This is a genomic window from Nonomuraea sp. NPDC005650, assembly GCF_040605375.1.
Taxonomy (GTDB): domain Bacteria; phylum Actinomycetota; class Actinomycetes; order Streptosporangiales; family Streptosporangiaceae; genus Nonomuraea.
In genome coordinates, this window is the sequence record NZ_JBEXCR010000008.1 from 56,011 (window position 1) to 112,964 (window position 56,954).

Consider the following 56,954-nt stretch of genomic DNA (forward strand, 5'->3'; position numbering starts at 1 on the left):
GGGCGTCCTCTGGGGCCGGGAGCGCGCGGGCCTGCGCACCGCGCGTTGCCCGCCCCGTGAAGCCCCGCGCCCAAGGGATAACGCCCGAGGGGTCCGAAAGGAGGGTGTGGGGGCCTCAACGGAGGGGGTGCGTGGCGCCGAGTGCGGACAGAAGTGGTAGATCTTTGGGAGACCTGACATATCGGAAAGACCTTGCGCCATGATGGGGCGTGCGGCCGTCATCTTGACAGGCTGATGGCGGCACGGACTCCACCTTGCCCCCTGGAGATCGCATGTCCCGACCGCTGATCGGTATCACCGCCTACTTCGAGGCCGCCCGCTGGAGCGACTACGTACGCGAGGCCGTACTGTCGCCTCCCTCCTACGCCAGGGCGGTCGGGCGGGCCGGGGGCGCTCCCGTGGTGCTCCCGCCGATCGGCACCCCCGCCATCGAGGACTACGTCAGCGGCCTGCAGGGCATCGTCCTGGCCGGAGGCGTGGAGCTGGGCGCGGGCGCCTACGGCGGCGAGCCCGACGAGCGGGTGGCCGAGCCGCAGCAGCACCGCGACCGGTTCGAGCTGGCCCTGGCCAGGGCCGCCGTACGGGCCGACGTGCCGATCCTGGCCATCGCCAGGGGCATGCACGTGCTCAACGTCGCCCAGGGCGGCACGCTGATCCCCTGGCTGCCCGAGGTGCTCGACAACGACCGGCACGGCGAGCCGGGCACCCACACCATCCAGGTCAGCGTCTCCAGCAAGCTCGGCAAGGCCGTGGGGGACCGGATCGAGGTCACCGCCCCCCACCACCAGTCCGTACGCCGCCTCGGCAGCGGCCTGCTGGCCGTGGCCTGGGCCGAGGACCAGATCGTCGAGGGGATCGAGTTGCAGGGGCACAGGTTCGGTGTGGGTGTCCAATGGCATCCGGAGCGTGACGGAGATGCGCGGATCTTCGATGCGTTCATCGAGGCGGCCCGCTAGGCTGCGATCATGCCGCTGCACCCTCAGGCGCGGGATTATCTCGCCCGATACGTGCCGGACGCGGTCACCGACTTCGACGCGTTCGGCCCGGCAGAGATCCAGGAGACCCGCGCGCAGCCCGACCGGTTGGCGATCCACCGCGGCCCGCTCACCAAGCTCCCGTTCGTCCGCGACGAGCAGGCCGAGGGCGTGCCCATCAGGATCTACCGCGCCGACCCCGGCGACGGCGCGCTGCCCGTCGCGGTCTTCTTCCACGGTGGCGGCTGGGTCTACGGCGGCGTCAAGCGCAGCGACCGGCTCTGCCGCGACCTGGCGATCCGCACGGGCGCGGTCGTGGTGTCCGTGGACTACCGGCTCGCCCCGGAGCACCCGTTCCCGGCCGCCGCCGACGACGCGTGGACCGTGGTGCGCGACCTGTTCGCCCGGCCCGCCTTCTACCAGGGCAACGGCGGCGTCGCGGTCGTCGGCGAGGGCGCGGGCGGCCACCTGGCCGCCGTCGCCGCCTGGCAGGCCCGCGACGCCGGGCTGGGCCTCACGCACCAGGCGCTCCTCTGCCCGGTGCTCGACCTGGCCATGGACACGCCCAGCTACCACGAGCACGCCAAGGGCTACGCGCTGACGGCCGCCGAGATGGCCTGGTTCGCCCGGCAGTACGCAGGAGACGCCGATCCCGCCGACCCGGGGCTGTCCCCGCTGCGGCTGCCCGACGTCGCCGGCCTGGCGCCCGCGACCGTGGTGACGGCCGAGTACGACGTGCTGAGAGACGAGGGCGAGCAGTACGCCCGGCGCCTGGCCGAGGCGGGCGTGCCCGCGCACAGCCGCAGGTGGGACGGTGCCGTGCACGGCTTCTTCGGCCTGCCCGGCCTGTTCGACCAGGCCCTGGAGGCCCGCGACTATGTCGCGGAGCGGCTGCGGGAGTCCTGGTGACGTACGACAAGCTCAAGATCGACACCCCGGCCGACGGCGTCCTGCGGGTCACGATCAGCGAGCCGGGCCGGCTCAACGCCGTGGACGCGACCGCCCACCGCGAGCTGGGCGAGATCTGGCGCGACGCCGACCGGGACGACAGCGTCCGGGCCGTCGTCGTCAGGGGAGAGGGCGGGGCGTTCTCGGCGGGCGGCGACCTGTCCATGATCGAGGACATGACCCGCGACCACGCCACCAGGCTGCGCGTGTTCGCCGAGGCCCGCGACATCGTCTACAACGTGCTCAACTGCTCCAAGCCGATCGTCTCGGCGATCCAGGGCCCGGCGGTCGGCGCCGGGCTGGCCGTGGCCCTGCTGGCCGACATCTCCGTCGCGGGCCGTACGGCGCGGATCATCGACGGGCACACCCGGCTCGGCGTCGCGGCCGGCGACCACGCGGCGATCGTGTGGCCGCTGCTGTGCGGGCTGGCCAAGGCGAAATACCATCTGCTGCTCTGCGAGCCCGTCACGGGCGAGCAGGCCGAGCGGATGGGGCTGGTCAGCCTGTGCGTGGACGACGACCAGGTGCACGACAAGGCCATGGAGATCGCGGTCAGGCTCGCCTCCGGCGCCCAGGAGGCGATCAGGCTGACCAAATACTCGCTCAACAACTGGCTGCGCCTGGCGGGGCCCTCGTTCGACGCCTCGCTCGCCATGGAGTTCCTCGGCTTCACCGGCCCCGACGTGGTCGAGGGCGTGCGCGCGGTGCGGGAGAAGCGGCCGCCGTCGTTCGGCTGACCTGCGGGTGTGCTTCCCCCGCACTCGGGTAGCGGGAGGTGGACGGGGCGGCCTGGTAGCCGCGCGGATGTCGAGGGCCAGTTCACCGAGGCCGAGAACGTTGCTCCGGGGACGAGGCAGAGGCTCACCCCGGCCTGCGCGCACCACGGCCGCTCCCGCCGCATTCTTTACGACACTTTTACGGGCCCGTTTACGGGCGGGGCCGGCGCGCGTGGAACACGAAGGCGGGAGGAGTGTTGCGCCACACCGTACGCCCCGGCACGACCTCCTCGAACCGCGAGGCCAGCAGCGCCCGGAACCGGCGGGCCGAGCTCAGCGGGATGGCGTGAATATAGGAGAACGTCGTGAACGCCGCCCCCGGGCTCATCACCGACGTCACCGCACTCAGCAGCGCATGCTGCAACTCCTCGGGGAAGGCCGCCCACGGCAACCCGCTCACCACCACGTCCGCCTGCTGCAACCCGCGCTCGGCCAGCAGCTCGCCCAGCTGCGCCGCATCGGCGTTCACCACGTCCACCGCCGGGAACCGGGCCGCCAGGAGCCGCGCCATGGGTTCGTTGACCTCCACCGCCAGGTGGTGGCCACGCCCGCCCAGCCGCTGCTGGATCTCCTCCGTGAACGGACCCGTGCCGGGGCCGAGCTCGACCACCGTCGGCTCGCCGCGCTCGGGGATCGGGGCGCAGACGGCCGAGGCCAGGCGCCGCGAGCTGGGCGCTACCGCTCCGATCGTGGTCGGCGCCCGGAGGAACTGGCCGAGAAAAAGTGCGGTGTCGTTGGGCATGTCCCGAACCTAAGGCAAGATCCCGGGTGGCCGCTCCGCCCTCCGGACGGACCTCCGGCCACTTGGAGGAGGCGGGGGTCCTCCGTGAGGAGGACTTCCGCCGAGAAGGCCGGCGGATACCGTGGGTCCATGCGTTGGCGTGGTGTGCCGCTGGATGTCCTGCTGGCGGTCTCGGGTGTGGGCCTGGACCTGTTGACGACGGCGCACGTGGGCGACACCAGATACCTGCCCGCCGCGATGAACATCCCCATGGCGCTGCTGGTGGGCCTGCCCATGGGGCTCGTCCGGCACCGCCCGGTGTCCGTCGCGCTCTACCTGGCCGGGCTCCTGGTGGTGACCGACCAGCTGGAGTCGTTCACGTCCAACACGGCGCAGATCCTCGTCTGCGTGGCGCTCGGCGTCGTGGGATACCGCTCCGGCTGGCGGGCCACCGTGGTCGCCGTGGCCGCCGGGATCATCGCGACCGCGTTGAACATCGTCGACCCCGGCATCCCGGTCGTCACGAACACCTGGGTGTACGCGGTCTTCCTGGCGATCTTCCCGGCCGTCCTCGGGGCGTACCTGCGCGGCTCGGCGGGGCCGCTGGAGGAACGGGACGTCACCCCTGACGCGCTGCTGGCGGCCGGCGGGGTGGCGATCACCGTGCTCAGCACGTGGACCTCCTGGCACTCGGGCAGCCAGCCCGTCTGGGTGGTCGGCCTGCTCGCCGTGGTCGGCGGCCTGTCGCTGGGCATCGCCAGACGGCTGCCCGGGGCGGTGTTCCTGCTGCAGGGCGCGCTGCTCGTCTCCGCCGACACCTACCTGACCCAGGTCGTCAACACCTGCGTGATCCTCACGCTCATCGCGATCGGCGTGTTCGCCATGCGGGTGACCTCCTGGGCGTGGACGATCGTCGCGTACGCCACCGGCTGCATGCTGACCGCGATCGCCGTCGTCGGCCAGGAGACCGAGACCACGCCGTTCCGCGTCGGGATCCTCATGACGCTGGTGGCCACGCCGATCGCGATCGGCCGCTACCTCGGCATGCGGCAGTCCGCGGCGGCCGCCGAGCGGCTGCGCGCCGAGGAGGCGGCCCGCGCGGCCGTCGCCCAGGTGCGCGCCGACCAGCTCGCCGAACGCGAGCGCATCGCCCGCGACGTGCACGACATCGTGGCCCATCACGTGGGCGCCATGGTCCTGCGGGCCAGCGCCGCCCGCTACACCGCCCCTGACGGGCCCGTCGCCGACGCGCTCACCGACATCCGCGAGACGGGGCACCAGGTGCTGCAGGACCTGCGCGACCTGCTCGACCTGCTGCGCGACCCCGAACGCCAGCCCGACCTGCTGGCCAACCCCGCCGACGTGGTCCGCGAGTCCGCCGAGCGCATGGCCGCCGCCGGCCTCGTCGTGGACCTCGACCTCGACCCCGCCACCGACCAGGCGCCCCTCATCGCCCGGGCCTCCGCCGCCCGCATCGTCCAGGAAGGACTCACGAACGTGCTCAAACACGCCGGCCCCGGCACCCGGGTCCGGGTCACCGTCACCCCCTCGGCGGAGGGGCTGTCCGTACGGATCAGCAACGGCCGCCCGCCCACCGTCGTCGAACGCCTGCCCTCGTCCGGGCGCGGCCTGGCCGGCATGCGCGAACGCGTCCGCACCCTCGGCGGCACCCTCACCGCCGGGCCCGACGGCGAGGGCGGCTGGCTCCTGTCCGCCAGCCTCCCGGCCAGGAACGCCGCGTGATCCGCGTGCTGGTGGCCGACGACCAGGCGCTCGTACGGGCGGGCGTACGGATGCTGCTGCAGGCCACGGGCGACATGGAGGTCGTGGGGGAGGCCGTGGACGGGGCCGAGGCGGTCCGCCTGGCCGAGCGCCACCTGCCCGACGTGATCCTCATGGACCTGCGCATGCCCCGGGTGGACGGGCTGGAGGCCATCAAACGCGTGCTCGCCGCCCGGCCCGGGACCCGGATCGTCGTGCTGACGACGTTCGCGGAGGACGCCAACGTGTACGCGGCGCTGCGGGCCGGGGCGGTCGGATTCCTGGTCAAGGACGACGAACCGGAGCGCATGGTGGACGCCGTGCGCCGGGCCGCGGCGGGGGAGCAGCTCCTGGCGCCGTCGGTGCTGCGGCGGGTCGTGGAGCGGTTCCTGGCCGCCGAGGAGCAGGCCGCCCCGCCCCGGCCCGCCGGGCTGACCGAACGCGAGTTGGAGGTGCTTGCCCTGGTCGGCACCGGGCTGTCCAACGCGGAGATCGCGGAGGAGCTGCACGTGGGAGTGACGACGGTCAAGACGCACATCGCGGCGGCCATGGAGAAGCTGGGGCTGCGCAACCGCATTCAGGCCGCCGTCGTGGCCCACCGCACCGGCCTCGTGGACGCCTCCTTCCGTCCGGTACGCCCGCCGCGCGCGTGACCTCGCCCCCGTCCGGTACGCCCGCCCTGGCATGGTCACCGATGGCCCCCGCCGCCGCTAAGGTCGGGGGTGTGGTGTATGTGAAGATCTGCGGGTTGAGCGAGCCCGAGCACGTGGCCACCGCCGTCGAGGCGGGCGCGGACGCGATCGGGTTCGTCATGACCCGGAGTCCCCGCAGGATCGCGCCCGAGCGGGCGGCGGAGCTGGCCGCGCTGGTGCCCGGCCATGTGCTGACCGTCGGGGTGTTCCGCGGTGAGGACCCGGACACGGTGCGCGCGGCGGTGCTGGAGTCCGGCGTGCGGGCCATCCAGCTGCACGGCAGGCACCCGCACGACGACTTCATCGCGCTCAAGGACCTCGGCCTGCGGCTGATCAGGGCCGTCGACGCGGAGGCCGACCTGCGCTGCGGGGCCTACGACGAGGACCTGCTCCTCGTGGACGCGCCCCACGCCGGCTCCGGGCAGCCGTGGGACTGGGCGGCCGTGCGCGGCCGCCCGTCCGGCCAGTGGCTGCTGGCCGGCGGGCTCAGCCCGTCGAACGTGACGGAGGCGATCGCGGCCGCCGACCCGTGGGGCGTCGACGTCTCCAGCGGCCTGGAGACCTCGCCCGGGGTGAAGGACTCGGCGCTCATCCGGGCGTTCGTCGAGGCGGTGCGCCACGTCGGCTGAGCTCGCCCCCGACCTGGACGCCGCCGCTGGGGACCTGGCTCGCGCGGTGGCCTTCCAGCACGCCTTCGCCCGCCGCAGGGCGCCGCGGGAGGCGGCCGTCCCGGGCGGGTTCGCGGTGCTGGACGACCGCTATCCCGGCTCGCACGACGACAACAAGCTCATCGTCGGCGCCGGGCCGGTCCCGGAGACGTACGGGGAGGCCCGGGAGGCGGCGGAGCGGCTGCTGCGGGCGGCTGACGAGGTGCTCGCGGCGCGGGGGCACCGGTTGGTGTGCGTGGACGACGACCGGCTCGGGGCGGCGCTCGCGCCCACGTTCGTCGCCGCGGGCTACGAGCACGAGACCAACCTGATCATGGCCTTCCGCGGCCCGGCCCCGTCCGCCCCCGTGGTGGCTGAACGGCTCTCCTTCTCCGAGCTGCTGCCCGTGCTGCGGCGCGACTGGCGCCACACGCTGCCGCAGGCGCCGGACGAGGTGATCGACGGGCTCGCCCGCCGCGTGGAAGGGCGGCTGCGCGGGGCCGACGCGGTGAGCTTCTGGGGGGTGCGCGCCCCGGACGGGGAGATCGCGGCCAGGGCCGACCTGTACGAGCACGCGGGCGTCGCCCAGATCGAGAGCGTCTTCACCGGCGCGGAGCATCGGGGGAAGGGGCATGCGCGTGCCTTGATGACCACGCTGCTCGCGCAGGCGGCGGCGGCCGGGCTGATCTTCCTGGTAGCCGACGCGGCCGACTGGCCGAAGGACTTCTACGCCAAGCTCGGCTTCGCCGAAGTGGGCCGCACCCACGCCTTCCTCCGCACCTGACCGGCCCTCCGCCAGAGCGCTGAGCCCGGCTGCCAGGTCGGCGGCTCGCCCCCGACGGGCCTGCGCAGTGGGTGAGCCGCACGGGAGACGCCGGTCCGCGCCGGGTCAGCCGCACCGGGGGCGCCGGTCCATGGTGGGCGACCCCCACGGGCGATGCCTGGCCGTCGTGCGCGAAGGCCCGCCCGACGCGCGCCGGGAGGCGCCACCCGCACCCCGAGGCACCCGCCCCGCACCTGGGACGCCCGCCCTCCACCTGGGGCGTCCGCGCTCTGCAACGGTCGCGCCAGGATGCGCCCCGGCCCCAGGACGCACCCCTGCTCGCGGGGCCCGCGCCTCCTACGGGGGAGGGGCCGCTACGGGGGAGGGGCCGCCTACGCCAGAGAGGCCGCCTACTCGGGAGGGGGCGCGCGCGAGGGTGGGAGGCGGTCGAAGTGCCCTGTGCCCTGTGCCCAGTGTCCTGGGGTGGGCAGGGCGTCGGGGTGGGTGCGAGGAGGCGGCCGGTGCGGGTGGGGCCGGCGGTAACCCGAGCGCCACCGGCGGGGCCGCTGTGTTGGAGTTCCACGCAGTAGGGTCTGCTCGTGAGCGAAACTTCCGCCGAGGACCGGATCTGGACGGTTCCCAACCTGCTGAGCTTCCTGCGACTCCTCGGCGTCCCCGTGTTCCTCTGGCTGGTTCTCGGGCCCAAGGCGGACGGGTGGGCCATCGCGATCCTGGCGGTGGCCGGTTTCACGGACTGGCTCGACGGGAAGATCGCTCGCGCCTTCAACCAGACCAGCAGGCTCGGCCGGCTGATCGACCCTGCGGCCGACAAGCTCTACGTCTTCGCCACCATCGCCGGTCTGCTGCTCCGCGACGTCATCCCGTGGTGGCTGGTGGCGGTCATCCTCGGACGCGAACTCTTCGTCGCCTGTTTCTTCCCCGTACTTCGCAAACACGGATACAAGGCACTCCAGGTGCATTACCTGGGCAAGGCAGCCATGTTCAACCTCATGTACGCCTTCCCGCTCCTCTTCCTTGCCTCCCATACGGGGTGGTATGCCGAAATAGCACGAATTGTCGGGTGGGCATTCGCGCTCTGGGGAACAGGCCTGTACTGGTGGGCAGGTGTGCTGTATGTGGTACAGGTGCGCCAACTCGTAACCTCGGCCAAAAAGGAGTGATCGGGTGAAGGCGGTCGTCATGGCAGGCGGAGAGGGAACTCGGCTGCGTCCCATGACAGCCAACCAACCCAAGCCCCTGCTGCCCGTGGTCAACCGCCCGATCATGGAGCACGTGCTGCGCCTGCTGAAGCGCCACGGCATCACCGAGACGGTGGTCACGCTCCAGTTCCTGGCGGCGCTCGTGCGCAACTACTTCGGCGACGGCGACGAACTGGGCATGAGCCTCCAGTACGCCACCGAAGACCTGCCGCTCGGCACGGCGGGCAGCGTCAAGAACGCCGAGGACCGCCTCCGCGACGACCGTTTCCTGGTGATCTCCGGAGACGCCCTGACAGATATCGATTTAACCGACATGATCCGGTTTCATCGTGAAAATTCGGCACTTGTGACAATCGGTCTGAAGCGGGTGCCGAACCCCCTCGAGTTCGGGATCATCATCGTCGACGACGGGGGCCGCGTTCAGCGGTTCCTCGAGAAGCCCACCTGGGGCCAGGTCTTCTCCGACACCGTCAACACCGGCATCTACATCATGGAGCCCGAGGTCCTCGACGCCGTCGCCGCGGGCGAGCCCGTCGACTGGTCCGCCGACGTCTTCCCCGCCCTCCTCGACCGCGGCGCCGCGATCTACGGCTACGTGGCCGACGGCTACTGGGAGGACGTCGGCACCCACGACAGCTACCTCAAGGCCCAGGCCGACGCCCTGTCCGGCAGGGTCAACCTGGAGATCGGCGGATTCGAGCTCTCTCCGGGCGTCTGGGTCGCCGACTCGGCCTCGGTCGACCCCGACGCCGTGCTCAAGGGCCCGCTGCTCATCGGCGACTACGCCAAGGTCGAGGCGGGCGCCGAGCTGCGCGAATACACCGTGCTCGGCAACAACGCCGTCGTCCGCGAGGGCGCCTTCCTGCACCGCGCGGTCGTCCACGACAACGTCTACCTCGGCCCCGGCGCCCACCTGCGCGGCTGCGTCATCGGCAAGAGCACCGACGTCATGACCGGCGCCCGCATCGAGGAGAACGCCGTCATCGGCGACGAGTGCGTCATCGAGCCCGAGGCGTACGTCTCCAGCGGCGTCAGGGTCTACCCGTTCAAGACCATCGAGGCCGGCGCGGTCGTCAACACCAGCGTCATCTGGGAGTCGCGCGGCCAGCGCAACCTGTTCGGCCCCCGAGGCGTCAGCGGCCTGGTCAACGTCGAGATCACCGCCGAGCTGTGCGTCCGGCTGGCCAGCGCGTACGCCACCACCTTGAAGAAGGGCGAGTACGTCGTCACCTCCCGCGACTGCTCCCTGGCCGCCAGGGCGCTCAAGCGGGCGGTCATCGGCGCGCTCACCGCGGGCGCGATCAACGTCCTGGACCTGGAGGCCGCCCCGCTGCCCGTCACCCGCTTCCACACCGCCCGCGAGTCGGCCGCCGGCGGCATCACGCTGCGCACCACCCCGGGCGACCCGCAGAGCGTGGACATCGTGATCATGGACGGCCGCGGCGCCGACCTGCCCCCGGCCGCGCAGCGCAAGCTGGAGCGGGTCTTCTCCCGGCAGGAGTTCCGCCGGGCGTTCCCGGGCGAGATCGCCGAGCTGACCTATCCGGCCAGAGCCGTGGAGGACTACACCCAGGAGCTCCTGCGCCACGTGGACGTGGGCGACGTCAGGGACATGAAGGTCGTCGTGGACTGCGCGGGCGGCACCTCCTCGCTGGTGCTGCCCACGCTGCTCGGCCGCGTCGGGGTCGAGGTGCTCACCGTCAACGCCCGCCTCGACGACGTCTCGCCCACCGAGACGCTCGCCGAGCGCCGCCGCGACCTGCAGCGACTGTCGGAGCTGGTCAGCTCGTCGCGGGCGGCGTTCGGGGTCCGGTTCGACCCGGTCGGCGAGCGGATCGCCCTGGTGGACGAGATGGGCCAGCTCATCAACGACGAACGCTCCCTGCTCGTCGTGCTCGACCTGGTCGCCGCCGAGCGCAGGGGCGGCCAGGTGGCCCTGCCGGTCACCACGACCCGGGTCGCCGAGCAGGTCTGCCGCTTCCACGGCGTGCAGGTGCAGTGGACCTCCACCGCGCTCGACGCCCTCACCTCGGCCGCCGCCGGCCGCGACATGATCTTCGCGGCGGACGGGCGCGGCGGCTTCGTCGTGCCGGAGTTCAGCGCCGCCATCGACGGGCTGGCCTCGTTCATGCGCCTGCTCGGGCTGGTGGCCCGCACCCGGCTGTCGCTCAGCCAGATCGACGCCAGGATCCCCGAGGTGAAGATGCTCAAGCGCACCGTCCCCACGCCGTGGGCGGCCAAGGGCGCCGTGATGCGCTCGGTCATCGAGGCGGCGGAGGCGGAGCACGAGGGCCACCGCATCGACACCACCGACGGCGTGCGGGTGGCCCACGACGACGGGAGCTGGGTGCTCGTGCTGCCCGCCGCCACCGAGCCGGTGACCGACCTGTGGGCCGAGGCGGGCGACATGGACGGCGCCCAGGCTCTGCTTGAACGGTGGGCCCGCATCGTGGAGCAGGCCGCCATGTGAACAATGGTCGCGGAGAGTGACGAAAAAGCCTTTGCACTTGACGTGCCCAGACAGTGCCGCAAGATCGTAATGTAGAAACGCGCGGCGGCATGGACCACGGGGCGGAAGCGGCGGTAACTTTGTCTGCGTCCAAACCACAGTCCAGTGCCCCGCCTTGACCTTTGCCGCTGATCAGCGTATGTTGCGGCATTCGCAAACTTGAAAAAGCGAAGCGAGGCGCGTCTTTGAGCACCGTCGCCGCGTCTTCGCGGTAGGAGGCCGAGCCGATCGATGCCGAGCGTCTACTGCACGCAGTGCGGGCACGCCAACCCCGAGGATGCCCGTTTCTGTTCCCGCTGTGGGTCACCGCTGACCAGACCCGAGGTCTCCGGGGACACCACGTCGACGATCTCCATCGCGGGAATCGAGGCATACGAGGCTGAGGCAGGCGACATGCTCCTGGCGGAGCGGGCTCTGGTCGAGCAGCTGCCGCCCGGCACGGCGCTGCTCACGGTGACCAGAGGCCCCAACCAGGGGAGCCGTTTCCGGCTGGACAAAAATCTCACCACGACCGGGCGCCATCCGGAGAGTGACATCTTCCTCGACGACATCACGGTCTCCCGCCGCCACGTGGAGTTCTACCGCCACCCCGGCGGCCAGTTCTCCGTGCGCGACGTGGGCAGCCTCAACGGCACCTACGTCAACAGGGAGCGCATCGAGGAGGTTCCCCTGCACTCCGGAGACGAGGTGCAGATCGGCAAGTTCCGCCTCGTCTTCCTGATGCGGGCCAACGCCGGCGTATGAGCGAGCGGAGAGAGCGACTCGTGGACGCGCCTTCCCGGGAGGTCAAATGACCTCCCAGGCGGCGCGCTCTCACATGAGCATCGGGGAAGTGCTCGCGCTCCTTCAGGGCGAGTTCCCCGATGTGACGATCTCCAAGATCCGCTTCCTCGAGGGCGAGGGGCTGATCGAGCCGGAGCGCAGCCCGTCCGGCTACCGTAAGTTCACCCATCTGCACGTGGAGCAGCTGCGCTTCATCCTGCGCGAGCAGCGTGACCATTACCTGCCGCTGCGGGTGATCAAGGACAGGATGGCCGAGAGCTTCGGCCGCCCGCGCGCGGTGCAGGAGAAGCAGGAGATCCGGCTCAGCCGGGCCGAGCTGATCGAGGCCGCGGGGATCGACGACGAGACGCTCAGCGAGCTGGAGGACTACGGCCTGCTCGCCCCGGTGGCCAGGCGCTACGACGAAGAGGCGCTCAATGTGGCCCGCAGCGTCGGCGCGCTGGCCCAGTTCGGCCTGCGCGCCCGCCACCTGCGCGCGGTCAAGGCCGCGGCCGAGCGCGAGTGCGGGCTCGTCGAGCAGGCCGTCGCTCCGATACTCAAACGACGGGCCCCCGGCGCCATCGGGGAGGCCGACGAGGTCGCCAGGGAGCTTTCCACGCTCCTGCTCGACCTGCACGCATCCCTTGTGCGGTCGGGGATCCGGTCCGTGCTGGGGCGTTGAGACGCTGGCGAGCTGGGAGGCGGAGGCGCATTCCACGCCCGCCGGGTGTTACGTTGAATTGCAGTAGCCAGTCAGCAGAAGCGACCAGCAAATAGAGCTGTGCCGGGTGACCGGTCAGGAATACGGAGCAGCCCGTGTTGCAGATGGAGGTCGTGGGCGTTCGAGTTGAAATGCCCACAAATCAGCCGATCGTCTTGCTCAAGGAGGCACACGGGGAGCGGTTCCTTCCTATCTGGATTGGCATGACCGAGGCGACGGCCATCGCCCTGGCCCAGGCGGAGGAGCCACCACCGCGGCCGCTCACGCACGACCTCTTCCGGGACGTGCTGAGCGCTCTGGGCGTCGGCCTGAGAGCGGTCAACATCGTCGCCCTGCGTGACGGCATCTTCTTCGCCGACCTGGTGTTCTCCAACGGCGTGGAGGTGAGCGCGCGGCCGTCCGACTCGATCGCGCTCGCCCTGCGCACCGGAGCGCGCATCTTCGCCAGCGAGGAGGTCGTCCAGGAGGCCGGGGTGATCATCCCGGACGACCAGGAAGACGAGGTGGAGAAGTTCAGGGAGTTCCTTGACACGATCACTCCCGAAGACTTCGGCAGGGCGGGGTAGGTATTTCGGTGCATTTACGCTTCACGACGCGCCGAGCCGGATCGTTGACTGGGCATGGTCACGGTCCTACGGTGCAAGTGAAACCCGTGGTCGCCCTTTACGAACCCCCAGATCAGGCCACGGGATGAGAGAAAGCCGGAGGTCCGCGTGGCGGTCAGCAGCGGCGAGGGAAAGACGGCCGGCCAGGAAGATCCGGTTCGGCGCGAGAGCGCGCGGCAGCGTGCCGGGGAGCAGGGCCTGCTCTTCGACGAACAGCCGGCGTCGCTGCCGGCGGACATCGGATACCGCGGGCCGACGGCCTGCTCGGCGGCCGGCATCACCTACAGGCAGCTCGACTACTGGGCGCGCACGGGTCTCGTGGAGCCCACGATAAGAGCGGCGCAGGGCTCGGGCTCCCAGCGGCTCTACAGCTTCCGCGACATCCTGGTGCTCAAGGTCGTCAAGCGGCTCCTCGACACAGGGGTGTCGCTCCAGCAGATCCGCACGGCCGTGCAGCATCTGCGTGACCGCGGGGTCGCCGACCTCGCGCAGATCACGCTCATGAGCGACGGCGTCAGCGTCTACGAGTGCACCTCGGCCGACGAGGTGATAGACCTGCTCCAGGGCGGTCAGGGCGTGTTCGGCATCGCGCTCGGCCGGGTCTGGCGAGAGGTCGAGGGCTCCCTCGCGGAGCTGCCGGGGGAACGAGCGGCGGTCGAGGACACCGTCCCGGCCGACCATCCCGCTGACGAACTGGCCCGCCGCCGCCGCGCGCGGGGCCTCAGCTAGCGTAAAACCCCTTCTGCCATGGGCCGCGGGATGCGGCCCATCGGGCACTCCGTGCATAACGCGCCAACGGGGAAATTCTGGCGTAACGCGGATGGTTGTAACCTAGGACAGCAAGGCTGACGACCCCGTGCGGGAGAGTCCTTGAGGCCCACGGGTCTCGGGGCGCCGAAGGAGCAACCCTCCCCGGAATCTCTCAGGCACCCTGTACCGCTCGGGTGAGGCAACTCTGGAAAGCAGGCGCACCTGCCAGGCGCGCCTCACCGACGGTGCAAGCCCCAGTCCAGGGGTGAAGCTCTCAGGTCGCGGCGTCGCCGCGCTGACAGAGGGGGAGATCCGGCACTCGCCCGCGCCACGGCGCCGGTCTCCAAAAGCCTCGGGAGGCACTGTCCATGACCGACCTGTCAGCCCCGCCGTTCTCGTCCCGGCACATCGGCCCGTCTGAGTCCGAGCAGCAGCGCATGCTCGAGGCCGTGGGCTTCGAGTCCGTGGCGGATCTGGTGGCCGTGGCCGTCCCCGAGGCCATCAGGGCCAAGGACCGGCTCAATCTGCCCGCCGCCGTCGGCGAGGCCGAGGCCATCGCCGAGCTGCGCGCCCTGGCCGGGCGCAACCGCGTGCTCACCTCCATGATCGGCCTGGGCTACCACGACACGATCACGCCCGCCGTCATCCGCCGCAGCCTGCTGGAGAACCCGGGCTGGTACACCGCCTACACCCCGTACCAGCCGGAGATCTCGCAGGGGCGCCTGGAGGCGCTGCTGAACTTCCAGACCGTCGTCTCCGACCTGACGGGCCTGCCCGTCGCGGGCGCCTCCCTCCTCGACGAGGCCACGGCCGCCGCCGAGGCGATGACCCTGGCCCGCCGCGCGGGCAAGTCCAAGAGCAGCGTGTTCGTGGTGGACGCCGACGCGCTGCCGCAGACCAAGGCCGTGCTCGCCACCAGGGCCGAGCCCCTGGGCATCACGCTGGTGGAGCACTCCCTCGACGGCGAGCTGCCCGAGTGCTTCGGCGTGCTCGTCCAGTACCCGGGCGCGTCCGGGCGGCTGCGCGACTTCCGCGCCGTGGCCGCCGCCGCGCACGAGGCGGGCGCGCTCGTGGTGGCCGCCGCCGACCTGCTGGCCCTCACCCTCGTGGCCGCGCCCGGCGAGCTGGGCGCCGACATCGCGATCGGGTCCTCGCAGCGGTTCGGGGTGCCGTTCGGGTTCGGCGGGCCGCACGCCGCCTACATGTCCGTACGCGAGGGCCTGCAGCGCCAGATCCCGGGACGCCTGGTCGGCGTGTCGGTGGACGCCGACGGCGACCCCGCCTACCGGCTGGCCCTGCAGACCCGCGAGCAGCACATCCGCCGCGAGAAGGCCACCAGCAACATCTGCACCGCGCAGGTCCTGCTCGCCGTCATCGCGAGCATGTACGCCGTCTACCACGGCCCCGAGGGCCTGCGCCGGATCGCCCACCGGGTGCACCGGCACGCCGTCGCCCTGGCCGACGGGCTGCGCGAGGCGGGCCTGGAGGTCGTGCACGGCGACTTCTTCGACACCGTGCTCGTCCGCGTGCCGGGCCGGGCCGCCGAGGTGGTCGCCGCCGCCGTCGAGCGGGGCGTGAACCTCTGGCGGGCCGACGACGACCACGTGTCGATCTCCTGCGACGAGAAGACCGGCGCCGCCGAGGTCGCCAAGGTGTGGGCCGCCTTCGGCGTCGACCGCACCGACGTGACCCTGGAGGCGGACGCGCTGCCCGCCTCGCTGGAGCGCGAGTCCGGCTACCTCACCCACCCGGTCTTCCACAGCCACCGCTCCGAGACCGCCATGCTGCGCTACCTGCGCAAGCTGCAGGACAAGGACATCGCGCTCGACCGCTCCATGATCCCGCTCGGCTCCTGCACGATGAAGCTGAACGCGACCACCGAGATGGAGCCGATCACCTGGCCCGAGTTCGCGGCGATCCACCCGTACGCGCCCGAGGACCAGGCCGCGGGCTACCGCGAGCTGATCGGCACGCTGGAGGGCTGGCTGGCCGAGGTGACCGGCTACGACAGCGTCTCCATCCAGCCCAACGCCGGCTCGCAGGGCGAGTTCGCCGGGCTGCTGGCCATCCGCGCCTACCACCGCGCGGGCGGACACGGCGAGCGCGACGTCTGTCTCATCCCCTCCTCCGCCCACGGCACCAACGCCGCCAGCGCGGTCATGGCGGGCATGCGGGTCGTGGTCGTGGCCTGCGACGACGACGGCAACGTGGACCTGGCCGACCTCGACGCCAAGATCGACAAGCACCGCGACGCGCTGGCCGCGATCATGGTGACCTACCCCTCGACGCACGGCGTGTACGAGGAGACGATCACCGAGGTGTGCGCCAAGGTGCACGACGCCGGCGGCCAGGTCTACGTGGACGGCGCCAACCTCAACGCGCTGGTCGGGCTGGCCAAGCCGGGTGAGTTCGGGGCCGATGTGTCCCACCTCAACCTGCACAAGACGTTCTGCATCCCGCACGGGGGCGGCGGCCCGGGGGTCGGCCCGGTCGCGGTGCGCGGCCACCTGTCCGCGTTCCTGCCCGGCCACCCGCTGCACGACGGCACGCCGGTCGGGCCCGTCTCGGCGGCCCCGTACGGCTCGGCCGGGATCCTGCCGATCTCGTGGGCGTACATCAGGATGATGGGCTCCGAGGGGCTCACGGCGGCCACCGAGCAGGCCATCCTGTCGGCGAACTACCTGGCCAGGCGGATCGCCCCGCACTTCCCCGTGCTCTACACCGGGCGCGGCGGGCTGGTGGCCCACGAGTGCATCGTCGACCTGCGGCAGATCACCAAGGAGACCGGGGTCACCGTGGACGACGTGGCCAAGCGGCTCATCGACTACGGCTTCCACGCGCCGACCATGTCGTTCCCCGTGGCGGGCACGCTGATGATCGAGCCGACCGAGAGCGAGGACCTCGGGGAGCTCGACCGGTTCGTGGACGCGCTGATCGCCATCCGCGGCGAGATCGACAAGGTGGCGTCGGGGGCCTACGACCGGGTGGACAACCCGCTGCGCAACGCCCCCCACACGGCCGAGTCGGTCAGCGCCGACGAGTGGACCCACCCGTACCCGCGCAGCGAGGCCGCCTATCCGCTGTCGTCGCTGCGGGACGGCAAGTACTGGGTGCCGGTGCGCCGGATCGACCAGGCGTACGGGGACCGGAACCTGGTCTGCTCCTGCCCGCCGCTGGAGGCCTACGAGGACTGAGGGCCTGGCGGCATGGGTCCTCGTCGCTGCGCGTACGAGGACCAGGGGCTCACCGGGCGGGTGTGGAACCCCCGCGCCCGCCCAGGGTCCGAAGCCGGCCATTCCTTCCGCGTCAACTGAGCAGACATGATCGCCGGAAATGGTTAGGCTCGGTGCGACCGTCGCCAGAAGGAGCTCTCTTGACGTCCTCAGAGCTGGAGACCGCGCCCCTAGATGCCGCCCGCCGCCTGGCCGAACGCGGTGATCTCGACGGCGCCGCCGCCATCCTCGCCGAGCTGGTCGCCGACCCTCGCGATCCCGACCGGGCCCAGGCCGCGGTGGGGCTCGCCGTGGTGCTGGAGGAGCGCGGCGACGTGGAGGCCGCCAGGAAGGCCGCCAGGACCGCGCTGGCCACCGGACACCCCGAGTACGCCGCCCAGGCCGCCTGCCACCTGGCGCAGGGCTTCGAGCGGGAGGGGCGCGCCGAGCAGGCCAGGGCCGCCTGGCAGGCCGTCCTGGGGGTCGGCACGGCGGCCTACGTGCCGCTGGCCCATCTCGCGCTGGCCCGGCTGGCCATGGGCGCCGGCGACCTGGACGAGACCGAGAAGGAGCTGCGGGCCGCCATGGAGAGCGGCGACCCGGGCGTCGGCGCGCACGCGGCCCAGCAACTGGCCGACCTGCTGCTGGAGCACGGGGAGCCAGGGGCGGCGGCCGACGTGCTCCTGGACGCGCTGGAGGTGGCCCCGGACGAGGAGGTGGCGGGGCTGCGGGTCCAGCTCGGGATCGCGCATCTGGAGCTGGCCTGCGCGGAGTTCGCCGAGAGCGTCGAGTACGGGGTGGACCCGCAGACCAGCGCCCTGGCCATCGAGCTCCTGGCCAGGACGCTGCCGCTGCGCGGGCGCGCCGACGACGCGGGGCGGGTGTGGTCGTACGGGCTGGAGCACGAGAACGAGACCCTCGCCGCCGAGGTCCGCCTGCGCTATCACCGCGACGCCTGAGACCCCGCGACACTTGAAACCCCGCGCCACCTGAAACACGACGCCGGAAACGCCGCGGCCCGGGAACGGGCAGCGGAAGGGGGCGGGGGCGCTCCCGTGGCCTCCGCCGGGTGCCTGCCGATCGCTCGCAGGGGTCAGTAGTTGCGGCGCATGATGGCCGCGGCCGAGGCCACGTTGATGACCACGATCGCGATCCACGTGATCGTCAGCCCCACCAGCCCCGCGTTGCCGGCCGCGATGGCCGTCAAGGGGATGCCGATGCCCATCGAGCCCAGCGCGATCGGGATCATCGCCGCGCCGGGAGTGCTCTTCTGGCGGTGCGGCGTGGCGCCGTGGTGGTCCAGCTCGGCGCGTACGCGAGCGGAGATCGTGGCGTCGAGCCGTTCCACGAACGACTCGACGAGCGCGGCTTCGTACTCGGGACCGAGGTCCCGGCGGGCGTCCAGGGTGGCCTGGAGATCATCCCGGATAGGGCGCTTATCTGGCATGACAGTAATCATCCATCGCTGGCGCCACGCCGTCATCCAACCTGAGGGCTAGGGCGCGATCCTCCCCAGGTACGGTGCTGGCATGGAGGTCATGACCCCGCGGGGGCCCGCGCTCGTCCAGGTGGACGAGGTCGCGGACCCGCGCCTGCTGCTGGTGCTCACCCACGGTTCTGCCGGGGGAGTGGAGGCTCCCGACCTGCTGGCCGTACGGGAGGCCGCGCTCGAGGCCGGGGCCGTCGTGGCCAGGGTGACGCAGGCGTTCAGGGTGGCGGGGGCGCGGGCGCCGGGTTCGGCGGTCAAACAGGACGAGGCGTGGGAGATCGTCCTCAAGGAGGTGCGCACGCTCTGGCCTGGGCTGCCTCTGGTGCAGGGTGGCCGGAGCAACGGGGCGCGGGTCGCCTGCCGTACGGCCGGGGCGGTCGGTGCGGCGGCCGTGGTGGCGCTGGCCTTTCCGCTGCACCCGCCGGGGAAGCCGGAACGCTCCAGGGCCGACGAGCTACGCGGCGCCGGGGTTGACGTGCTGGTGGTCAACGGGGACCGGGATCCGTTCGGCGTGCCGGACGCCGCTGACGCGGCACGCCTGGTGGTGCTGCCGGGAGAGGGACACGACCTCAAGAAGGACCCCGCCCGAGTGGGCGAGGTCGTGGCGGAGTGGATAGTCCACTACGCCTAGTCCTAGCTCATGCCGCGCCGACCACGGGCCGGTGGGGCGCGATGGAGGCGCCGCTGGGCAGGAGCTCCCCGGTGTCCTCGAACAGGACGACACCGTTGCAGAGCAGGCTCCACCCCTGCTCGGGGTGGCAGGCGAGAGTGCGTGCCTTCTCGCGGTCGGGCGCCTCGGCATCCGGACAGGCCGGGTCGTGCGGGCACATCGGCGTGCCTCCGATATCTCGTGGGATGCTCCCGTTTGGAGGGTCGGGAGCCGGCTCGGGTTGTTGTCGTGGCAAGTGTGCGACAGAAGTCACACTCCCGGACATAGTCCATCAGGACTGTTACAGGAGAGATCCCCGTTCGTGTGACCTTCGACACAGCGTGCCGTATGCAGGATAACGGGCCAAGCGTGACACGCGCACTACGTTTGCAATCCCTTGAGCAGAGCGTCGAGCCCGCGCTCGAAATCGATATCTGCTCTTTCGTCCCTCCTAACCCATTCGTCAACCTCAGGATCGGCCCAGCCCGACTGCTGCACCTCGACGGCCACGCTCCCGAAGACGAAGGCCCGCAGCGATCGCACGGCTTCCGCCGCGTCGCTCAGCCCGCCGTCGGCGAGCTGCTCCGTCTGCTCCCTGATGGCCAGGGACGTGGCGCCCTTGGGGGGCTTGGTCAGGGCCAGCGCGAGCACGCCCGGATGCTCGCGCAGCAGCTCCCGCCCCGCCCGGCACCAGGCCCTGGCCGTCTCCTGCCAGGTGGACGCCTGCTCGACGCGGACCGAGGTGACGTGCTCGGCCAGGGCGTCCATCAACGCCTCCTTGCCCCTGGGCAGGTGGTGGTAGATGGCCATGGCCTCCACCTGCAGGGCATCGCCCAGCCGGCGCATGGTGAGCCGCCGCAGGCCCTGGCTGTCGGCGATGTGGAGCGCGGCCTCGATGATCCGCTCGCGGGAGAGCGGGACGGGCGGTCTCTTGGCGGGCATGGAGATCATCTTACTTCGTAAAGCCGCTCGCGCCGGGTCGATTTCCCGCTGTGTCGCCAGACGGCGTACCCTTGGCGGTTGAACGAGTACCGGCTGGGTGAAGGGGCAGGTTCGATGGCGTTTTTCCGTCCGCGGGTGAGCCGGGAGGCCGAGGTTCGCTACCACGCGGACCAGGAGATCTCCAAGAGCTTCCCCGAGTTGCTCGACAAGGCCAGGGAGGCCGAGGAGACGCTGCGTGAGCTGCGGGCCGCGACGGCGGACGACGTCGAGCTGCTGGCGGCCGGGCGGGTCTTCGACCGGGCGCTGACCGACGCCCTGCGGGCCGCCGAGGCGGGGCAGCGGGCCACGTTCGGGGTCAAGGCCTACGACGACCGGATCGCCCGCCGCAAGGCCAAGGCGACTCCCGCCGGGTCGATGTGGACGGCCGAGGTCGACCGGCTGCGCACGCTGCGCGAGGACAACCGGATGTGGGGGATCCCGCGCGTGCCCCGTCCGGTGCCCGCGACCCTCTGATCTCACGACTTTCCGCCCCGAGGCCCCATGCCGGGCTTCGGGGCGGCCGCGTTTCCCGGGCGTGTCTCCCGGTCGGGGTTTCCCGGACGCGTTACCCGGACGCGTCGCCACGGGCGGGCGCATGAAGAAGCCCCGGCACAGCCTCCCTCGTTGTGCCGGGGCTTCGGGTTCTCAGCTCGCCCAGTCCAGCAGCGGGCGGGTGTTGCTGGGGTGGCGGAGCTTGGACAGCGACTCCTTCTCCAGCTGGCGGATCCGCTCCCGGGTCAGCCCCAGGTGCTTGCCGATCTCGTCCAGCGTGTGGGGCTTGCCGTCCACCAGGCCGAAGCGGAGCGCCATGATCTTCGACTCCCGGGGCGAGAGGTTGTCGAGGACGCCACGCAGCTGGTCGCCCAGCAGCTGGCGGTCGACGATCTCCGAAGCCTCGGGCGAGTCCACGTCCTCGATGAGGTCGCCGATCGTGGTCTCCCCGTCCTCGCCGATCGTGGCGTTGAGCGAGATCGGCTGGCGGCTGGTGCGCAGCAGCTCCTCGATCTGGTCGGGCGTCTTGTCCAGCTCGACGGCCAGCTCCTCGGGCGTGGGCTCGCGTCCCAGGCGCTGGTGCATGTCACGCTCGACGCGCGACAGCTTGGAGAGCATCTCCAGCACGTGCACTGGCAGCCGGATCGTACGGGCCGAGTCGGCGAAACCGCGCTGGATGGCCTGCCTGATCCACCACATGGCGTACGTGGAGAACTTGAACCCCTTGGTGTAGTCGAACTTCTCCACGGCCCTGATCAGGCCCAGGTTGCCCTCCTGGACCACGTCCAGCAGCGACATGCCGCGGTCGGTGTACTTCTTGGCGACCGACACCACGAGCCGCAGGTTGGCCTCCAGCATGTGGTCCTTGGCCTGCCTGCCGTCCTCGATCACCAGGTGGAGGTCCTCCTTGGCGGCGGCGGGCAGGTCGGGCTCGGTCTCCAGCTTGTACTCGGCGTACAGGCCCGCCTCGATCCGCCGGGCCAGCTCGACCTCCTGTGCCGCGGTGAGCAGCGTGCGGCGGCCGATGGACTTGAGATAGGTGTGCACGGAGTCGCCCATGACCGACTGGTTGTCGTCCAGGTCGTTCTGCTCGCCGTCGTTGTCGAGCTCGGAGTCCTCGCCGCTCAGCAGGTCCTCCGGCACGTCCTCCTCGTGCTCCGGCTTGGGCTCGGGGCGGGTCACGGCCTTGGCGGCGATCTCCGTGGCGGTTTTTGCCTCCGTGCCCTTGCGGCCGGTAGTCTTTGCACGCGCGGGCTTCCTGGAGGTCTTCTTCGGGGCGGTCTTGCTGAGAGACGGCTCGTTCTCGGCGGCCAGGCTCACACCGCTCTCCGAGAGCTCGCGCAGGATCGTGCGGCCTTCAGAGGGGCTGATACCGGCGTCCGCGAAGGCGTCACGCAGCTCCGCGAGAGAAAGGTGACCCTGGGCTCGCCCTCGTTCAATCAGTTGGTCGAGAGTCGCAGGTGGGGTCGCTACGGCGGTTCTGGGCATGAGGACACCTCCTCCGTACGGAGTCGAAGCGATCAGGCAGGTTGTGGTGGGGCGGCTTCTGTCCGCACGGCGCACCAGTATCAATAACGCCAATCGCTGTCATTTGTTCCCGCTGGGATGAAAAAGGGGCGGAACGCCCCCACGGACGAACCGCCCCTCCTGCGGGTCTTATTCCCCGACCTTGATCTCCCCGGCCGAAACCTCGGGCATGGGCATCGGCTGGGCGTCCTGCAGGCGCTGGTCCGTCCAGTAGTCGACGACCGCGTCCGGGTCGGGGTTGACGTCGTGGGACACCACGATGCCGTCATCGCTCGTCGTGGGCGTCGGGGACGACGCCGGCAGCGGCTGCTTCTCCACCACGGCCCGGGTCTCCTTCGCGACCTGATCGAGCTTGCCCGCCGAGGCGGCCGCCGCGACTGAGGCGCCTCCGACGACGATGACGCCGACGACGGCCGCGGATGCCCACATCTTGCGGGTCTGATCCATGAAGGCTCCCTCCCTCTCCCCAACTAAGACGCAGCCGCAACTCGTCAGGTTCCTGCCCGGAGCCGTACCAAATCGGTCTTCCCATTCGGAAGTAGCGGCAGCTGGGACACCAGGCGCAGGCTGCGCGGGGCGGCGTGAGGGGGAAGCCTATCGCGGCAGAACGCCCGCAATTGGCGAAGAGTGAGTGGCGTGTCGGGATTGGCTGGCACCACGATGGCGGTGACCACTTCGCCCCACTCCGCATCGGGCGTGCCGATCACGGCGGCGTCGGCCACCTCAGGATGGGTGCAGAGCACCGTGGTCACGGCGGCGGCCACGACCTTCTCGCCGCCGGTGTTGATCACGTCGTCGGCCCGGCCCAGCACCCGCAGCCGGCCGCCGGCCAGCTCGCCCAGGTCGGAGGTGCGGAACCAGTCGCCGTCGAACGGGTCGGAATCGCCGAAGCGGTAGCCGGAGAACAGCACGGGACCGGCAATCCTGATCAGCCCGTCGTCGCCGATCTTGAGATCTACATTGTAAAGGGGCTGGCCGTCGTAGACGCAGCCGCCGCACGTCTCGCTCATCCCGTACGTCGTCACGATCCGGGCGCCGAGCTCCCGCGCCTGCTCCAGCAGCCCCGGCCGGGGCGCGGCGCCGCCGAGCACGATCGTGCGGAACACCGACAGGTCCGCCCCAAGCTCGACCAGCCGGTGGAGCTGGGTGGGGACGAGGGAGACGTGGTCGGCCCCCGAGCCGAGCACCTCCTGCGGGTCGAACCGGGCGTGGATGATCGGCTCGCTCTCCGACAGCAGGGCGCGTACCAGGACCTGGAGGCCCGAGATGTGGGCGACGGGCAGGCAGCACAGCCAGCGCTCGCCCTTGGAGGCCGCCACGCGGCGCAGGGAGGCGGCGGCCGAGGCGCGCAGGGCGGTGGCCGAGAGCAGCACGCCCTTGGGGACGCCGGTGCTGCCGCTGGTGGCGATCACGACCGCCACGTCGGAGGGGACGCCCTCGCCGTCGCTCCGGAGCGCGCCGTCGACGTGCGTGGGGCGCAGCGCGGCCACGGCGGCCTCGGAGTGGCCCGGGGCCAGGGGGAGCACCGCCGGGCCCGCGCCGGACAGCGCGTCGCGGACCGCCGCGAACAGGCCGGGGCCGGGAGGCTGCACAATGGCATGCAGCGGACGGTCCGGATGCGACGGGTTCCTCCACATGCTCGTAAGGTTAGTGGCGACAGGTCGGACAGTGGCGCAGGGAGGGTCGTGACGCGTTCTCCCGTGGTCTTCCGCATCCCCATGCCCACCCGGTTCCGTGGACAGACCGTCAGGGAAGGCGTGCTGCTGCACGGTCCCGCGGGCTGGGGTGAGTTCTCCCCGTTCCCGGAGTACGGCCCGCGCGAGTGCGCCCGCTGGCTGGCATGCGCCCGCGAGGCGGCCTTCGAGGGGTGGCCGGAGCCGGTGCGCGACAGCGTCCCCGTCAACGCGACCGTGCCCGCCGTGGGGCCCGAGCAGGCCCATGACATCGTCCGGCGCTCGGGCTGCGGCACGGCCAAGGTCAAGGTGGCCGAGCGGGGCCAGACGTTCGACGAGGACGTGGCCCGGGTGGAGGCCGTACGCGACGCGCTCGGGCCGGGCGGCCGGCTGCGGGTCGACGCCAACGGCGCCTGGGACGTGGACGAGGCGGTGCGGCGGCTGAAGCGGCTCGACCGGTTCGACCTGGAATACGCCGAGCAGCCGTGCGCCACGCTGGAGGAGCTGGCGGCGGTGCGGCGGGCGTGCGACGTGCCGATCGCGGCCGACGAGTCCATCCGCAGGGCGGAGGACCCGCTGCGGGTGCGGGCGGCCGAGGCGGCCGACATCGCGGTGGTCAAGGTGCAGCCGCTCGGCGGGGTGCGCGCGGCGCTCAAGGTGGTGGAGGCGTGCGGGCTGCCCGCCGTGGTCTCCAGCGCCGTGGAGACGTCCGTCGGGCTGGCCGCGGGGCTGGCGCTGGCGGCGGCGCTGCCGGCGTTGCCGTACGCGTGCGGGCTGGGCACGATGGCGTTGCTGGCGGGCGACGTGGTGGACGACTCTCTGGTGCCGGTGAACGGAGCTCTGACGGTACGCCGCCCCTCGGTGGATTTTAGGCTTTTGTCGGATTTTGAGATTGAATCTCCCCAGTGGCTTCGCCGGATGCAGGAGGCGTCACTTTGAACCCCGCTACCGCGCTGGCCACGGTGCTGGTCGACGAGCTGGTGCGCTGCGGCCTCACCGACGTGGTGGTGGCCCCCGGCTCGCGCTCCGCCCCGCTGGCGCTGGCCCTGCACGCCGAGTCGCGGGTGCGCCTGCACGTGCGCATCGACGAGCGGTCGGCGTCGTACCTGGCGCTGGGGCTGGCCAAGCGCGGCGAGCGGCCGGTGGCGCTGATCTGCTCGTCCGGCACGGCCGTGGCGAACTTCCACCCCGCGGTGATCGAGGCGAGCGAGTCGGGCGTGCCGCTGCTGCTGCTGACCGCCGACCGGCCGCCCGAGCTGCGCGGCACGGGCGCCAACCAGACGATCGACCAGATCAAGCTGTTCGGCTCGGCGACCCGCTGGTTCGCCGAGGTGGGGGTGCCGGAGGACCGGCCCGGCCAGGTGGCCTACTGGCGCTCGCTGGCCTGCCGCGCCTACCAGCGCGCCTCGGGCCCGTCCGACCCGGGGCCCGTCCACCTCAACCTGGCCTTCAGGGAGCCGCTCATCCCCGACGGCGACCCCTCCTGGTCCGAGCCGCTCGACGGCGGCGCGAACGGCCCGTGGGTGCGGGCCAGGGTCGCGCCCCCGCCGGTCGCCCTGCACATCGCGCCGACCAGGCGCGGCGTGCTGGTGGTCGGCGACGGCGCGGCCAACGTGCGCCGATATGTGGCGGCGGCCGGCATGGCGGGCTGGCCGGTGCTGTCGGAGCCGAACGGCGGCGGCCGCTACGGCGACCACGCGATCTCCACCTACCACTACCTGCTCGGCATGCCGGAGTTCGCCGACGCGCACCAGCCCGACGTGGTCGTGACGCTGGGGCGGCCGGGGCTGTCGAGGCCGCTGCTGTCGTGGCTGAAGCGGGCAGGGGAGCACATCGTGGTGGCCCCCGACCTGGGCCGCTGGCCCGACCCGACCCGTTCGGCCACGCAGGTGGCGCAGGCCGTGGAGATCCCGGTGGCGGCCGGCGACGACTCGTGGCTGCATGCCTGGCGGCAGGCGGACGCGGTGGCCAGGTCGGCCACGGACGCGGTGCTGGACGCGTCGGGCACGAGCGAGCCGCGCCTGGCCAGAGACCTGGTCGACTCGCTGCCCAACGGCGCGCTGCTGTTCTGCGGCTCCTCGATGCCGATCCGCGACCTGGACCAGTCGATGCGGCCCCGGCGCGGCATCAGGCTGATGGCCAGCAGGGGCGCCTCCGGCATCGACGGCGTGGTGTCCGCGGCGATGGGGGCGGCGCTGGCGCACAACGGCCCCTCCTACGCGCTGATCGGCGACCTGTCGTTCCTGCACGACCAGAACGGGCTGATCCTCGGGCCCCGCGAGCCCCGGCCCGACCTGTGCTTCGTGGTCGTCAACAACGACGGGGGCGGCATCTTCTCGCTGCTGCCCCAGGCGGCGGTGCGCGACCCGTTCGAGCGGGTGTTCGGCACGCCGCACGGGGTGGACCTCGCGTACGTGGCGGCGGCCACGCGGACCCCGTACACGCTGGTGGAGGACATCTCCGACCTGCCCAAGGCGCTGCGCGGCGAGGGGCCGCGCGTGGTGGAGGTGCGCACCGACCGCGAGGAGAACGTGATCGTGCACGCCCGCCTGCGCGAGGCCGCGCAGGAGGCCGTCCGTTCCTACCTCGAAGGCTAGCCGCCCAGCACGTCGAGCAGCCGGTTGAGCGGGCCGTCGAGGCCGTGGCGGTCGGCGAGGGCCACGAGGGCCTCGGGGTCGCGCGGCTTGGCGGGCAGGGTGAGGTCGGCGTCGGGCAGCGGTGCGTCGGAGGCCACCTCGACGACGGCCGGGGCGGCGCGCAGATAGTCGCGGGCGGCGCCCAGCTTGGTGCGGCTGCCCGCGGGGAAGCCGTCGGTGACGCCCGCGTCGAGGGCCTGGAGCAGGGCGTCGAGCGAGCCGAAGCGGGTGATGAGGGCGGCGGCGGTCTTCTCGCCGACGCCGGCCACGCCGGGCAGGCCGTCGCTGGGGTCGCCGCGCAGGGTCGCGAAGTCGGCGTAGGAGCGCCCGGGGATGCCGTACTTGGCGGTGACGAACGCCTCGTCCACGATCTGCAGGTTGCGGATGCCGCGGGCGGTGTAGAGGACGCGTACGGGGCGGGCGTCGTCGACGAGCTGGAACAGGTCGCGGTCGCCGGTCACGATGTCCACGGCGCCCGGGGCCCGGTGGGTGAGGGTGCCGATGACGTCGTCGGCCTCGTAGCCGGGCGACTCCAGACGGGCGATGCCGAGCGCGTCGAGCACGTCCTGGATGACGGCGATCTGCGGGACGAGCGTCTCGGGGACTTCCTCGGTGTTGCCGTGGGCGACCCGGTGTGCCTTGTACGTGGGGATCGCCTGGACGCGGAAGGCGGGCCGCCAGTCGGCGTCCATCGTGGCCGCGAGCTCGGTGGGGGAGTGCTGGCGGACGAGAGTGGCGATCATGTCGATGAGGCCGCGCACGGCGTTGACGGGAGAGCCGTCGGGACCCTTGATCGACTCCGGGATGCCGAAGAAGGCGCGGAAGTAGAGCGACGGGGTGTCGAGAAGCATCAGCACGGGTCTATGGTCGCACCCTTGACGAGCGGTTCCTCGCCCTGCTCCGGTATCTGGGCCGGTATGGACGCCGGTATCGACACCGCCAGCAGGCAGGCGTCGTCCTCGGGGTTCGGGCCGCCGATGTCGTCCAGGAGGCGGTCGAGCCCGGCGTCCAGGTCGCGGGTGGGCACGTCGCGGGCGGCGGCCAGGGCCAGGTCGAGGCCGACGTCGATGTCGCGGGTGCGCCGCTCGACCAGCCCGTCGGTGAACAGCAGCAGCAGGTCCCCGGGCAGCAGCCGGGTGGTGGCCAGCTCGTACGGGCGGCCCGAGGCGGCCCCGAGCAGCACGCCGCGGGGCTGGTCGAGCTGCCTGGCGACCCCGTCGCGCACGAGGATGGGCGCCAGGTTGCCCGCCTGCCCCCAGGCGAACACGCGGGTCTCCGGGTCCAGGTGGCCGATGATCGCGGTGGCGGTGGTCTCCTTCAGCTGGTGCATGACCAGGTCGTTGAGCCAGGTGAGCAGCCGGTGGGCGGGCTGGCCGGTCATGGCGAGGCCGACGAGGGCGTGGCGGAGCTGGGCCATGTGGGCGATGGCGGGCAGGCCGTGGCCGGAGACGTCGCCGATGGCCAGCAGCAGCCGGCCGTCGTGCGCGGGCGCGGCCTCGAACCAGTCGCCGCCGAGGCTCGCGGTCTTCTCGGCGGGCACGTAGCGGACCGCGATGGTGGCGTACGGCAGGTCGAGGCAGCCGGGGTGCTCGGGGAGGATGGCCTCGCGCAGGGCGAGCATGACGTGGCGCTCCTCGGCGGCCTGCTCGCGGGCCTCGAGGAGCTGGCGGCGCGACTCCGACATCAGGCGCTCGGCGCGGCGGCGGCCGGTGATGTCCTGGATGACGCCGTGCAGGCCGATGGGGCCGCCGGGGGCCATGAGGGGTTCGAGGACGACGCGCAGGTCGCGCAGCTCGCCGCGGCGGCGGATGCGGAACTCGGCCTGGACCGGCTCGACGCTCTCGACGGCCGACCACAGGAGCCGGTCGAGCGTGCCCATGTCCGCCTTCTCGACATGTTTGGCCAGGTCGGGCAGGGCGATCGGGCCGTCGGCCGGGTTGCGGCCGAAGATCAGGTAGACCTGGTCGGACCAGATCGTCTCGCCGGTGTGCATGTGCCATTCCGCCCAGCCCATGTTGCCGAGCCGCTGTGCGTGCGCCAGCCGTATGGCGAGCATCTCGGCGTCGGCCGCGCCTGCGACGTCGACCATGGTCCCACTTTCAAAGACTGGACAATTGACCCCACAATACGTGATCAACCTTGAACGGAGTGTAGCGGGGGCTTGCCGTGTTGTGAGAGCTTTTCGCGGATTTTAGGCGGCGCGGTCCGAGTAGATTATGGGCTGTGACGTCCTCAGATCTGTATCCCGTGTCCCGTCTCGCCGCCGTCCAGGAGGCCACCGCCAAGGCCGGTCTCGACGCCCTTCTGCTCACGCCCGGCCCCGATTTGCGCTACGTGAGCGGATACGAGGCCAAGCCGCTGGAGCGGCTGACGTGTCTCGTGGTGCCCGCCTCCGGTGAGCCGTACATGATGGTGCCCCGCCTGGAGCTGCCCGCGGCGCAGGCGTCGCCCGCCTCGCGGCTGGGGCTGGAGTTCGTGGCGTGGGACGAGACCGACGACCCGTACGCCATCGCGGCGGCGCGGCTCGGGCAGGTCGAGAAGGTGGGGCTGGCCGACCGGATGTGGGCCATGTCCTCGCTGCGCTTCCGCGAGGTGCTGCCGGGGGCGGAGCAGGTGCTGGCCGGCACCGTGCTGCGGGAGCTGCGCATGCGCAAGTCGGCCGCGGAGGTGGCGGCGCTGCGCGAGGCGGGGGAGGCGATCGACGCGGTGCACCGGCGGGTGCCGGAGTTCCTGCGCGCCGGGCGCACGGAGCGCGAGGTGGGCCGGGACATCGCGGAGGCGATCCTGGCGACGGGCCACGCGACCGTCGACTTCGTCATCGTCGCCTCCGGGCCCAACGGCGCCAGCCCGCACCACGACGTGTCCGACCGGGTGATCCAGGCCGGGGAGCCGGTCGTGGTGGACATCGGCGGGCAGCTGCACAACGGCTACTGCTCCGACTCGACGCGCACGTACAGCGTCGGGGAGCCGCCGGCGGAGTTCGCCGCCTACTACGAGGTGCTGCGCAGGGCGCAGGACGCGGCCTGCGCGGCGGTGCGGCCGGGGGTCTCGTGCGAGTCGATCGACGCGGCCGCCCGCGACATCATCGCCGAGGCCGGCTACGGCGAGCACTTCATCCACCGCACCGGACACGGCATCGGGATCGAGACTCACGAGGAGCCGTACATCGTCTCCGGCAACGGCGAGCCGATGGAGCCCGGCTTCGCCTTCTCCGTGGAGCCCGGCATCTACCTGCCCGGCCGCCACGGGGCGCGGATCGAGGACATCGTGGTCTGCACCGACACGGGCGCCGAGCGGCTCAACAACACCCCGCGCGACCTCGTCATCGTGTAGGAGGCCGTGTTCGCGGAGATCGTCTGCGCCAGCAGGCCGGGGTCCGGGCGGCCCAACGAGGACCTGGTGATCGCGGGGCCGTCGTGGATCGTCGTGCTCGACGGGGCGACGGCCGCCCAGGGAGTCGCCAGTGGGTGCGCGCACGACGTGCCGTGGCTGGTGGGACGGCTCGGGGGCGCGCTGGCGGCGGGCCTGAGCGCCGATCATGACGCGCCGCCGGCGGAGATCCTGGAGGCGGCCATCGAGACGACGATGGCCGCCCACTCCGGCACCTGCGACCTGGACAACCCCGACTCGCCGTCCTCGACGGTGGCCATGGTGCGGTCCAGCCGGAACGGGGTCGAATACCTCGTGCTGGGCGATTCGCCCGTGGTCTTCTCCTTGGAGGGCGGCGGCGTCCGGGTGGAGAGCGACGACCGGCTGGACCGGCTGCCGGGCGGGCGGCCGTACACGGTGGAGCTGGTGCGGCGGATGCGCAACGCGCCCGGCGGGTTCTGGGTGGCGGGCAGCCGCCCGGAGGCGGCCCGGCAGGCGCGGTGCGGCGTCGTGGCGGACGCGCGCGGCGTGGGCGCGCTCACCGACGGGGTGTCGCGGCTCGTCGAGTGGTACGGCTGGAGCTGGCGCGACCTCGTGGCGGCGCTGGACGGGAAGGGCCCCGAGGCGGTGATCGCGGCGGTCAGGGAGCTGGAGCGGCGCCGGCCGCCCGCACACGGGAAACGGCACGACGACGCCACCGCCGCCTGGACCCGGGTCTGAGGTCTCCACGGCCCGCCTGATCACGCTCAGATGAGGATCCAGGTGGTCACCACGGGGCCGCCGTGGCCGGGGCAGACCCGGAGCCGGAGCGGGCCCGGCGCGAGCTCGCCCGTGGTGAAGCGGCCCAGCTCGTCCGCGCGCACCGGCGTGCCGCCGTCCCGCCGCTGCACGACGATCTCGGCGGGCCTGCCGCCCGTCACCCGCCCCACCAGCCGCCTGCCGCTCACCTCCAGCTCCACGACGACCGCCCCGGCGGCGAACGTCAGCAGCCGCGCCCGCCCCCCGCCGCGCACCCGGGTGGCCGACAGCTCCTCCCACGAGTCGAACGTCAGCTCGGCCAGCTCCGCGTCCAGCGACCTGAGCGCGTAGGCCAGCACCGCCTCCTCGAACAGCCCGTCCGGGACCGGGTCGAGCCGCCCGGCCGCCGCCCGCAGCCGTTCCTCCAGCTCCAGGTCACTCTCGTCGATGGCGTCGTCCATGCCGCTCACCCCCGGATGTCGTTCACGCCGCGCCGGTTCATCAGGGCGGCCAGGCGCTTGAGGCACCGCCCCCTGTTGGGGCCGATGCCGCCGACCGGCATGCCCAGCCCGTCCGCGATCTCCTGATAGCTCGGCCGGGGATCGGCGATGAGGAGGCGCAGCAGCTGCCTGCAGCGATCCGGCAGCTCCTCGAACGCGTTCCACAGCTCCCGCTCGCGCTCGGCCCGCTCGCCCGCCTCCTCGGCCTCCAGCAGCAGGAACTCGGGCGAGCGCGCGTCGGCGTCGAGGCCCATCAGCTCCAGGTCGCCGACCGGCAGGGACCTGCCGCTGGTGCGCAGGACCCGCAGCGCCTCGTGCCTGGCGGTGGTGGCCAGCCAGGAGCCGGCCCGCTCGGGCTCCCGGAGCCTGGTCAGGTGCTCGGCGAAGCGGTACCAGGTCGTCTGGCACACGTCCTGGGCGTCGGAGTCGTTCACGAGGTAGCCTCGCGCCACGGCCCACACCAGCCCGCTGTAGCGCTGGTAGAGCTCCTTCCACGCCCCCGCGTCGCCGTCCCCGGCAGCCGCGACCAGGGTTGCGGTGTCGTCCACGGCGGTAGCTCCCTATATCTGGGCGGGAGGCCCAATATATTTCGCATACCGCCGCTGGGCGGGTAACTCGCCATCATCGGAGAAAACCACTCAGATCCGGTACGGCCAGCCGCCCCGCGAGAAGCTGCGCCGCGGCCGCCCGCGCGGACACCTGCTCCTGCGACATCCGGGCCGCGATCATCCCGGCCACGATCGGCGTGGCGAACGACGTGCCGCTCCAGGCCGCCAGGCCGGTGAAAGTGGCCTTGTCGCCGTCCTGCAGCGTGGCCATGCAGGTGCAGCCGGTGTAGTGGGCCGGGTCGGCGAAGCGGCAGGTGGTGCGGTGCGGGTAGCCGTACTGGTAGGGGCCGGAGGTGAAGGCGTTGACCAGGCGCTCGCCCGGCGCGTAGACCGTGACCCAGTCGCCGTGGTTGCTGAAGCAGGCCCGGCCGAGCCCGTCCTCGCGCAGCGCGCCCACCGACAGCACCACGTCGCCGGAGGCGTTGACCGGCTCCGTGGCGAACGCGGCCGGCCAGAACGGCAGCGTCTCGCCGTCGTTGCCCGCCGCGGCCACCAGCAGCGTGCCCGGGTGGGCGGCCAGCTCGTCCACGAAGTCGGCCAGGCCGAGCAGCGCGCTCGCGTCGGCGGTCCTGGTGCCGGCCGACAGGGAGACGATGTCCGGCCAGCCGTGCTCGTCGAGGATCTCCAGCAGGGTCTGGCCCAGCTCGTCCTCAAGGGCGGCGCCCGCGTACGGGAAGGCGTTGTAGACGCGCACGTCGGCGGCGGGCGCCACGCAGCGCAGCACGCCGGCGATGAAGGTGCCGTGGCCCACGTACGGCTTGATGAGGCCGTCGGGGTCGAGCTCGTCGCCGGGCGCGGTGACGTCGCCGTCGACCTGGGGGATGTTCGGGATGCCTGAGCTCTGGGCCAGCCACTGGTGGTCGAGGTAGTCGTGGACGAGCCCGGTGTCGAGGACGGCGACGCTCACCCCCGCCCCCCGGTCGCGGCCGGAGAGCGGCGGGTTGAGCGGCCCGGCGCTCGGGACCGGCTCGTCCCCCGGGCACAGGTTGACGCCCGCGACGGTGACGAAGTGCACGAGGCTCGACGCGATGTCCTCGCCGGCCAGGTGCTCGACGGTCCGGTGCAGGTCCCTGGAGCCGACGCAGAGCCGGCGCATGGAGGTCCGGCCGGCGCTCTTCGCCCCGGTCACGCGGACCGCGTCGGGCCCCGGCTGCAGGCGCTGGACGGCGGCCGCGGCCCGGCCCGCGTCGGCGTCGCGCACCAGGATGTGCCCGTCGAGGTGGGCGAAGCGCGGCTGGACCGCGGATCCCGGCGCGGCCCCCTCGGGACCCGCGACCGCGCGCATGCCGTCCGGCAGCGCCGCGTTGAGTATCTCCAGCTGCTCCCAGAACCGGGTGTCCGATGGGGTCATCCTCTACGTCCTTCCTCGGTGTACGTGTGTATGAGCCATCACCGGGCCGGCTGATACAACAGAGGTCTACGATCGTCCCGTGTCCCGGGAAGATCCGCATGACCTGCTGGCCATGGTCTTCGCGAGACCCCGGGAGGCCCTGGCGGCCGCCAGGGCGCTGCTGGCCGGCGGGAGCGGGCCGTACGAGTCCTCGATCGCCAGGCAGGCGCTCGGGATCCTGCACCGTGAGTTCGGCGACCTCGAGGCGGCCATCGCGGAGCTGCGGCAGGCCGTGCGCCTGGCGCGGCGCTCCGGCTCGGCCGACCGCGAGACCGACGTGCTGGCCACGCTGGGCATCGCGCTGCTGCAGTCCGGGCGTACGCGGGCGGGCCTGTCGGCGCTCGACCAGGCAGCCACGCGGGCGGACGGCACGACGCGGGCGCGGGTGCTGTTCCGACGCGCGGGGGCCCGGTGGATCCTGGGCCGGCACGGGCCCGCGCTCGACGACCTGAAAGACGCGGTGCCCGCGCTGCTGGCGGCCCGCGACACGGTGTGGGCGGCGCGGGCGCTGACCCTGCGCGGGCACGTCCAGCTCGCCCTGGGCGCCGTACAGCCCGCCGACGCGGACTTCCGCACGGCGCAGGACATGCTGGGCCCGACCCGGCAGGAGCACGACTCGGCGGTGGCCGTGCAGAACCGGGGGGTGGCGGCCTTCAGGACCGGTGACCTGCCCGCGGCGCTGGCCCTGCTGGACGAGGCCGAGCAGCGGTTCAGCACGCTCGGCACGCCGATGTTCGACCTGGTCGGCGACCGGTGCGCCGTCCTGCTGGCCGCCGGGCTGGCCAGGGACGCCCTCGAGCACGCCGACGGAGGGCTGCGGCTGCTGGCCCGGCTGCGCGGCCAGGCGACCCGGCGCGCCGAGCTGCTGCTCATCGCCGCCCGCGCCGCCCTCCAGAGCGGCGACCCGGCCACGGCGGGGGAACGGGCGGGGGAGGCCAGGCGGCTGTTCGCCCGTCAGCACCGCGCGTGGTGGTCCGAGCACGCCCGCCTGATCGTGCTCCAGGCCGAACACGCCACCCCGGACGTCCCGGCGCGGCGCGCCTCGCTGGGCGAGGCCCGGCGGCTCGCCGCGCGGCTGGCCGGGCTGGGGTCGCCGGAGGTGTGGCAGGCGCACCTGCTGGCGGGCCGCATCGCGCTCGCCCTGGGCGAACCGGGCGCGGCCGAGCGGCATCTCGCCAGGGCCGCCGGCGTCAGGCACAAGGGGCCCGCCACGTCCCGGGCGGGCGGCTGGCTGGCCGAGGCGCTCAGGGCCGAGGTGGCGGGGGAGCCGCGCCGCCTGCTGCACGCCTGCCGGGCCGGGCTGGCGCTCATCGAGGAGCACCGGCTCACGTTCGGCTCGTCCGAGCTGCACGCGCTGGCCACCGCCCAGGGCGCGGAGCTGGTCACGCTCGCCCAGCGGCACCTGCTGCGCGTCGGCCGGCCCCGCCGGCTGCTGGCCTGGACGGAGCGGTGGCGGGCCACCTCGCTCGCCGTGCCCGCCGTGAGCCCGCCCGAGGACGACGAGCTCCTCGCCCAGCTCGCCGCCCTGCGGCAGGCCGAGCACCTGCTCGCCCAGGCCCGCCAGGAGGGCGCCGCCTCCGCCGCGGCCCTGGAGCGCGACCGGAGCCGCCTGGAGTCCCGCGTGCGGTCAGCCACGCTGCATATCACTGGGCACACCACGGGGCGCACTTACAGCGGGCGCGAGCGCCCGGACGGCGACCGGACCGGACGGCTCCTGGAAGCCCTGGGCGGGGGCCGGCTGGCCGAGCTGGTCGCGGTGGACGGCACGCTGCACGTCCTGCTCTGCGGCGACGGCACCGTGCGCCGCCACACCGCCGGGCCCATGGACCGGGCCGTCGCCGAGGTCGAGTTCGCCCGCTCCCGGTTGCGCCGCCTCGCCTACGAACGCGACCCCGACCAGGGCGAGCTCCACGACCTGGGCGCCCGGCTGGAGGCGGCGGTGCTCGGCCCGGTCGCGGGCCTGCTCGGCGAGCGGCCGCTGGTCGTGGTCCCGCCCAGCACCCTGCACACCACCCCCTGGGGCCTGCTGCCGTCCCTGCGCCGCCGGCCCTTCACCGTCGCCCCCTCCGCGGGGGCGTGGCTGCGCGCCAGGTCCGCGCTGCGCCCCGACGGCGGCCGCGTCGCCCTCGTACGCGGCCCGGGAGTCGCCCACGCCGACCGCGAGGTACGCGAGATCGCCCGCCTGTACGCCGGCGGCGACCACGACGTCTCCGTCCTGGCGGCGGGACGGGCCACCGCGCCCGCGGTGCTGGCGGCCATCGACGGCAGCCTGCTCGCCCACCTGGCCGCGCACGGCACGTTCAGGGCCGACAGCCCGCTGTTCTCCTCCCTCCACCTCGACGACGGCCCTCTGACCGGCTACGACCTCGAACGCCTGCGCCGCGCCCCCCACCACCTCGTCCTGTCCAGCTGCGACTCCGGCCAGATGGCCGCCGTCGGCGCCGACGAGCTGCTGGGCCTGGCCACGGCCCTGCTCCGGCTCGGCACCGCCGGGATCGTGGCCAGCGTGGTCCCCGTGAACGACGAGACCGCCGTGCCCGTCATGCTCGGCCTGCACGACGGCCTGCGCCGCGGGCTCGGGCTGGCCGAGGCGCTGTGCCGGGCCAGGGGCGACGACGTGTCGTTCATCGCCATCGGGGCAGGCTGATCGGCCATTGATCGGAGGCGCGCGATCATGAAACAATTCCCTGACAGATGGATTTCCGCGTAGTGGGGGACGGTTGTCCATGATCCGCGAGCCGATCGAGCGGCCCTAGGGTGCCGGGCGACGAGCTGGACGAGGCGTTCGAGCTCGGCAGGACATGCGCGCTGGCCGCCGAATGCGGCAGGGACCTGCGGCGCTGCGCCCAGATGTACAGCGGGCTGTTCCCCTCGGCCGCCTTCGGCTCCGAGTCCTACACCGCCCTGACCCTCTCCACGGCCTTCAGCGCCCCCTGGGCCGGCGCCGAGCTCCTGAAGGTCGCCAACAGGGCCGCCCTGTGGGTCATGGCCGTGGAGCGCCTCGTGGACCACACCGCGACCACCCGCGGGCAGGTCGACGGGCTGATCCGCGAATGCCTGTCGGTCGCCGACGGCGCCGTGCCCCGTTCGGCGGCGACCCGGTTCCTGGCCGACCTGCGTGACGAGCTGGGCACGGTCAAGGAGTTCGACGACCTGCGGTGGATCTGGCGCGACCAGCTCGCCCTGACGCTGGCGGGCATGGCCAGGGCGTGGGGGTGGCGGGACACGGGGGCCGTCCCGACGCTGGAGAGCTTCCTCGACAACGCCGACAGCCGCGGCTCGTGCTTCGTGGACGTCTCACACTGGATCTACACCGCCGACGACTGGGCCAGGGCCCGCCTGGAGGACCTGCGGGCGGTCAGCGGGAAGGTCCAGCGCTACCTGCACCTGCTCGGCGACGTGGCCTCCTACCGCAAGGACATGAGCTGGGGCGACCTCAATGTCCTGGCGCTCGGCGTCAGCCGCGCCGAGGTGAACGAGGCGATGGCCGCCCTGGCCCGCGAGGCCGCCGGGCTCATCGAGCCGGTACGCGCCGGCAGCCCCCGGACCGCCGTCTACCTGCGAAGACGGATCGGCTTCAACGCGGGTTTCGTCGGCATTTCGGGCTAGGGCGCGGCACGCTAAAGTGCTTGTCGGATTCCCTGACACGCCGGCTTGACATATTGGCCGTTAGATCAGGCAATAAGCGCGCGCCCCGCGACAAACCGTGACATTTTGATTCTTGTAAAAGATTGCGGCTTGAGTGGAAAATGTGGCGTTGCTAGGGTGTCTGGATGCCAGGCATGTGGAGCGACCTTCTCGACGCACCTTGACAGGTACCACTGACCAAGGCACCTCAGGGGCGGGGTTGTGCATGCGCGGGAGATGTACAGGCGGTGCTGGATGGAATTCGGTCGCACTGACCGTTGGCGGCTGCCGACAGCGATCAAGATCTTGATCGCCGGGGGCTTCGGCGTGGGCAAGACCACCATGGTCGGCGCCGTGTCCGAAACCAGGCCATTGCGTACGGAAGAGGCGCTCACTCAGGTAGGCACGCACGTCGACGACCTGTCGGGCGTCGAGCGCAAGCTCACCACGACCGTGGCCATGGACTTCGGCCGCATCACGATAGCCAACGACTACATGCTCTACCTGTTCGGCACGCCCGGCCAGGAGCGGTTCTGGTTCGTGTGGGACGAGCTGGCCATGGGCGCCCTCGGCGCCGTCGTGCTGGCCGACACCCGCCGCCTCGACGACTGCTTCCCGGCCGTCGACTACTTCGAGAAGCGCGAGCAGCCGTTCATCGTGGCGCTCAACTGCTTCGACGGATCGAGGCCGTTCACGGTCGGCGAGGTGCGCTCGGCGATCGGCCTGGAGCAGGACGTCCCCATCGTGCGCTGCGACGCCCGCAAGAAGGACTCCGGCAGGGAAGTGCTGATCACGCTCGTCGAGCACGCGATGCGCATGGGGGCCTCGCCCGTCGGGACCATGTCGTGACCATGACCGGCTAACCTTTTGGCGATGGAGGAGATCGACCGCCGGATCGTCACGCTGCTCGCCCGCGACGGCCGCATGAGCTTCACCGACCTGGCCAGGGAGACCGGGCTCTCGGTCTCGGCGGTGCACCAGCGCGTACGCCGCCTGGAAAAGCGCGGGGTCGTGCGCGGATACGCCGCGATCATCGACCATGAGGCGGTGGGGCTGCCGCTGACCGCGTTCGTGTCGATCAAGCCGATCGACCCGGCCGCGCCCGACGACGCCCCCGAGCGGCTGGCCCACCTGACGGCCATCGAGGCGTGCCACAGCGTGGCGGGCGACGAGAGCTACATCCTCAAGGTCCGCGTCGCCTCGCCGACGGCCCTGGAGGACCTGCTGCAGCAGATCCGCGCCTCGGCCAACGTCTCGACCCGCACCACGGTCGTGCTCAGCACCCCGTACGAGCACCGCGCCCCCGAGGTGGCCGAGGAGTCCCCCGCCACCTCCGACACCTGACCCCGCCCGCCGTGACGCCTCGCGCCGTGACACCGTCGTGCCAGGGCGCGGGCCGCCGGGGCGGGGCTCAGCCCGTGCCGGGCGGCTCGTAGCGGGCGCGCAGGCGGGTCTTGGCGGCCTCCGCCGCGCCCAGGTGCTCCAGCCCGAGCAGGGCCGCGCCCACGATCGGGGGCAGGTCGGCCAGCACCGGCTTGGCCCGCGGCGTCCGCACCGCGAAGGAGGAGTCCAGCAGCGAGGTCAGCAGCGGGTCGCGGGCCGTCAGCAGGCCCCCGCCCAGCACCACCTCCGTCGGCGTCTCCAGCAGGCCCAGGCGGCGCAGGCACACCTCCGCCATCACCGTCACCTCCTCGGCCTGCCGCTCCACCAGCGACCTGGCCACCGCGTCCCCGCCCGCGGCCGCGGCCAGCACGCCCGGCGACAGCTCGTGCAGGCGTTCCTCGCTCAGGCGGCCGAAGTGCATCCCCAGCACGAACTCCTCGACCGTCGCCGTGCCGAAATAGGACGTGATCAGCCCGGTCAGCGCGGTCGGCACGCCGCGCCCGTCCTCGGCGCGGACCGCGTGCCACAGCGCCTCCTCCGCCAGGCCCTGGCCGCCGCCCCAGTCGCCGCTGATCCGCCCGAGGGCGGGGAAGCGGGCCACCTCGCCGGTGGGGGAGACGCCGACCGCGTTGATGCCGGCCCCGCACACGACCGCCACCCCCCACGAGGCGGACGCCCCGGCCCGCAGCAGCGCGAACGTGTCGTTGCGCACCACCACGTCCGCGCCGAACCCCCTGGCCGCGAACTCCCGCGCCAGCGCCTCCTCCTCGACGGGCAGGTCCGCCCCCGCCAGGCACGCCGACACGTGGTCGAACCCGCCCTCCGGCACCTGGCCAGGCCCCAGAGTGGTCAGCGCGTGCCGCACCACGTCCACCGCCGCCGCGACCCCGTCGCGCTGCGGCACGAACGCCCCCGAGCGCCCCGTGGCCAGCACCTCGCCGTGCTCCGAGACCACCGCCACGTCGGTCTTGCTGTTGCCGCCGTCGACCGCCAGCACGAGCCGCGGGCGCGTCACCGGCCCACCGTCCACGGCAGGTGCGCGCGGTTCGCCTCGAGAAGCAGACCCGTCAGCTCCTCGGCGATCTCGTCCTGCCCGACCAGCGGATGGGCGAGCAGGGCGTCCCGCACCCGGTCCGCGCCGCCGTGCAGCGCCGCCTCCAGGGCGAGGCTCTCGTACGCGGACACGTGCGCGATCAGCCCGGCGTACAGCGGCTCGACCGGTGGCACCGGCAGCGGCACCGCGCCCCCGGCGCCGACGGTCGCGGGCACCTCGATCACCGCCGCGTCGTCGAGGAACGGCAGCGTGCCGCCGTTGCGAACGTTCACAATCTGGACGTCGCCCCGGTCCCCGAGCAGCGACGCGATCAGCGCCACCGCCGCCTCCGAGTAGAAGGCCCCGCCGCGCTCCGACAGCAGCTCCGGCTTGGTCACCACGGCCGGGTCGGCGTACATCTCCAGCAGCCGCCGCTCCAGCGCCGCGACCTCGGCCGCCCGCGACGGCTTGGCGCGCTGCTCGCGCACCACGGCGTCGTGCGCGTAGAAGTAGCGCAGGTAGTAGGAGGGCACCGAGCGCAGCCGCTCCAGCAGCCCGAGCCGCAGCCCGAGGCTGTCGGCGATCTCCTGCCCCCGCGAGCGCAGGATCGACGGCAGGACGTCCTCGCCGTCCAGGTAGACGGCCCGCTCCCAGGTCAGGTGGTTCAGCCCGACGTGGCCGAGCGAGATCCGCGAGGGCTCCACCCCCAGCCAGGCGGCGAAGTTGCGCTGGAAGCCGATCGCCACGTTGCACAGCCCGATCGCCCGGTGCCCGGCGTCCAGCAGCGCGCGGGTGACGATGCCGACGGGGTTGGTGAAGTCCACGATCCACGCCTGCGGCGCGAGGGCGCGCACCACCGAGGCGATCTCCAGCACGACCGGCACCGTGCGCAGCGCCTTGGCCAGCCCGCCCGCGCCCGTCGTCTCCTGCCCCACGCACCCGCAGCGCAACGGCAGCGTCTCGTCCACCTCCCGCGCGGCCTGCCCGCCCACCCTGAGCTGGAACAGCACCACCTGCGCCCCCGCGACCCCCTCCTCGACCGAGGAGGTGGCCAGCACGCGCGCGGGGTGCCCGGCGTGCGCCAGCATCCGCCGCGACACGCCCGCCACCAGCTCCAGACGTGCGGCGTCGGGATCTATGAGGGCGATCTCCGTCACCGGCAGCTCGTCGCGCAACCGCGCGAAGCCGTCGACCAGCTCAGGCGTGTACGTCGAGCCGCCCCCGACCACGGCCAGTTTCAACCCTTCACTCCCGTCAAAGTAACGCCCTCGATGAACACTCGCTGGGCGAAGAAGAACACGATGATCACCGGTGCGGTCACCAGCAGCGTGGCGGCCATGGTGAGGTTCCACTGCACGCTGTGGAACGCCTTGAACGTGGCCAGGCCGAGCGACAGCGTCAGATGGTCCTGTTCGACGCCGGCGTACAGCAGCGGCCCGTAGTAGTCGTTCCAGCAGTAGAAGAACTGGAACAGGGCGACCGCGGCGATGGCCGGGCGGGCCATCGGCAGGATCACCCTGACGAGGGTCGTGAAGTCCGAGCACCCGTCCACCCTGGCCGCGTCGGTGTAGTCGCGCGGGATCGTGACCAGGAACTGCCGCAGCAGGAAGATCGAGAACGCGTCCCCGAACAACATCGGCAGGATCAGCGGCCACAGGCTGTCCGTCAGCCCCAGCCGGGCCCACACCAGGTAGATCGGCACCGCGATGACCTGCGGCGGCAGCATCATCGCGGTGATCACCAGCAGGAACGCCAGCCGCCGCCCGGGAAAGCGGAACTTGGCCAGCGCGTACGCCACCGGGACCGACGACACCACGGTGAAGACGGTCCCGAGCACCGCGTACATGAGCGTGTTGGCCAGCCACCGCAGCAGCATCGACTTCTCGAACACCACGGCGAAGTTGTCCCAGTTCCAGCTGTGCGGCCACAGGTCGCTGGTCAGCGCCTGCTGATCGCTCATCAGCGCGGTCAGCCCGATGAACACCACCGGCGCCAGGAACATCAGCGCCAGCGCGATGGCCAGGGCGTGCGTGGCGATCCACACCAGGATCCGCCGCCTGCGGGCCCGGACGCCGTCGCGGCGGGCGTGCGCGGCCACCGGGCGGGGCGGCGCCGTGACAGTGACGCTCATGCGCCCTCCTCCGTCGGTCGCATGAGCGCCAGACGACTGTGTTTGATCGGTCGCTCGCTCCGCTCGCTCATGCCGCCTCCTCGGTCCTGCGGAACTGCCGCAGCAGGATCAGCGTGAAGATCATCGAGGTGCCGAACAGGAGCAGCGCGAGCACGCACGCGTACCCCATGGAGAAGTCGCGGAAGCCGACCTGGAAGAGCCACTGCGGCAGCGTCAGCAGCGACTCGTCCGGGTAACCGGGCGAGAACGAGCTGCCCGGCGAGTCGGTCTCGCCCGAGGCCACCCGGGAGGCGATCATCGCCTGCGTGAAGTACTGCAGGGCATAGATGACGTTCGTGACCAGGGAGAACATCAGCACGGGCGCGATCGCGGGCAGCGTCACGCTGCGGAACTGCCGCCACGGGCCCGCCCCGTCGATGGCGGCGGCCTCGTACAGATGCCTGGGCACGTCCAGCAGCGCCGCCATGAAGATCACGACGAGCTGGCCGCAGCTCCACAGCGACAGCAGCGTCAGGCTCGGCTTCGACCAGGCCGGGTCGCCGAACCAGTCGGGCCCCTGGATGCCGAACAGGGCCAGGAACTGGTTCCACGGCCCGGTGGCCGGGTTCATCAGGAAGACGAACGTGATCGTGCCGGCCGCCAGCGGCACCAGCGACGGCAGGTAGAAGATCGTGCGGAACAGCCCGACGCCGGCCTTGAGCCGCACCACGAGCTGCGCCAGCGCCAGCGAGCACAGCACGGTCGCCGGCACCATGATGACCACCAGCCACAGCGTGTTCTTCGCCGAGGTCAGCACCCTGGGGTCCTGGAACAGGTAGCGGTAGTTGTCCAGGCCGGCGAACTCGAGGGTGTACATGTCGTAGCGGTGGAAGGAGAAGTACACCGTGGACAGCAGCGGATAGACGAAGAAGATCGACAACCCGGCGATCCAGGGCGACAGCCACACGAGGGCCCGCAGGCCCTCGCGGCGCCGCCACACCTCAGCGAGCGCGGTCACCTCAGCCCCCGGACAGCTTCAGCTTGTCGTCGATCTGCTTGTCCACGCCCTTCAGGCCGGCGTCCACGTCGGGTACGGAACCCTTCTCCCACTTGGTCATGAACGTGCCCATGACCTCCTGGTTGAAGACGCTGTTCACGCTGGCGGGGATCGTCGAGGTCTTCGGATGGGCGAAGATGTTCAGAAATGTCGTGAAATTGGCGTCCTTGGCCAGGTCGGGGGAGTCCATCGCCGCCTTCGTCGTGGGCACGTTGCGCAGCGCGTTCGACAGCGTCACCAGCGAGGTGGTGTCGGTCGTCAGGTGCTTGACCAGCTCCCACGCCTGCTGCGGGTGCTTGGCGCCCTTCGGCACGCCGATCACGGTGCCCGCGGTGAAGCCGCTGCCGTACAGGTCGGGGCGGTCGTCGGCGACGGGCAGGGGAGCGGTGCCGTAGTCGAGGTCCTTCGCCTCGTTGGCGATCATGGCGTTGCGCCACTCGCCGTCCAGGACCATGGCCACCTTGCCCTGGTAGAACGGGTGCTTGGCGCTCCACTCGTCGCCCAGGCTCTTGCGGAACTTCTCCAGGTTGGCGTAGCCGTACCAGTCGACGAGCTCCTTCTGCCAGGTCAGCAGCCGCTTCCAGGCCGGATCCGAGCCGATGGCCGAGGTGCCGTCGTCGTTGTACCACTTGGCGCCCACCATGGGGGCCAGGTGGGTGGGGCTGTTCTCGTAGTACTGGACGCTCGGGATGAACCCCGCCACCTTGATCGTCCCGTCGGGGTCGCGCACGGTGAGCTTCTTGGCCAGCGCCGTGAGCTCGCTCAGCGTCTTGGGCGGCTGCTCGCCCTTCATCAGCTTCTTGTTGAAGTAGAGCCCGTACGCGTCCGCCAGCAGCGGCAGCGTGCACTGCTTGCCCTCGAAGCCCGAGTACGAGCGCGCCACCTCGGGCAGCACCGACAGGTCGATGCCGTCCTGCTTGATCACCGGCGCGAGATCCTGGAACGATCCCGACCTGCACCATTGGGCCACGCTGTCGGTGGTGAACGAGGCCGCCACGTCGGGCGCGTTCCCGCCCCGGATGGCCTGGGTGATCTGGTCGTCCTGCACGTTCTTGACGGCCTTGACGGTGATCTGCGGGAACTTCTTGTTGAAGCCCGCGATGGCCTCCTCGAACGCCTTGACCTCGGCGTCCGTGGAGAACCCGTGCCACAGCTCCAGCGTGGCCGCGGGAAGCGCCTGCGAGGCGGAGCCTGACGGTCTGGGCTGGGCGCCCAGCGAGGGCCCTGCCTGTTTGTTGGCTGTGCACCCGGTCAGAGTGCTTGCGGTCAGCGCGAGAGCCGCGGCGACCGCCAAGGGGACGAAGCGCACGGGGGGTGCCTCCTGCCGTGGTGGATCAGGTTGGAACGGTTGAGCTGAAGACCTCTTCGCGTACGGTGTCCAGGGCCAGGTGGAGGGCGCCGGCGAGGACGGGGTTGCCCTCGACGCTCGACAGCCGGACCCGGGGCTGCGGGATGGTGAGCGCGTGCAGCTCGTGCTCGACGAGCTCGCGCAGGGTTTCGCCGCCCGACAGCACGACGCCGCCGGTCAGCACGATCAGCCCGGGGTCCACGACGGACGTGATCGCGGCCAGGCCCACCGCCAGGCGGGCGGCGATGTCGCGCAGCCCGGCCCTGGCGTCGTCGGCCTTCTGGCCGTTCCCCCCGGCCGCCCGCACGGCGTTGGCGACGGCGTGCTGGAAGTCGGCGCCGCGCACGCCGTACGAGCGCAGCAGCTTCAGCACCGCCGGGCCGCCGGTGAGCGCCTGGTAGCCGTGGTTGGCGTAGCGGCCGGCCTCGCGGGCCGTCTGCGCGCCCGGGGTCGGCATGTAGCCCACCTCGCCCGCGCCGCCCGTGGCGCCCCTGTGCATCCGGCCGCCCAGCACGATGGCCGAGCCGATGCCCTCGTCGGCCCACAGCAGCACGAAGTCCTGATGGCCCTGGGCCGCCCCGTGCGCCTGCTCGGCCACCGCGACCAGGTTGACGTTGTTCTCCACGTCCACCGGCACGCCCAGGCCGGCGCCGAGCGTGGGCACCAGGTCGGGGATCTGCCAGCCGGGCACGTCCTTGGCGGCCGCGTACCCGAGCAGGCCGGTGGAGGGGTCGATCGCGGCCTGCACGCCGATCACGACCCGGCGCAGCTTGTCGGGCGGGCTCGCGCCCTCCAGGGCCGCGTTGAGGCGGTCCACCAGCTCGCCGTGCGGCCGGCGCGGGGTCGGCAGCGTGTGCTCGCCGACGATCGCGCCGGTGATGTCGGCCACCTTGGCCTCGATGCGGTCGGGCGTGACGTCGAGCGCGGCCACGTACGCCGCCGCCGGGTTGATGCGGTAGACCTCCGCCGTACGCCCCGGCAGGCCCTCCCTGATGCCGTCGAGCACCACCAGCCCGGCCTCCTGCAACCGGGCCAGGAGCTGGGACGCCGTCGGCTTGGACAGCCCGGTGAGCGTGCCGATCTCGGGGCGGGTCAGCGGACCGCGTTCGAGAAGTGCCTGCAGTGCGGCGCGATCATTGATGGCGCGTAGCAGACTGGGGGTCCCCGGCACCGGACCACTCACGGATGGACTCCTTGCGAGTTAGGAAACTTTCCTAACTCAGAACGTAGGGAGTCCGGCTCCGCGGGTCAAGAGGCGGGTCCAGGTGAAACCAAGACGTAACAAGGAAAGGGCTCAAGAGGGAAAGACAGGTGGGAGTGCCTCAACAGGCGTGCTAATGTCGTCGTTTGTCGTAACAACAAGCAGAATGGCCCGGAGTGTCCCATTAACCACAATAACGGTCAGGCGGCAAGTCGTCAAACAGAGCTCGCCCGGGAGCAGGCGTACGTCACCCGACTCTACGACCGCCTCGACGAGCTGCGCGAGCGTACCCAGCGCCAGCTCAAGGAGGTGCTGGCCACGGGGGCCGTCGGCACGATGCAGAACCGGTCGGAGCGCGACACGTTCGCCGACATGTACGCCTCCAGGCTCGCCCGGCTGTGGGCGGTCGAGCGCGGCCTGATTTTCGGTCGCCTCGATCACGTCGACGAGGGCCGGCTGTACATCGGTAAGCTCGGCATGACCGACGACGAGCAGCTGCGCCTGCTCATCGACTGGCGCGCGCCGGTCGCGCAGCCGTTCTACCGCGCCACCCCGGCCGCTCCGATGGGCCTGACCAGGCGCCGCCACCTGCAGACCAAGGGCCGCGCCGTGATCGGCGTGGACGACGACCTGCTCGACCTCGACTCGCTCACCGACGACGACCGCGCCACGCTCAACGGCGAGGCGGCCCTGCTGGCCGCGCTCGACGAGCGGCGCACGGGCCGCATGCGCGACATCGTGGCCACCATCCAGGGCGAGCAGGACCGCGTCATCCGCAGCGACCTGAACGGCGTGCTGGTCGTCCAGGGCGGGCCCGGCACCGGCAAGACCGTCGTCGCGCTGCACCGCGCCGCGTACCTGCTCTACACCCACCGCGAACGGCTCGAGCGCCGCGGCGTGCTCATCCTCGGGCCCAACCTCACCTTCCTGCGCTACATCGAGCAGGTCCTGCCCTCGCTCGGCGAGACCGACGTGCTGCTGTCCACGGTCGGGGAGCTTTACCCGGGCTTGACCGCCACCGCCAGGGAGCGGCCCGAGGTGGCCGCCCTCAAGGGCGACGCGCGCATGGCCGAGGTGATCGCCAAGGCCGTACGCGACCGGCAGCGGGTGCCGCGCAAACCCGTCGAGCTGACCATCGGGCGCATCACGCTCACCATCGACCGCTCCATGCTCGACGGCGCCAGGAACAAGGCCACCCGCTCGCGCCGCCCGCACAACCAGGCGCGCGCCGTGTTCGTCCGGTCGCTGCTGAACGCCCTGGCCAGGCAGCAGGCCCGCAAGATCGGCAAGGGGCTCATCGACGACGACGAGCTGGCCGACCTGCGCGAGGAGCTGCGTACCGAGCCGGTGGTCAAGTCCGCGCTCAACCGGCTCTGGCCGTACCTGACGCCGCAGCGGCTGCTGCTCGGCCTGTACGGCTCCCCGGAGCGCCTCGGCTACGCCGCCTCCGAGCTGAGCCCCGAGGAGCGCGCCCTGCTGCGGCGCGACGGCGGGGAGTGGACCGAGTCGGACGTGCCGCTGCTGGACGAGGCCGCCGAGCTGCTCGGCGAGATCGACGAGCAGGTGCTGCGCGCCAGCGCGATGCAGGCCGAGGAGGAGCTGGCCGCCGCCAGGCAGGCCGAGGAGCGCGAGCGCGAGGCCGAGCTCGCCTACGCCCGCGAGGTCCTGGAGCTGACCGGGCTGTCCGACGTCATGGAGGCCGAGCGGCTGGCCGAGCGGCAGCGGGGCGGGGGCCCGTACCTCACCACCGCCGAGCGCGCCGCGGCCGACCGCACCTGGGCCTACGGGCACGTGATCGTGGACGAGGCGCAGGAGCTGTCGCCCATGGCGTGGCGGGTGGTCATGCGGCGGTGCCCGACGCGGTCGATGACGATCGTCGGGGACATCGCGCAGACCGGGTCGGCGGCCGGGGCGCGGTCGTGGGAGGAGGTCCTCGACCCGTACGTGGCCGGGCGGTGGCGCCAGGAGAGGCTGACCGTCAACTACCGCACTCCGGTGGAGCTGATGGCGGTGGCCGCTCGGGTGCTCGCCACCATCGACCCCGCCCTGCGGGCGCCCACGTCCGTGCGCGAGCTCGGCGTGGAGCCGTGGTCGGCGCCGCTGCCGGCGCTGGCGGAGCTGGCCAAGGCCGAGGTGGGGGAGGGCGGCAAGGTCGCCGTGGTGGTGCCGGACGCGCTGCTGGAGCCGCTGGGCGCGGAGGTGGCCGCCACGGTGGCGGGCGCGGTGGTGGTGATGCCGGGCTCCGGCCGCGCGGGGAACCCGGGCTCCGGCACGGGCCGGCCCGGGGCGGCGGCGGCGCTTGACGCGCCGGTGGCCGTCATGGGGGTGGCCGACGCGAAGGGGCTGGAGTTCGACTCGGTGATCGTGGCCGAGCCCGACCTCATCGCCGCCCAGTCGCCACGGGGCCCGAGTGACCTGTATGTTGCTCTCACCCGGGCCACGCAACGGCTCGGTGTGGTGCACGAGCGGCCGCTGTCGCAGGCTCTGAGGGGCCTGCCGAGCCGCTCCCCGGCGTCCGCAAGTGACCTTTGACCGGCTTACGCACCATGTCCTACCTGCGAAAACTTGATGTTTCTGCTGATCGGGACACGGTTGACATCTGAGGTGGAGTCGGTAGTTTGCTGCGCAGTCCAGCACGGGACTTGGCCGGTTGGCCGTCTCTGACATCGTCGGATCCTGCGTCCGTGACGGAGCGTGACTCCGTCCACACAGCCAGGTGCAGGGCCGTCGGTCCGTCGAGTCGGGGCACCCCAACCGGGCGGGGGGTTGGACCCGGGACGGGTCCGGGAGCCCAGTAGACAACGGAATTCCGAGCTCGCCGCCGACGAGACGGGTCCGGTCCGAAGGGTTTCCGGGCCCTCTTCCCGCTCCCGTGCGCAGGACCGACATGTGCGCCGGGTGGTCCCGTAGGTCGCGGGATCACCCTGCCGCTCCCGCGCGTGAATCGCCGGTTCTTCCGATCTTCTGGTGCTGCGCTGGCTTCGGGCGCCCCTGCGGGGCGGTAGCGTTTTCGCAAGCAGGCGTGCGATTCGGCGGAGGAGACCCCGGAGTGGTTCAGGAGAGAACGAGCCTACCGCCCACCCCAGGGCGCGACCCGGCTCGCCCCGACACGCCGCGCTCACCTGGCCTGGAACCTTCGGACACCCCGCTCGCGGCCCCGCATACGGACGCGCCGCTCGGGGACGCGCCGCTCGCGGACGGACCCGAGCCCACAGCGACGACCACAGCCGCCCCCACTCGCGAAGACTCGCCCGAAGGGCTGCCTGCCCCCGACGCTGTGCCCGCGCTTGACGCCGTAGCTGAGCCTGAGGAGCCGTCTGCGCCCGCCGCGGCCTCACCCGCCGACATCGCCTCCGCGTCCGCCTCAACCCCCTCCGAGCCCGCGCCCGCCGCATCCACCGCCGGGCCCGCGCCCACCGCCGAGTCCACGCCCGCCGCCGACCCGGAGCCCGGCGCGGCTGTCGGAAGCGGGTCGCCGACGGCCCCCGGGACGGCCGGCCCGGGAGGCGTGAAGCGGGAGCCTGGGCGGGTGCTGCTGGCCCGGGTCGTGGCGGGTGTGGTCGGCGGGCTGGCGCTGTATGCCGCGTTCCCCTCGCTCAACTGGTGGCCGGCCGCCCCGCTCGGCATCGCGCTGATCGTCGCGGCGCTCCACGGCACCGGGCCCAGGCGGGCCGCCTGGCTCGGTTACCTGATCGCACTGGTGTTCCTGCTGCCCACCCTCGCCTGGGTGCGGCCCATCGGCGACGACGTCTGGCTGATGCTGGTCGCCACGGAGAGCGTGTTCTACGCCGTCATGGCCGCCCTGGCCGCGCTGGTGTTCAGGCTGCGCGCGTGGCCGTTGTGGTTCGGCGGGCTGTGGGTGGCCATGGAGTGGGCGCGCAGCCAGGTGCCCATCGGCGGGTTCCCGTGGGCGCGGCTGGCGTTCAGCCAGAGCGAGTCGCTGTTCACGCAGTACGCCGCGCTCGGCGGCGCGCCGCTGGTGTCGTTCGCCGTGGCCGGGTGCGGGGCCCTGCTGGCCTACGCGGTCGTGGTACGGCCCAGGGCCGAGGGCGTGTGGCGCAGGGCGGTGCCGGTGGCGCTCGCGCTGGCCGTACCGGCGCTGACCCTGGCGCTCCCCAGGCCGGGCGACGAGGGGCGGACGGTCAACATCGGCATCGTGCAGGGGAACGTCCCGGGCAGGGGCATGGGCTTCCTGGGCGACGAACCCGCCGTTGTCCTGAAAAATCATTCCAACGAGACGAAACGCCTGGCCCAGGCCGTACGCGAAGGAAAGCTCCCGAAACCCGACGCGGTCGTCCTCCCCGAGAACTCCACCGACATCGACCCCTACCGCGACCCGTACGCCCGCGAGATCATCCAGGACTCCGTCCGGGACGTCGGCGTTCCCACGCTGATCGGAGCCGTGGCCTCGATCGGTGAGGAATACCGCGCCACCCGCAGCCTCGTCTGGGACCCGGTGACCGGCCCCGGCGCCTATTACGACAAGCAGCATCTGGTCCCGTTCGGGGAGTACACGCCGTTCAAGGAGATCGTCCTGGCTCTGTGGGAGCGGGCGAGCCTGGTCGGACGGCAGTCGATCGCGGGGGACAAGCCGGGCGACCTGAAGCTGGGCCCGGTCACGATCGGCGCGGTCAACTGCTATGAGGTGGCGTACGACGACACCGTGCGCGGCACCGTGCGCGCAGGGGGCACCCCCTTGGTGATGCAGGCCAACAACGCCACGTATGCGCTGTCGAATCTGCCGACGCAGCAGCTGGCCATGTACAAGCTGCGCGCCGTCGAGCACAACCGGGCGGTCGTGGCCGCCGCCACCACCGGAATCTCCGCCTATATCCGACCTGACGGTAAAGTCTCCTGGCAGACCCGCGAACTGGTCGCGGACATGAATGTGGTCAAAGTGCCCGTACGCACCCAGGAAACGATCGCCACCAAGGTGGGCGCGCTTCCCGAGTGGGCATTGATGTTGATGGGAGCGGCGGCGGCCGGAGTCGCCGCGTGGCGGGGCAGGCGGCGAGGCGATCGGATGAGGAACGACTGATGATGGAGACTCTCGGCCGGGTGCTCGTCGTCGTGCCGACCTACAACGAGCGCGACAACCTTCCCATGATCGTGGAGCGGATTCGTACGGCGCTGCCCGAGGTCCACGTGCTCGTGGCCGACGACAACAGCCCCGACGGCACCGGCGAGGTGGCCGACGGGCTGGCCGACGGCGACGACCACGTGCACGTCCTGCACCGGGACGCCAAACAGGGGCTCGGCGCCGCGTACATCGCCGGGTTCCGCTGGGGCCTGCGCGAGGGCTACGACGTCCTGGTCGAGATGGACGCCGACGGCTCGCACCAGCCCGAGGAGCTGCCCAAGCTGCTCGAGGCGCTGACCGACGGCGCCGACCTGGCGATCGGGTCGCGTTACGTGCCCGGCGGCAAGGTCGTCAACTGGCCGCACCGGCGCGAGCTGCTGTCCAAGGGCGCCAACCTCTACACCCGGGTGATGCTCGGCCTGCCCGTACGCGACGCGACCGCCGGGTTCCGCGCCTACCGCGCCGCCACCCTGGAGAAGATCGGCCTGTCCGGCGTGGAGTCGCAGGGCTACTGCTTCCAGGTCGACCTCACGCTGCGCACGTCCAGGAACGGGCTGCGGGTGGCGGAGGTGCCCATCACGTTCGTGGAGCGGACGGTGGGCAAGAGCAAGATGAGCGGCAAGGTCATGTCCGAGGCGCTGTGGCGCATCGGCATGTGGGGCGTCACGGGCCTGCCCAAGCGGCTGCGCGGCGGCCGCCGAGGCTAGGCGCGGCGGCTCGGCCGGCGCGGAACGCTTTGCGGTCGTCGGGCGTTGTTCCTGCTGTAACGCGCTGGTGCGGAATCGAGGAAACGATGCGGCTGCTGCTCTTCCTGGCCTTCCTGGTCGTCCCCGTCCTGGAGATCTGGCTGCTCATCCAGGTGGGTTCGGTGATCGGCGGGCCCGCCACCGTGGCCCTGCTCATCGCCGACAGCCTGTTCGGCGCCTGGCTGGTGCGCCGCGAGGGGCGCAGGGCCTGGCGGGCGCTGCAGGAGTCGCTCGGGTCCGGCCGGATGCCCGACCGCGAGCTGGCCGACGGCGGCCTGGTCCTGGTGGGCGGCGCGCTGCTGCTGACTCCGGGCTTCTTCACGGACATCTTCGGGTTTCTGTGCATCCTGCCGTTCACGCGGCCTCTGATGCGCCGGCTGGGCGCCTGGTTCTTCGACCGCCGGGTCAAGCGGCTGGCCGCGCGCTCCCCGTACTCGAACCTCTTTCCGCCCTTCGAGCCCCCGCAGGACGCCGCCGCGCCGAACGGCGGCCGGGTGGTGCACGGCGAGGTCATCCGGGAGGACCGCGACTGAGCTCTGCGGCGTTCGCGCCGCGCACGTAGGCGGGCATGAAGAAACCCCCGGGCCGGTGGCCCGGGGGTTTCACCGTGAGAGGAGGTCAGGCGCTCTTACGACGCTGGGCCCGCAGAACCGCGAGCCGCTCGTTGAGCACCTCCTCAAGATCCTCGATCGACCGCCGCTCCAGGAGCATGTCCCAGTGTGTCCGCGGGGGCTTGACCTTCTTGGACTCCGGCTGCTCGCCGTCCACCCGCACCGCGGTCGCGCCGCACATGCGGCACTCCCAGGTCGCGGGAATCTCAGCTTCGGCTGCAAGCGGAACCTCGAAGCGATGGCCCTTAGGACAGGTGTAGGACACCTCCTGGCGCGGGGCCAGATCCGTGTTACGGTCGTTCTCGTAGCTGGTTGCCCCGAGCCGGGTGCCACGAAGCGCGCGCTCGCCCATGTCTAAATGCCTCCTACAAGGCCCCCTTGCGTGGGGGGTCTGTCTCCCACGGTGTCTAACGCTTGGTACCGTGATGGGATTCCCACCCGCGGGGTGATCCAATCGCGCTTGAGGCTTCGGTTCTTCACGCAGCCGCCGATTGGGCCCGCATCCGGGCCGTGGCCAGGGCCGCCGCCAGCCAGAGCCCGCCAATCATGATCAGTACGCCGTGCGCGACCCGCAGCGGGTACGGGCCGAAGAACTGCGGGATGAACAGCGCGAACCCCAGTGCCAGAGCCGTCCCGCTCCACTTGGGCAGCGTTCCGGACCGCCAGACGGAGATCGCCGCCAGCACCGTGCCGACGGCCAGCAGAAGCAGCCCGGCGGCGAACATCGTGATCGCGACGGGCCCGTACCTGAACTCCTCGGCCAGTTCCATCAACGCCGGCGCCTGGTCGCGGAGGGAGCGCTGGGCGATCACGTTCAGGCCGAAGTCCTCGGCGCCGTAGTACGGGAGCGTCAGGCCCGCGCCCACCCAGGTCACAACGGCGGCGCGCAGGGAGAGGCGGTCGCCGAGCACCTGGTGAAGCCCCAGCACGGCCAGTCCGAGCAGCACGAAACCGAGCATGGCGGCCGCGTGCCCGGCGATCCACGCCGTGGAGGCCATCGCGGTGGCGTCGTCGCCGGACGGGCGGATCGCGGGATAGGCGAGGAAGAGGATGCCGGCGGCGGCGAAGGCCGCGGAGGTGAGTCTGGGGGCCATCAATGCTCCTTGAAGAGGGCGTCGCTCTTTAGCGAGAGCAATGCTCTCGCTTTGGAGTAGTGATGTCAAGAGCAGTGCTCTCTCTTTGGATCGGTGACCCCGGGGATTCTCGGTGTGAAGGGGTGGCGGCTGAGGCTAGCTCGGGCGCCCGCGGGTCAAGAGCGGGACCAGAGTTCGGTCGCCGAGGCGGGTCATCGCGGCCAGCGGCTTGACGGCGGCGGCGACGATCCAGGGCAGCCCCGGCCTGCCTGTGGCGCGGGCCAGGCCGGGGCCGAGCGCGGCCATCATCGCCGTCAGCCCCGGCAGGGGCCGGATCCACATCGTGATCTCCGTGATCAGCCCGTCCTCGCCGACCTCGACCAGCGCCGCCTCATGGAGCTCCTGGCGGCCCAGCCGGGCGGTCGCGGTCAGGGCCCGCGTGCGCCCGTCGCCGACGTCCTTCTGGTAACGCAGGTCGGACAGCACGTCGAACACGACCGAGAACAGCTCCCGTACCTGCTCCTTGCCGTGGAAGGGGGCGTTGGCGCTGAGTGGCGAGCGGAAGACCACGTCGTCGGCGAGCGTGGCGACGAGGGCGTCGACGTCATGTGCCTCGCCTGCCCGCCGGTACGCGGCCGCAGGTGAGTCCTGAATGTGAACTGTCATGAGTTCACTTTATCAACCCACTATCCTGGGTCCATGAACAGGTTCGGTGAGATGCACTGCTCCATCGCCCAGGCCGTCGGCGTGGTCGCCGAGCCGTGGACGCCGCTGATCCTGCGAGATCTGTTCCTGGGCCTGCGCAGGTTCGACGATCTGGCGGAGGACCTGGGCATCTCACGCAACCTCCTGACCCGCCGGCTGGAGCACCTGGTGGCGGCGGGCGTGGTGGAGAAGCGCCCGTACCAGGAGCGCCCTGTGCGCCACGAGTACGTCCTCACGGAGGCGGGCCGGGACATCGTGCCGGCCCTGCTGACGTTGATGGCTTGGGGCGACCGCTGGTCCACGCCGCCGGGCGGCCCGCCCGCGCTCCTGGTGCACTCCTGCGGCGAGCGCTTCACCCCCGTCGTCACCTGCCCGCACTGCGGCGCCGAGGCCACCGCCGACACGGTCACGGCCGTAGGCGGCCCAGGCGCGGCCCAGGGCCCCGGCACCATGCTCTTGGCAGCACCGTCCTCCCCCGTGACCAGCTCACCGGCCGCACAGCCGTAACTGGGCCCTGCGGACGTCGGCCGTACCGCCGCGACCGGGCCGGTCCCCTGCAGGACGTCGGCCGTACCGCCGTGGCCGGGGGAGTCCCTGGACGTTCGTCCCGGGAACCGTCGTAACCGAAGGGCGTCCCCGACCGCCGTGCCCTGACGCCTGGCCGCGTCGTGGTGTGGCTGTCATGAAGACGAGGGGACGTCCGAGCTGCCCGCGTCGCCGTGTGGCCGTCATGACGATGAGCCGATGTCCGAGCTGCCCGCGATCAGCGAATTCGGCTGCGCTGTCGTGATCGGAGCCGCGCGGACGACCGGGACCGGAGTATCGCCTCGGAGCGCCCGCGTCCGCCTCTTGATGAGAGATCTCTCATCCGCCGCTCACGATCACGCCATCCCGGCAGCCCAGGCTGAGATCCGGCAGCGTACGGGACGACGGACGGGAGACGCCGATGCGACGGGGACCACGATGGCTCCTGCCGGCCCTCACCATCGCTCTCGTCCTGGGCACCACGGCGGCGCTGCCAGGGCGGCGGGATGCCCTGACAGCGCCGCCGCTCGGCATGCTCCAGGTCGTGGCCGCCGCCGCGGATGACGGCGGCGGCGATGGCGATGGGGACGACGGAGCGGCACGCCGCAGCCCGACGGGGGACCGCCCAGGCGCCGGACGAGACAAGGGCTCACGGCCGCAGCCTTCCTCCGACGGCGGGCGATCACGGGGCGGCGCGGGGACGCGACCTTCCCGCTCCGACCGTCCGGGTGGTGGCGAGGGACCAGGCGTCTCGCCTGGCACCGAGCCTGCGGGCACCGGTGACGGGTCACGCACCTCCGGCGGCGCCACAGGTCCGCCAGCACCGCGTACGGGCGGTGAGCCGCGCGACAGAGTCTCACCGGCGCGAGGCGGCCCGGCTTCCCAGCGCCGAGGTGGACCAGGTTCACAGCCCCCGGGCGAGTCGGGTTCCCACAGCCGGGGCGGGCCGGGTTCGCAGGGGTCGGTCGGTGCCACCTCATCAGCCCGGAAGAGCGAAGGCGGGCCCACGCTCGGCGGCACCGGAGGCTCGCGGACGCCACCCAATGGAGTTCCGCCCTCCGGCGCGGAATCGCCGCCCCGAGACGGCACGGTGCCCTCCCAACGGCCCGCGCCTTCCGGTGGCCCGGCCACACCACCCACCGGCCTGGCCACACCACCCACCGGTCCAGGCTCAGCACCCACCGGCCTGGCCACACCACACACCGGTCCGGGCTCAGCACCCGACGGTCCAGGCTCAGCACCCACCGGCCTGGGCTCAGCACCCGACGGCGCAGGCTCGGCCCTTGGCGATGCAGGCTCGCCACCCGATAGCGCGGGCTCGGCACCTGGCGGCGCGGGCTCGCCACCTACCACTGCGGGCTCGCCACCTACCACCGGGGGCTGGTCACCTGCTGGCGGAGGCCCGCCGCCCAACGCCACGGGCTGGTCACCTGATGAGGTGGGCTCACCACGTAACACTGTGGGCCGGTCTCCTGACAGCGCAGACCCGCCGCCTGACGGCGTGGTCTGGTCGCCTGGCGGTGTGGACTGGCCGTCAGATTCTGTGGGCTGGTGGTCTGTCAAGGGCCGTGGAGACTGGCCGCCCGCTGAGGACACCGAGGGGTGGCCGCCCCCGGACGACGTCGACGGCGCGGCGACTCGACCCGGAGACGGCAGCCCGTCCGGTCAGCCCAGCACCGGCTCTGCGGGCTCACCCGGCGATGGCGGCTCGCCGACCCCGGACGGATCCCCACCGGGTGGCACGGGCACGCCGGACCCCGACGCCGGGCGCACCGGCGACTCACTGGGGAACGTCCACCGAGGATGGTGGGTGCTGCTCGCCATCGTGGTCACGGCCGGCCTCGCGGGTGCGGCGTTCTGGATCGCCCACAAGCTCGGCCCGCGCCCTGACCCGCCGACCGACCCGAGCTCTGAACCCCTGCCCGACTCAAGCCCCGATCCTCCACGCCCCCCGAGCGACTGAAACCTCCCGCTCGGCCATCCGCCGCCGGACACCCGCGGCGAGCTGCCGCGACCGGAACGAGCACCCGGCCGTACCGCCTGGCGGCTCGCCCAAGGAGGCCCTGTATGTACCGCCTGGCGGTTCGCCCAAGAGCGCCCTGCATGTACCGCCCGGACGCTCGCCCAAGAACACCCTGAACGAAGCGCCTGGCGGCTCATCCAAGAGCGCCCTGCACATACTGCCTGGCTGCTCATCCAAGAACGCCCTGCATGTGGCAGGGGTCAGATGCGGTCGGGGACCTCGTTGCCGGCCTGGCGGATCGCCTTGGGGAGGTTGGTCAGGGCCAGGAGTACGAAGCCGATGATAAAGAAGATGATCATGGAGACGATGGCGATGCGGTAACTGTTGGTCAGCTGGAGCGCGATCGTGACCGTCAAGGAGCCGATGAACGCCGACCCCTTGTCGCTGATCTGCAGCAGGCTGAAATACTCGGCCTCCCGCCCCTTCGGGATCACCTGGGAGAACAGCGAGCGCGACAGCGCCTGCGTACCGCCCAGCACGATTGCGATCGCGAACGCCATCAGGTAGAACTGCAGCTCCTGCCCCACCCCGACGAACAACGCCGCCACCACGATCGCCGTCCACAGCACCAGGCTGGCCAGCACCGTGCGCTTGGTTCCGAAGCTGCGGGCCAGCCGGCCCAGCAGCAGCGCGCCGAAGAACGCCACGAACTGCACCATGAGGATGGCCGTGATCTGCACCGTCTGGCCCAGCTTGAGAGCCTCGGAGGCGAAGGCCGCGCTGTTGCCGATCACCGTCTGCACGCCGTCGTTGTAGACCAGGTACGCCACCAGGAACAGCAGCGTCAGCGGATAGCGACGCAGCTCGGCCAGGGTGCGGCCGAGCTGGCGGAAGCTGCCGCCGACCGAGCGCAGCGCCGTGGTCTCGTGGGTGGGCACAGGACGGTTGCGCAGCCGCAGCAGCGGGATGATCGTGAAGATCGCCCACCACAGACCGGCCGACATCATGCTGATGCGCACCGCCATGCTCTCGGGCAACCCCAGGCTGTCGCGCTGCAGGTAGAGGACGAGGTTGAGGGCCAGCAGCAGACCGCCGCCCAGATAGCCGATGGCCCAGCCGCGCGAGGACACCCCGTCGCGCTCGGCAGGGGTGGAGATCTGCGGCAGGAACGAGTCGTACACCACGACCGAGGAGCCGTACGCGAGGTTGGCCAGGATGAACAGCACCCCGCCCAGCATGTAGCGGTCGCCCTCGACGAAGTACAGGGCCATCGTGGCCAGCGCCCCGACGTAGGCGAAACCGCCGAGCATCTCCCGCTTGCGCCCGGTATGGTCGGCCAGCGCACCCACCACCGGCAGCACCACGATCTGCAGGAACAC

52 protein-coding genes and 1 riboswitch (1 of these 53 running past the window's edge) are annotated in these 56,954 nt (G+C 72.0%); of the genes, 30 read left to right on the forward strand and 22 right to left on the reverse strand.

The features are described 5' to 3' along the window. Nucleotides 1–272 precede the first annotated feature (272 nt). Genes ABZS69_RS15490 through ABZS69_RS15500 form a run of 3 tightly spaced genes read left to right on the forward strand, consistent with a single transcriptional unit; the run spans nt 273 to nt 2,659 of the window. The gene (locus ABZS69_RS15490) at nt 273–956 is read left to right on the forward strand and encodes a gamma-glutamyl-gamma-aminobutyrate hydrolase family protein (RefSeq protein WP_355371799.1); all 684 of its coding nucleotides are present in this window, start codon (nt 273–275) and stop codon (nt 954–956) included. Nucleotides 957–965: 9 nt separating this feature from the next. Further along, nucleotides 966–1,883 (forward strand): alpha/beta hydrolase, encoded by a 918-nt coding sequence (locus tag ABZS69_RS15495; RefSeq protein WP_355371802.1) that lies wholly within the window; start codon nt 966–968, stop codon nt 1,881–1,883. Then, nucleotides 1,880–2,659: an enoyl-CoA hydratase/isomerase family protein gene (locus ABZS69_RS15500; RefSeq protein WP_355371805.1), complete on the forward strand. Its 780-nt coding sequence runs from the start codon at nt 1,880–1,882 to the stop codon at nt 2,657–2,659. The genes ABZS69_RS15495 and ABZS69_RS15500 overlap by 4 nt, the downstream gene beginning before the upstream one ends. 190 nt (nt 2,660–2,849) lie before the next feature. Here the strand turns inward: ABZS69_RS15500 and ABZS69_RS15505 are convergent, their stop codons facing one another. Further along, a complete protein-coding gene (locus tag ABZS69_RS15505; RefSeq protein WP_355371808.1) occupies nt 2,850–3,440 on the reverse strand; it encodes a methyltransferase domain-containing protein in 591 nt (196 codons plus the stop codon). Nucleotides 3,441–3,569: 129 nt separating this feature from the next. Between ABZS69_RS15505 and ABZS69_RS15510 the strand changes: the two genes are divergently transcribed. The 12 genes from ABZS69_RS15510 to ABZS69_RS15565 all read left to right on the forward strand — a co-directional run bounded on the left by ABZS69_RS15510 (nt 3,570) and on the right by ABZS69_RS15565 (nt 18,020). Next, complete coding sequence (locus tag ABZS69_RS15510; protein ID WP_355371810.1) at nt 3,570–5,162, forward strand: histidine kinase; 1,593 nt, start codon at nt 3,570–3,572, stop codon at nt 5,160–5,162. After that, entirely contained in the window at nt 5,159–5,833 is a 675-nt protein-coding gene (locus tag ABZS69_RS15515) for a response regulator transcription factor (RefSeq protein WP_355371813.1), read from the forward strand. The genes ABZS69_RS15510 and ABZS69_RS15515 overlap by 4 nt, the downstream gene beginning before the upstream one ends. 71 nt (nt 5,834–5,904) lie before the next feature. Then, entirely contained in the window at nt 5,905–6,501 is a 597-nt protein-coding gene (locus ABZS69_RS15520; protein ID WP_355371815.1) for a phosphoribosylanthranilate isomerase, read from the forward strand. A 46-nt stretch (nt 6,502–6,547) separates the two neighbouring features. Continuing rightward, nucleotides 6,548–7,303, forward strand: coding sequence for a GNAT family N-acetyltransferase (locus ABZS69_RS15525; protein WP_355371817.1), 756 nt, complete (start codon nt 6,548–6,550; stop codon nt 7,301–7,303). A 578-nt stretch (nt 7,304–7,881) separates the two neighbouring features. Then, entirely contained in the window at nt 7,882–8,463 is a 582-nt protein-coding gene (locus tag ABZS69_RS15530) for a CDP-alcohol phosphatidyltransferase family protein (RefSeq protein WP_355371820.1), read from the forward strand. A 4-nt stretch (nt 8,464–8,467) separates the two neighbouring features. Beyond that, nucleotides 8,468–10,972: a mannose-1-phosphate guanyltransferase gene (locus ABZS69_RS15535; RefSeq protein ID WP_355371823.1), complete on the forward strand. Its 2,505-nt coding sequence runs from the start codon at nt 8,468–8,470 to the stop codon at nt 10,970–10,972. Nucleotides 10,973–11,242: 270 nt separating this feature from the next. After that, entirely contained in the window at nt 11,243–11,755 is a 513-nt protein-coding gene (locus tag ABZS69_RS15540; RefSeq protein WP_355371826.1) for an FHA domain-containing protein, read from the forward strand. Nucleotides 11,756–11,828: 73 nt separating this feature from the next. Next, nucleotides 11,829–12,455 (forward strand): MerR family transcriptional regulator, encoded by a 627-nt coding sequence (locus tag ABZS69_RS15545; RefSeq protein WP_355371829.1) that lies wholly within the window; start codon nt 11,829–11,831, stop codon nt 12,453–12,455. A 134-nt stretch (nt 12,456–12,589) separates the two neighbouring features. Then, entirely contained in the window at nt 12,590–13,060 is a 471-nt protein-coding gene (locus ABZS69_RS15550) for a bifunctional nuclease family protein (protein WP_090771501.1), read from the forward strand. A 147-nt stretch (nt 13,061–13,207) separates the two neighbouring features. Next, a complete protein-coding gene (locus ABZS69_RS15555) occupies nt 13,208–13,828 on the forward strand; it encodes a MerR family transcriptional regulator (protein WP_355371832.1) in 621 nt (206 codons plus the stop codon). Between the two features lie 120 nt (nt 13,829–13,948). Then, nucleotides 13,949–14,048, forward strand: a riboswitch (glycine riboswitch). Between the two features lie 169 nt (nt 14,049–14,217). Beyond that, nucleotides 14,218–17,043: an aminomethyl-transferring glycine dehydrogenase gene (gene gcvP, locus ABZS69_RS15560; protein ID WP_355371835.1), complete on the forward strand. Its 2,826-nt coding sequence runs from the start codon at nt 14,218–14,220 to the stop codon at nt 17,041–17,043. 179 nt (nt 17,044–17,222) lie between these two features. After that, nucleotides 17,223–18,020, forward strand: coding sequence for a tetratricopeptide repeat protein (locus tag ABZS69_RS15565; protein ID WP_355371837.1), 798 nt, complete (start codon nt 17,223–17,225; stop codon nt 18,018–18,020). A 134-nt stretch (nt 18,021–18,154) separates the two neighbouring features. On the opposite strand, the gene ABZS69_RS15570 is transcribed toward ABZS69_RS15565, so the two are convergent. After that, nucleotides 18,155–18,508: a hypothetical protein gene (locus tag ABZS69_RS15570; protein WP_355371840.1), complete on the reverse strand. Its 354-nt coding sequence runs from the start codon at nt 18,506–18,508 to the stop codon at nt 18,155–18,157. Nucleotides 18,509–18,590: 82 nt separating this feature from the next. On the opposite strand from ABZS69_RS15570, the gene ABZS69_RS15575 reads away from it, so the two are divergent. Then, nucleotides 18,591–19,181, forward strand: a complete 591-nt coding sequence (locus ABZS69_RS15575; RefSeq protein WP_355371843.1) for an alpha/beta family hydrolase — start codon at nt 18,591–18,593, stop codon at nt 19,179–19,181. Nucleotides 19,182–19,188: 7 nt separating this feature from the next. Here the strand turns inward: ABZS69_RS15575 and ABZS69_RS15580 are convergent, their stop codons facing one another. Both ABZS69_RS15580 and ABZS69_RS15585 read right to left on the reverse strand, forming a co-directional pair. Continuing rightward, entirely contained in the window at nt 19,189–19,380 is a 192-nt protein-coding gene (locus tag ABZS69_RS15580) for a DUF5999 family protein (RefSeq protein ID WP_355371846.1), read from the reverse strand. A 200-nt stretch (nt 19,381–19,580) separates the two neighbouring features. After that, nucleotides 19,581–20,141, reverse strand: coding sequence for a TetR/AcrR family transcriptional regulator C-terminal domain-containing protein (locus tag ABZS69_RS15585; protein ID WP_355371849.1), 561 nt, complete (start codon nt 20,139–20,141; stop codon nt 19,581–19,583). A 114-nt stretch (nt 20,142–20,255) separates the two neighbouring features. On the opposite strand from ABZS69_RS15585, the gene ABZS69_RS15590 reads away from it, so the two are divergent. Beyond that, entirely contained in the window at nt 20,256–20,654 is a 399-nt protein-coding gene (locus ABZS69_RS15590) for a hypothetical protein (RefSeq protein ID WP_355371852.1), read from the forward strand. 171 nt (nt 20,655–20,825) lie between these two features. Here ABZS69_RS15590 and ABZS69_RS15595 read toward each other — a convergent pair whose 3' ends face one another. The 3 genes from ABZS69_RS15595 to ABZS69_RS15605 all read right to left on the reverse strand — a co-directional run bounded on the left by ABZS69_RS15595 (nt 20,826) and on the right by ABZS69_RS15605 (nt 23,836). Further along, nucleotides 20,826–22,160, reverse strand: a complete 1,335-nt coding sequence (locus tag ABZS69_RS15595) for an RNA polymerase sigma factor (RefSeq protein WP_355371855.1) — start codon at nt 22,158–22,160, stop codon at nt 20,826–20,828. 168 nt (nt 22,161–22,328) lie between these two features. Then, nucleotides 22,329–22,646, reverse strand: coding sequence for a hypothetical protein (locus ABZS69_RS15600; protein WP_355371858.1), 318 nt, complete (start codon nt 22,644–22,646; stop codon nt 22,329–22,331). A gap of 44 nt (nt 22,647–22,690) precedes the next feature. Next, a complete protein-coding gene (locus ABZS69_RS15605; RefSeq protein ID WP_355371861.1) occupies nt 22,691–23,836 on the reverse strand; it encodes an AMP-binding protein in 1,146 nt (381 codons plus the stop codon). Between the two features lie 48 nt (nt 23,837–23,884). On the opposite strand from ABZS69_RS15605, the gene ABZS69_RS15610 reads away from it, so the two are divergent. After that, on the forward strand, nt 23,885–24,811 hold the full coding sequence (locus tag ABZS69_RS15610; protein ID WP_355371864.1) for an o-succinylbenzoate synthase: 927 nt from the start codon (nt 23,885–23,887) through the stop codon (nt 24,809–24,811). Continuing rightward, nucleotides 24,808–26,469, forward strand: coding sequence for a 2-succinyl-5-enolpyruvyl-6-hydroxy-3-cyclohexene-1-carboxylic-acid synthase (menD, locus tag ABZS69_RS15615; protein ID WP_355371867.1), 1,662 nt, complete (start codon nt 24,808–24,810; stop codon nt 26,467–26,469). The genes ABZS69_RS15610 and menD overlap by 4 nt, the downstream gene beginning before the upstream one ends. Here the strand turns inward: menD and ABZS69_RS15620 are convergent. Together ABZS69_RS15620 and ABZS69_RS15625 are read right to left on the reverse strand one after the other, a co-directional pair. Further along, complete coding sequence (locus ABZS69_RS15620; protein ID WP_355372508.1) at nt 26,466–27,359, reverse strand: 5'-3' exonuclease; 894 nt, start codon at nt 27,357–27,359, stop codon at nt 26,466–26,468. The genes menD and ABZS69_RS15620 overlap by 4 nt on opposite strands. Next, nucleotides 27,359–28,597, reverse strand: coding sequence for a SpoIIE family protein phosphatase (locus ABZS69_RS15625; protein ID WP_355371870.1), 1,239 nt, complete (start codon nt 28,595–28,597; stop codon nt 27,359–27,361). Before ABZS69_RS15625 ends, ABZS69_RS15620 begins: the two co-directional genes overlap by 1 nt. 134 nt (nt 28,598–28,731) lie before the next feature. Here ABZS69_RS15625 and ABZS69_RS15630 point away from each other — a divergent pair, with 134 nt between their 5' ends. Together ABZS69_RS15630 and ABZS69_RS15635 are read left to right on the forward strand one after the other, a co-directional pair. Continuing rightward, on the forward strand, nt 28,732–29,841 hold the full coding sequence (locus ABZS69_RS15630; RefSeq protein WP_355371873.1) for a Xaa-Pro peptidase family protein: 1,110 nt from the start codon (nt 28,732–28,734) through the stop codon (nt 29,839–29,841). 6 nt (nt 29,842–29,847) lie between these two features. Continuing rightward, nucleotides 29,848–30,597, forward strand: a complete 750-nt coding sequence (locus ABZS69_RS15635) for a protein phosphatase 2C domain-containing protein (protein ID WP_355371876.1) — start codon at nt 29,848–29,850, stop codon at nt 30,595–30,597. 26 nt (nt 30,598–30,623) lie between these two features. Here ABZS69_RS15635 and ABZS69_RS15640 read toward each other — a convergent pair whose 3' ends face one another. The 3 genes from ABZS69_RS15640 to ABZS69_RS15650 form a co-directional block, all read right to left on the reverse strand. Beyond that, nucleotides 30,624–31,076 carry a hypothetical protein gene (locus ABZS69_RS15640; protein ID WP_355371878.1) on the reverse strand — a complete coding sequence of 151 codons (453 nt, stop codon included), beginning with the start codon at nt 31,074–31,076 and terminating at the stop codon, nt 30,624–30,626. A gap of 5 nt (nt 31,077–31,081) precedes the next feature. Continuing rightward, entirely contained in the window at nt 31,082–31,663 is a 582-nt protein-coding gene (locus ABZS69_RS15645) for a sigma-70 family RNA polymerase sigma factor (protein WP_355371881.1), read from the reverse strand. 73 nt (nt 31,664–31,736) lie between these two features. After that, nucleotides 31,737–33,074: a S8/S53 family peptidase gene (locus tag ABZS69_RS15650; RefSeq protein WP_355371884.1), complete on the reverse strand. Its 1,338-nt coding sequence runs from the start codon at nt 33,072–33,074 to the stop codon at nt 31,737–31,739. Nucleotides 33,075–33,153: 79 nt separating this feature from the next. Between ABZS69_RS15650 and ABZS69_RS15655 the strand changes: the two genes are divergently transcribed. The 4 genes from ABZS69_RS15655 to ABZS69_RS15670 all read left to right on the forward strand — a co-directional run bounded on the left by ABZS69_RS15655 (nt 33,154) and on the right by ABZS69_RS15670 (nt 38,084). Further along, complete coding sequence (locus ABZS69_RS15655) at nt 33,154–35,760, forward strand: CHAT domain-containing protein (RefSeq protein WP_355371887.1); 2,607 nt, start codon at nt 33,154–33,156, stop codon at nt 35,758–35,760. 110 nt (nt 35,761–35,870) lie between these two features. Then, entirely contained in the window at nt 35,871–36,722 is an 852-nt protein-coding gene (locus tag ABZS69_RS15660) for a terpene synthase family protein (RefSeq protein WP_355371890.1), read from the forward strand. A gap of 273 nt (nt 36,723–36,995) precedes the next feature. After that, nucleotides 36,996–37,589 carry an ATP/GTP-binding protein gene (locus ABZS69_RS15665; protein ID WP_355371893.1) on the forward strand — a complete coding sequence of 198 codons (594 nt, stop codon included), beginning with the start codon at nt 36,996–36,998 and terminating at the stop codon, nt 37,587–37,589. Between the two features lie 24 nt (nt 37,590–37,613). Then, nucleotides 37,614–38,084, forward strand: coding sequence for an Lrp/AsnC family transcriptional regulator (locus ABZS69_RS15670; RefSeq protein WP_355371897.1), 471 nt, complete (start codon nt 37,614–37,616; stop codon nt 38,082–38,084). A 67-nt stretch (nt 38,085–38,151) separates the two neighbouring features. Here ABZS69_RS15670 and ABZS69_RS15675 read toward each other — a convergent pair whose 3' ends face one another. The 6 genes from ABZS69_RS15675 to ABZS69_RS15700 form a co-directional block, all read right to left on the reverse strand. After that, nucleotides 38,152–39,138 (reverse strand): BadF/BadG/BcrA/BcrD ATPase family protein, encoded by a 987-nt coding sequence (locus ABZS69_RS15675; protein ID WP_355371900.1) that lies wholly within the window; start codon nt 39,136–39,138, stop codon nt 38,152–38,154. Beyond that, on the reverse strand, nt 39,135–40,397 hold the full coding sequence (locus tag ABZS69_RS15680) for a 6-phospho-beta-glucosidase (protein WP_355371903.1): 1,263 nt from the start codon (nt 40,395–40,397) through the stop codon (nt 39,135–39,137). The genes ABZS69_RS15675 and ABZS69_RS15680 overlap by 4 nt, the downstream gene beginning before the upstream one ends. Then, nucleotides 40,394–41,287, reverse strand: coding sequence for a carbohydrate ABC transporter permease (locus ABZS69_RS15685; protein WP_355371905.1), 894 nt, complete (start codon nt 41,285–41,287; stop codon nt 40,394–40,396). Before ABZS69_RS15685 ends, ABZS69_RS15680 begins: the two co-directional genes overlap by 4 nt. A 67-nt stretch (nt 41,288–41,354) precedes the next feature. Continuing rightward, entirely contained in the window at nt 41,355–42,284 is a 930-nt protein-coding gene (locus ABZS69_RS15690) for a sugar ABC transporter permease (RefSeq protein ID WP_355371907.1), read from the reverse strand. Between the two features lies 1 nt (nt 42,285). Next, a complete protein-coding gene (locus ABZS69_RS15695) occupies nt 42,286–43,632 on the reverse strand; it encodes an ABC transporter substrate-binding protein (RefSeq protein WP_355371909.1) in 1,347 nt (448 codons plus the stop codon). A 25-nt stretch (nt 43,633–43,657) separates the two neighbouring features. Next, nucleotides 43,658–44,854, reverse strand: a complete 1,197-nt coding sequence (locus ABZS69_RS15700) for an ROK family transcriptional regulator (RefSeq protein ID WP_355371911.1) — start codon at nt 44,852–44,854, stop codon at nt 43,658–43,660. Between the two features lie 327 nt (nt 44,855–45,181). On the opposite strand from ABZS69_RS15700, the gene ABZS69_RS15705 reads away from it, so the two are divergent. The 4 genes from ABZS69_RS15705 to ABZS69_RS15720 all read left to right on the forward strand — a co-directional run bounded on the left by ABZS69_RS15705 (nt 45,182) and on the right by ABZS69_RS15720 (nt 51,231). Beyond that, a complete protein-coding gene (locus ABZS69_RS15705) occupies nt 45,182–47,404 on the forward strand; it encodes an ATP-binding domain-containing protein (protein WP_355371914.1) in 2,223 nt (740 codons plus the stop codon). Nucleotides 47,405–48,149: 745 nt separating this feature from the next. Continuing rightward, on the forward strand, nt 48,150–49,910 hold the full coding sequence (lnt, locus tag ABZS69_RS15710; protein ID WP_355371916.1) for an apolipoprotein N-acyltransferase: 1,761 nt from the start codon (nt 48,150–48,152) through the stop codon (nt 49,908–49,910). Next, entirely contained in the window at nt 49,910–50,659 is a 750-nt protein-coding gene (locus ABZS69_RS15715; RefSeq protein WP_355371918.1) for a polyprenol monophosphomannose synthase, read from the forward strand. Before lnt ends, ABZS69_RS15715 begins: the two co-directional genes overlap by 1 nt. Nucleotides 50,660–50,745: 86 nt before the next feature. Then, nucleotides 50,746–51,231 carry an FxsA family protein gene (locus ABZS69_RS15720; protein WP_355371921.1) on the forward strand — a complete coding sequence of 162 codons (486 nt, stop codon included), beginning with the start codon at nt 50,746–50,748 and terminating at the stop codon, nt 51,229–51,231. 85 nt (nt 51,232–51,316) lie between these two features. Here the strand turns inward: ABZS69_RS15720 and ABZS69_RS15725 are convergent, their stop codons facing one another. The 3 genes from ABZS69_RS15725 to ABZS69_RS15735 form a co-directional block, all read right to left on the reverse strand. Further along, nucleotides 51,317–51,661 (reverse strand): RNA polymerase-binding protein RbpA, encoded by a 345-nt coding sequence (locus ABZS69_RS15725; RefSeq protein ID WP_185074387.1) that lies wholly within the window; start codon nt 51,659–51,661, stop codon nt 51,317–51,319. A 124-nt stretch (nt 51,662–51,785) separates the two neighbouring features. Next, nucleotides 51,786–52,403, reverse strand: coding sequence for a hypothetical protein (locus tag ABZS69_RS15730; RefSeq protein WP_355371925.1), 618 nt, complete (start codon nt 52,401–52,403; stop codon nt 51,786–51,788). Between the two features lie 135 nt (nt 52,404–52,538). Next, nucleotides 52,539–53,048, reverse strand: coding sequence for a nuclear transport factor 2 family protein (locus ABZS69_RS15735; protein ID WP_355371928.1), 510 nt, complete (start codon nt 53,046–53,048; stop codon nt 52,539–52,541). A gap of 33 nt (nt 53,049–53,081) precedes the next feature. Between ABZS69_RS15735 and ABZS69_RS15740 the strand changes: the two genes are divergently transcribed. Beyond that, nucleotides 53,082–53,594: a helix-turn-helix domain-containing protein gene (locus ABZS69_RS15740; protein ID WP_355371931.1), complete on the forward strand. Its 513-nt coding sequence runs from the start codon at nt 53,082–53,084 to the stop codon at nt 53,592–53,594. Between the two features lie 2,241 nt (nt 53,595–55,835). Here ABZS69_RS15740 and ABZS69_RS15745 read toward each other — a convergent pair. Next, on the reverse strand, nt 55,836–56,954 hold the 3' portion of the coding sequence (locus ABZS69_RS15745) for an MFS transporter (protein WP_355371933.1). 315 nt of this gene lie beyond the right edge of the window; the window shows 1,119 of its 1,434 coding nt (coding positions 316–1,434); the start codon falls outside the window, past its right edge; its stop codon occupies nt 55,836–55,838.

Excerpts from the sequence above, each read along its gene's own strand:
- ABZS69_RS15725 (WP_185074387.1), bottom strand. The coding sequence starts at position 51,661 with ATGGGCGAGCGCGCGCTTCGTGGCACCCGGCTCGGGGCAACCAGCTAC.
- gcvP (WP_355371835.1), top strand. The coding sequence starts at position 14,218 with ATGACCGACCTGTCAGCCCCGCCGTTCTCGTCCCGGCACATCGGCCCG.
- ABZS69_RS15740 (WP_355371931.1), top strand. The coding sequence starts at position 53,082 with ATGAACAGGTTCGGTGAGATGCACTGCTCCATCGCCCAGGCCGTCGGC.
- ABZS69_RS15685 (WP_355371905.1), bottom strand. The coding sequence starts at position 41,287 with ATGAGCGTCACTGTCACGGCGCCGCCCCGCCCGGTGGCCGCGCACGCC.
- ABZS69_RS15590 (WP_355371852.1), top strand. The coding sequence starts at position 20,256 with ATGGCGTTTTTCCGTCCGCGGGTGAGCCGGGAGGCCGAGGTTCGCTAC.
- ABZS69_RS15595 (WP_355371855.1), bottom strand. The coding sequence starts at position 22,160 with ATGCCCAGAACCGCCGTAGCGACCCCACCTGCGACTCTCGACCAACTG.
- ABZS69_RS15605 (WP_355371861.1), bottom strand. The coding sequence starts at position 23,836 with ATGTGGAGGAACCCGTCGCATCCGGACCGTCCGCTGCATGCCATTGTG.
- ABZS69_RS15540 (WP_355371826.1), top strand. The coding sequence starts at position 11,243 with ATGCCGAGCGTCTACTGCACGCAGTGCGGGCACGCCAACCCCGAGGAT.
- ABZS69_RS15665 (WP_355371893.1), top strand. The coding sequence starts at position 36,996 with ATGGAATTCGGTCGCACTGACCGTTGGCGGCTGCCGACAGCGATCAAG.
- ABZS69_RS15640 (WP_355371878.1), bottom strand. The coding sequence starts at position 31,076 with ATGGACGACGCCATCGACGAGAGTGACCTGGAGCTGGAGGAACGGCTG.
- ABZS69_RS15720 (WP_355371921.1), top strand. The coding sequence starts at position 50,746 with ATGCGGCTGCTGCTCTTCCTGGCCTTCCTGGTCGTCCCCGTCCTGGAG.
- ABZS69_RS15585 (WP_355371849.1), bottom strand. The coding sequence starts at position 20,141 with ATGCCCGCCAAGAGACCGCCCGTCCCGCTCTCCCGCGAGCGGATCATC.
- ABZS69_RS15545 (WP_355371829.1), top strand. The coding sequence starts at position 11,829 with ATGAGCATCGGGGAAGTGCTCGCGCTCCTTCAGGGCGAGTTCCCCGAT.
- ABZS69_RS15505 (WP_355371808.1), bottom strand. The coding sequence starts at position 3,440 with ATGCCCAACGACACCGCACTTTTTCTCGGCCAGTTCCTCCGGGCGCCG.
- ABZS69_RS15580 (WP_355371846.1), bottom strand. The coding sequence starts at position 19,380 with ATGTGCCCGCACGACCCGGCCTGTCCGGATGCCGAGGCGCCCGACCGC.
- ABZS69_RS15650 (WP_355371884.1), bottom strand. The coding sequence starts at position 33,074 with ATGACCCCATCGGACACCCGGTTCTGGGAGCAGCTGGAGATACTCAAC.
- ABZS69_RS15510 (WP_355371810.1), top strand. The coding sequence starts at position 3,570 with ATGCGTTGGCGTGGTGTGCCGCTGGATGTCCTGCTGGCGGTCTCGGGT.
- ABZS69_RS15730 (WP_355371925.1), bottom strand. The coding sequence starts at position 52,403 with ATGGCCCCCAGACTCACCTCCGCGGCCTTCGCCGCCGCCGGCATCCTC.
- ABZS69_RS15495 (WP_355371802.1), top strand. The coding sequence starts at position 966 with ATGCCGCTGCACCCTCAGGCGCGGGATTATCTCGCCCGATACGTGCCG.
- ABZS69_RS15490 (WP_355371799.1), top strand. The coding sequence starts at position 273 with ATGTCCCGACCGCTGATCGGTATCACCGCCTACTTCGAGGCCGCCCGC.
- ABZS69_RS15715 (WP_355371918.1), top strand. The coding sequence starts at position 49,910 with ATGATGGAGACTCTCGGCCGGGTGCTCGTCGTCGTGCCGACCTACAAC.
- ABZS69_RS15735 (WP_355371928.1), bottom strand. The coding sequence starts at position 53,048 with ATGACAGTTCACATTCAGGACTCACCTGCGGCCGCGTACCGGCGGGCA.
- ABZS69_RS15600 (WP_355371858.1), bottom strand. The coding sequence starts at position 22,646 with ATGGATCAGACCCGCAAGATGTGGGCATCCGCGGCCGTCGTCGGCGTC.
- ABZS69_RS15670 (WP_355371897.1), top strand. The coding sequence starts at position 37,614 with ATGGAGGAGATCGACCGCCGGATCGTCACGCTGCTCGCCCGCGACGGC.
- ABZS69_RS15570 (WP_355371840.1), bottom strand. The coding sequence starts at position 18,508 with ATGCCAGATAAGCGCCCTATCCGGGATGATCTCCAGGCCACCCTGGAC.
- ABZS69_RS15575 (WP_355371843.1), top strand. The coding sequence starts at position 18,591 with ATGGAGGTCATGACCCCGCGGGGGCCCGCGCTCGTCCAGGTGGACGAG.
- ABZS69_RS15625 (WP_355371870.1), bottom strand. The coding sequence starts at position 28,597 with ATGGTCGACGTCGCAGGCGCGGCCGACGCCGAGATGCTCGCCATACGG.
- ABZS69_RS15620 (WP_355372508.1), bottom strand. The coding sequence starts at position 27,359 with ATGCTTCTCGACACCCCGTCGCTCTACTTCCGCGCCTTCTTCGGCATC.